The sequence below is a fragment of the Streptococcus australis genome, assembly GCF_003943615.1.
Lineage (GTDB): Bacteria > Bacillota > Bacilli > Lactobacillales > Streptococcaceae > Streptococcus > Streptococcus australis_C.
This window is the reverse complement of sequence record NZ_RJPZ01000006.1, coordinates 56009-112475: the sequence shown is the minus strand read 5'-3', so window position 1 is coordinate 112475 and position 56467 is coordinate 56009. Positions and strand designations below refer to the sequence as shown.

At 41.4% G+C, this 56467-nt stretch carries 66 protein-coding genes and 1 pseudogene (1 of these 67 only partly in view); 7 read left to right on the top strand and 60 right to left on the bottom strand.

All coding sequences use genetic code 11. The features are described 5' to 3' along the window. Positions 1-387 precede the first annotated feature (387 nt). From D8785_RS07845 to pbp2b, 10 genes are all read right to left on the bottom strand, one after another. Positions 388-1932, bottom strand: coding sequence for a peptide chain release factor 3 (locus D8785_RS07845; RefSeq protein ID WP_023022638.1), 1545 nt, complete (start codon positions 1930-1932; stop codon positions 388-390). 201 nt (positions 1933-2133) lie between these two features. After that, positions 2134-4059, bottom strand: a complete 1926-nt coding sequence (locus D8785_RS07840) for a DUF2207 domain-containing protein (RefSeq protein WP_125375063.1) — start codon at positions 4057-4059, stop codon at positions 2134-2136. Positions 4060-4119: 60 nt separating this feature from the next. Then, a complete protein-coding gene (locus D8785_RS07835) occupies positions 4120-4800 on the bottom strand; it encodes a YwaF family protein (protein ID WP_023022633.1) in 681 nt (226 codons plus the stop codon). A gap of 12 nt (positions 4801-4812) precedes the next feature. Continuing rightward, positions 4813-5502 (bottom strand): YwaF family protein, encoded by a 690-nt coding sequence (locus D8785_RS07830; protein WP_125375062.1) that lies wholly within the window; start codon positions 5500-5502, stop codon positions 4813-4815. A 28-nt stretch (positions 5503-5530) separates the two neighbouring features. Further along, a complete protein-coding gene (locus D8785_RS07825) occupies positions 5531-6232 on the bottom strand; it encodes a YwaF family protein (RefSeq protein ID WP_125375061.1) in 702 nt (233 codons plus the stop codon). A gap of 30 nt (positions 6233-6262) precedes the next feature. Continuing rightward, on the bottom strand, positions 6263-6874 hold the full coding sequence (locus D8785_RS07820) for an NUDIX hydrolase (protein ID WP_023022628.1): 612 nt from the start codon (positions 6872-6874) through the stop codon (positions 6263-6265). After that, complete coding sequence (locus D8785_RS07815) at positions 6864-8234, bottom strand: UDP-N-acetylmuramoyl-tripeptide--D-alanyl-D-alanine ligase (protein WP_125375060.1); 1371 nt, start codon at positions 8232-8234, stop codon at positions 6864-6866. The genes D8785_RS07820 and D8785_RS07815 overlap by 11 nt, the downstream gene beginning before the upstream one ends. 88 nt (positions 8235-8322) lie before the next feature. Then, complete coding sequence (locus tag D8785_RS07810; RefSeq protein ID WP_125375059.1) at positions 8323-9369, bottom strand: D-alanine--D-alanine ligase; 1047 nt, start codon at positions 9367-9369, stop codon at positions 8323-8325. 325 nt (positions 9370-9694) lie between these two features. Continuing rightward, positions 9695-10291: a recombination mediator RecR gene (gene recR, locus D8785_RS07800; RefSeq protein ID WP_006596694.1), complete on the bottom strand. Its 597-nt coding sequence runs from the start codon at positions 10289-10291 to the stop codon at positions 9695-9697. A 10-nt stretch (positions 10292-10301) separates the two neighbouring features. Next, positions 10302-12383, bottom strand: coding sequence for a penicillin-binding protein PBP2B (pbp2b, locus tag D8785_RS07795; RefSeq protein WP_125375058.1), 2082 nt, complete (start codon positions 12381-12383; stop codon positions 10302-10304). Between the two features lie 315 nt (positions 12384-12698). On the opposite strand from pbp2b, the gene D8785_RS07790 reads away from it, so the two are divergent. The 3 genes from D8785_RS07790 (at position 12699) to D8785_RS07770 (ending at position 14687) form a co-directional block, all read left to right on the top strand. Beyond that, positions 12699-13526: an exodeoxyribonuclease III gene (locus D8785_RS07790; RefSeq protein WP_125375057.1), complete on the top strand. Its 828-nt coding sequence runs from the start codon at positions 12699-12701 to the stop codon at positions 13524-13526. Between the two features lie 11 nt (positions 13527-13537). Beyond that, positions 13538-13924 (top strand): bleomycin resistance protein, encoded by a 387-nt coding sequence (locus D8785_RS07785; RefSeq protein WP_125375056.1) that lies wholly within the window; start codon positions 13538-13540, stop codon positions 13922-13924. Between the two features lie 169 nt (positions 13925-14093). Further along, a complete protein-coding gene (locus D8785_RS07770) occupies positions 14094-14687 on the top strand; it encodes a helix-turn-helix domain-containing protein (protein WP_125375055.1) in 594 nt (197 codons plus the stop codon). Between the two features lie 25 nt (positions 14688-14712). Here the strand turns inward: D8785_RS07770 and nth are convergent, their stop codons facing one another. The 38 genes and pseudogenes from nth to D8785_RS07580 all read right to left on the bottom strand — a co-directional run bounded on the left by nth (position 14713) and on the right by D8785_RS07580 (position 38313). Further along, complete coding sequence (gene nth / locus D8785_RS07765) at positions 14713-15342, bottom strand: endonuclease III (RefSeq protein ID WP_125375054.1); 630 nt, start codon at positions 15340-15342, stop codon at positions 14713-14715. Between the two features lie 162 nt (positions 15343-15504). Then, the gene (locus tag D8785_RS07760) at positions 15505-16197 is read right to left on the bottom strand and encodes a 5'-methylthioadenosine/adenosylhomocysteine nucleosidase (RefSeq protein ID WP_125375053.1); all 693 of its coding nucleotides are present in this window, start codon (positions 16195-16197) and stop codon (positions 15505-15507) included. Between the two features lie 27 nt (positions 16198-16224). Beyond that, complete coding sequence (gene macP, locus D8785_RS07755; RefSeq protein WP_125375052.1) at positions 16225-16563, bottom strand: cell wall synthase accessory phosphoprotein MacP; 339 nt, start codon at positions 16561-16563, stop codon at positions 16225-16227. A gap of 11 nt (positions 16564-16574) precedes the next feature. Then, on the bottom strand, positions 16575-17120 hold the full coding sequence (locus D8785_RS07750; RefSeq protein ID WP_125375051.1) for an NUDIX hydrolase: 546 nt from the start codon (positions 17118-17120) through the stop codon (positions 16575-16577). Positions 17121-17129: 9 nt separating this feature from the next. Further along, entirely contained in the window at positions 17130-18509 is a 1380-nt protein-coding gene (gene glmU / locus D8785_RS07745; protein WP_125375050.1) for a bifunctional UDP-N-acetylglucosamine diphosphorylase/glucosamine-1-phosphate N-acetyltransferase GlmU, read from the bottom strand. A 104-nt stretch (positions 18510-18613) separates the two neighbouring features. After that, positions 18614-19054, bottom strand: coding sequence for an ASCH domain-containing protein (locus D8785_RS07740; RefSeq protein ID WP_125375049.1), 441 nt, complete (start codon positions 19052-19054; stop codon positions 18614-18616). After that, a complete protein-coding gene (locus D8785_RS07735) occupies positions 18996-19898 on the bottom strand; it encodes a putative PEP-binding protein (RefSeq protein WP_125375048.1) in 903 nt (300 codons plus the stop codon). The genes D8785_RS07740 and D8785_RS07735 overlap by 59 nt, the downstream gene beginning before the upstream one ends. A gap of 41 nt (positions 19899-19939) precedes the next feature. After that, a pseudogene (locus tag D8785_RS07730) lies at positions 19940-20666 on the bottom strand (GNAT family N-acetyltransferase). Then, positions 20653-21153: an NUDIX hydrolase gene (locus tag D8785_RS07725; RefSeq protein WP_125375047.1), complete on the bottom strand. Its 501-nt coding sequence runs from the start codon at positions 21151-21153 to the stop codon at positions 20653-20655. Before D8785_RS07725 ends, D8785_RS07730 begins: the two are co-directional and overlap by 14 nt. Positions 21154-21192: 39 nt before the next feature. After that, complete coding sequence (locus D8785_RS07720) at positions 21193-21798, bottom strand: DUF6707 family protein (RefSeq protein WP_125375046.1); 606 nt, start codon at positions 21796-21798, stop codon at positions 21193-21195. A 59-nt stretch (positions 21799-21857) separates the two neighbouring features. Then, entirely contained in the window at positions 21858-22409 is a 552-nt protein-coding gene (locus tag D8785_RS07715; RefSeq protein ID WP_125375045.1) for a hypothetical protein, read from the bottom strand. Positions 22410-22431: 22 nt separating this feature from the next. Beyond that, positions 22432-23019: an SMI1/KNR4 family protein gene (locus D8785_RS07710; protein ID WP_125375044.1), complete on the bottom strand. Its 588-nt coding sequence runs from the start codon at positions 23017-23019 to the stop codon at positions 22432-22434. Positions 23020-23083: 64 nt separating this feature from the next. Next, complete coding sequence (locus D8785_RS07705; protein ID WP_125375043.1) at positions 23084-23443, bottom strand: hypothetical protein; 360 nt, start codon at positions 23441-23443, stop codon at positions 23084-23086. A 208-nt stretch (positions 23444-23651) separates the two neighbouring features. Then, positions 23652-24014, bottom strand: a complete 363-nt coding sequence (locus tag D8785_RS07700; protein WP_257573076.1) for a hypothetical protein — start codon at positions 24012-24014, stop codon at positions 23652-23654. A gap of 131 nt (positions 24015-24145) precedes the next feature. Next, positions 24146-24691 carry a DUF4304 domain-containing protein gene (locus D8785_RS07695; RefSeq protein ID WP_125375042.1) on the bottom strand — a complete coding sequence of 182 codons (546 nt, stop codon included), beginning with the start codon at positions 24689-24691 and terminating at the stop codon, positions 24146-24148. A gap of 126 nt (positions 24692-24817) precedes the next feature. Continuing rightward, complete coding sequence (locus tag D8785_RS07690; protein ID WP_125375041.1) at positions 24818-25393, bottom strand: hypothetical protein; 576 nt, start codon at positions 25391-25393, stop codon at positions 24818-24820. 206 nt (positions 25394-25599) lie between these two features. After that, on the bottom strand, positions 25600-25986 hold the full coding sequence (locus D8785_RS07685; RefSeq protein WP_125375040.1) for a hypothetical protein: 387 nt from the start codon (positions 25984-25986) through the stop codon (positions 25600-25602). 83 nt (positions 25987-26069) lie between these two features. After that, the gene (locus D8785_RS07680) at positions 26070-26999 is read right to left on the bottom strand and encodes a hypothetical protein (protein ID WP_125375039.1); all 930 of its coding nucleotides are present in this window, start codon (positions 26997-26999) and stop codon (positions 26070-26072) included. Between the two features lie 88 nt (positions 27000-27087). Continuing rightward, the gene (locus tag D8785_RS07675; protein ID WP_125375038.1) at positions 27088-27486 is read right to left on the bottom strand and encodes an NTF2 fold immunity protein; all 399 of its coding nucleotides are present in this window, start codon (positions 27484-27486) and stop codon (positions 27088-27090) included. 83 nt (positions 27487-27569) lie between these two features. Then, on the bottom strand, positions 27570-28310 hold the full coding sequence (locus tag D8785_RS07670) for a hypothetical protein (protein ID WP_125375037.1): 741 nt from the start codon (positions 28308-28310) through the stop codon (positions 27570-27572). Positions 28311-28471: 161 nt separating this feature from the next. Further along, the gene (locus D8785_RS07665) at positions 28472-29167 is read right to left on the bottom strand and encodes an SMI1/KNR4 family protein (RefSeq protein ID WP_125375036.1); all 696 of its coding nucleotides are present in this window, start codon (positions 29165-29167) and stop codon (positions 28472-28474) included. Between the two features lie 27 nt (positions 29168-29194). Continuing rightward, positions 29195-29758 carry a hypothetical protein gene (locus tag D8785_RS07660; RefSeq protein WP_125375035.1) on the bottom strand — a complete coding sequence of 188 codons (564 nt, stop codon included), beginning with the start codon at positions 29756-29758 and terminating at the stop codon, positions 29195-29197. Positions 29759-29812: 54 nt separating this feature from the next. Next, positions 29813-30097, bottom strand: coding sequence for a hypothetical protein (locus D8785_RS07655; RefSeq protein WP_125375034.1), 285 nt, complete (start codon positions 30095-30097; stop codon positions 29813-29815). 99 nt (positions 30098-30196) lie between these two features. Continuing rightward, positions 30197-30637: a hypothetical protein gene (locus D8785_RS07650; RefSeq protein ID WP_125375033.1), complete on the bottom strand. Its 441-nt coding sequence runs from the start codon at positions 30635-30637 to the stop codon at positions 30197-30199. 10 nt (positions 30638-30647) lie between these two features. After that, complete coding sequence (locus D8785_RS07645) at positions 30648-31364, bottom strand: hypothetical protein (RefSeq protein WP_125375032.1); 717 nt, start codon at positions 31362-31364, stop codon at positions 30648-30650. A 169-nt stretch (positions 31365-31533) separates the two neighbouring features. Further along, entirely contained in the window at positions 31534-32160 is a 627-nt protein-coding gene (locus D8785_RS07640; RefSeq protein ID WP_125375031.1) for a hypothetical protein, read from the bottom strand. 1 nt (position 32161) lies between these two features. Continuing rightward, positions 32162-32689, bottom strand: coding sequence for an Imm26 family immunity protein (locus D8785_RS07635; RefSeq protein ID WP_125375030.1), 528 nt, complete (start codon positions 32687-32689; stop codon positions 32162-32164). Positions 32690-32708: 19 nt separating this feature from the next. Then, positions 32709-33143: an immunity protein gene (locus D8785_RS07630; RefSeq protein WP_260469877.1), complete on the bottom strand. Its 435-nt coding sequence runs from the start codon at positions 33141-33143 to the stop codon at positions 32709-32711. A 123-nt stretch (positions 33144-33266) separates the two neighbouring features. After that, on the bottom strand, positions 33267-33674 hold the full coding sequence (locus tag D8785_RS07625; protein WP_009732474.1) for a hypothetical protein: 408 nt from the start codon (positions 33672-33674) through the stop codon (positions 33267-33269). 179 nt (positions 33675-33853) lie between these two features. Continuing rightward, on the bottom strand, positions 33854-34108 hold the full coding sequence (locus D8785_RS09885) for a hypothetical protein (RefSeq protein ID WP_260469876.1): 255 nt from the start codon (positions 34106-34108) through the stop codon (positions 33854-33856). 52 nt (positions 34109-34160) lie between these two features. Beyond that, on the bottom strand, positions 34161-34499 hold the full coding sequence (locus D8785_RS07615) for a DUF7716 domain-containing protein (protein ID WP_125375029.1): 339 nt from the start codon (positions 34497-34499) through the stop codon (positions 34161-34163). Between the two features lie 18 nt (positions 34500-34517). Then, positions 34518-34937, bottom strand: a complete 420-nt coding sequence (locus D8785_RS07610) for an SMI1/KNR4 family protein (RefSeq protein WP_125375028.1) — start codon at positions 34935-34937, stop codon at positions 34518-34520. Between the two features lie 2 nt (positions 34938-34939). After that, the gene (locus D8785_RS07605; protein WP_125375027.1) at positions 34940-35299 is read right to left on the bottom strand and encodes a hypothetical protein; all 360 of its coding nucleotides are present in this window, start codon (positions 35297-35299) and stop codon (positions 34940-34942) included. Positions 35300-35335: 36 nt separating this feature from the next. After that, positions 35336-36034 carry a 3-oxoacyl-ACP reductase gene (locus tag D8785_RS07600; protein WP_125375026.1) on the bottom strand — a complete coding sequence of 233 codons (699 nt, stop codon included), beginning with the start codon at positions 36032-36034 and terminating at the stop codon, positions 35336-35338. Then, positions 36027-36263: a DUF2829 domain-containing protein gene (locus D8785_RS07595; RefSeq protein WP_000141913.1), complete on the bottom strand. Its 237-nt coding sequence runs from the start codon at positions 36261-36263 to the stop codon at positions 36027-36029. Before D8785_RS07595 ends, D8785_RS07600 begins: the two co-directional genes overlap by 8 nt. A gap of 99 nt (positions 36264-36362) precedes the next feature. Continuing rightward, positions 36363-37193: a hypothetical protein gene (locus D8785_RS07590; RefSeq protein WP_125375025.1), complete on the bottom strand. Its 831-nt coding sequence runs from the start codon at positions 37191-37193 to the stop codon at positions 36363-36365. Further along, entirely contained in the window at positions 37190-37990 is an 801-nt protein-coding gene (locus D8785_RS07585) for a hypothetical protein (RefSeq protein WP_125375024.1), read from the bottom strand. The genes D8785_RS07590 and D8785_RS07585 overlap by 4 nt, the downstream gene beginning before the upstream one ends. Continuing rightward, on the bottom strand, positions 37987-38313 hold the full coding sequence (locus D8785_RS07580; protein ID WP_125375023.1) for a PadR family transcriptional regulator: 327 nt from the start codon (positions 38311-38313) through the stop codon (positions 37987-37989). The genes D8785_RS07585 and D8785_RS07580 overlap by 4 nt, the downstream gene beginning before the upstream one ends. A gap of 234 nt (positions 38314-38547) precedes the next feature. Here D8785_RS07580 and D8785_RS07575 point away from each other — a divergent pair, with 234 nt between their 5' ends. Continuing rightward, positions 38548-40512 (top strand): peptide ABC transporter substrate-binding protein, encoded by a 1965-nt coding sequence (locus D8785_RS07575; RefSeq protein ID WP_125375022.1) that lies wholly within the window; start codon positions 38548-38550, stop codon positions 40510-40512. Between the two features lie 158 nt (positions 40513-40670). Here D8785_RS07575 and D8785_RS07570 read toward each other — a convergent pair whose 3' ends face one another. From D8785_RS07570 to D8785_RS07540, 8 genes are all read right to left on the bottom strand, one after another. Beyond that, positions 40671-42680, bottom strand: coding sequence for an FtsX-like permease family protein (locus tag D8785_RS07570; protein ID WP_125375021.1), 2010 nt, complete (start codon positions 42678-42680; stop codon positions 40671-40673). After that, positions 42673-43440, bottom strand: a complete 768-nt coding sequence (locus D8785_RS07565; protein ID WP_125375020.1) for an ABC transporter ATP-binding protein — start codon at positions 43438-43440, stop codon at positions 42673-42675. Before D8785_RS07565 ends, D8785_RS07570 begins: the two co-directional genes overlap by 8 nt. Before the next feature lie 175 nt (positions 43441-43615). Next, entirely contained in the window at positions 43616-43873 is a 258-nt protein-coding gene (locus tag D8785_RS07560) for a SemiSWEET family transporter (protein WP_003006102.1), read from the bottom strand. A 157-nt stretch (positions 43874-44030) separates the two neighbouring features. Continuing rightward, positions 44031-46016 carry an FtsX-like permease family protein gene (locus D8785_RS07555; protein ID WP_048715478.1) on the bottom strand — a complete coding sequence of 662 codons (1986 nt, stop codon included), beginning with the start codon at positions 46014-46016 and terminating at the stop codon, positions 44031-44033. Then, a complete protein-coding gene (locus tag D8785_RS07550; protein WP_006596750.1) occupies positions 46017-46775 on the bottom strand; it encodes an ABC transporter ATP-binding protein in 759 nt (252 codons plus the stop codon). Between the two features lie 15 nt (positions 46776-46790). Then, a complete protein-coding gene (locus tag D8785_RS09880) occupies positions 46791-46919 on the bottom strand; it encodes a hypothetical protein (protein WP_023022528.1) in 129 nt (42 codons plus the stop codon). A 158-nt stretch (positions 46920-47077) separates the two neighbouring features. After that, positions 47078-48052, bottom strand: a complete 975-nt coding sequence (locus D8785_RS07545) for a sensor histidine kinase (RefSeq protein ID WP_048715476.1) — start codon at positions 48050-48052, stop codon at positions 47078-47080. Continuing rightward, positions 48045-48722 (bottom strand): response regulator transcription factor, encoded by a 678-nt coding sequence (locus D8785_RS07540; RefSeq protein ID WP_006596753.1) that lies wholly within the window; start codon positions 48720-48722, stop codon positions 48045-48047. Before D8785_RS07540 ends, D8785_RS07545 begins: the two co-directional genes overlap by 8 nt. 183 nt (positions 48723-48905) lie before the next feature. On the opposite strand from D8785_RS07540, the gene D8785_RS07535 reads away from it, so the two are divergent. After that, complete coding sequence (locus tag D8785_RS07535) at positions 48906-50090, top strand: DUF2974 domain-containing protein (RefSeq protein ID WP_125375019.1); 1185 nt, start codon at positions 48906-48908, stop codon at positions 50088-50090. A 291-nt stretch (positions 50091-50381) separates the two neighbouring features. On the opposite strand, the gene D8785_RS07530 is transcribed toward D8785_RS07535, so the two are convergent. Further along, on the bottom strand, positions 50382-51650 hold the full coding sequence (locus tag D8785_RS07530) for a DUF6287 domain-containing protein (protein WP_125375018.1): 1269 nt from the start codon (positions 51648-51650) through the stop codon (positions 50382-50384). A gap of 175 nt (positions 51651-51825) precedes the next feature. On the opposite strand from D8785_RS07530, the gene D8785_RS07525 reads away from it, so the two are divergent. Both D8785_RS07525 and D8785_RS07520 read left to right on the top strand, forming a co-directional pair. Then, positions 51826-52347, top strand: coding sequence for a DUF2975 domain-containing protein (locus D8785_RS07525; RefSeq protein ID WP_125375017.1), 522 nt, complete (start codon positions 51826-51828; stop codon positions 52345-52347). A gap of 10 nt (positions 52348-52357) precedes the next feature. Then, a complete protein-coding gene (locus tag D8785_RS07520) occupies positions 52358-52564 on the top strand; it encodes a helix-turn-helix domain-containing protein (protein WP_003006064.1) in 207 nt (68 codons plus the stop codon). Between the two features lie 498 nt (positions 52565-53062). On the opposite strand, the gene metG is transcribed toward D8785_RS07520, so the two are convergent. The 3 genes from metG to D8785_RS07505 form a co-directional block, all read right to left on the bottom strand. Next, a complete protein-coding gene (metG, locus tag D8785_RS07515; RefSeq protein ID WP_125375016.1) occupies positions 53063-55054 on the bottom strand; it encodes a methionine--tRNA ligase in 1992 nt (663 codons plus the stop codon). A 158-nt stretch (positions 55055-55212) separates the two neighbouring features. Beyond that, positions 55213-55905: a phosphoglycerate mutase gene (locus D8785_RS07510; protein WP_002900876.1), complete on the bottom strand. Its 693-nt coding sequence runs from the start codon at positions 55903-55905 to the stop codon at positions 55213-55215. Between the two features lie 233 nt (positions 55906-56138). Next, positions 56139-56467, bottom strand: partial view of a Fur family transcriptional regulator gene (locus D8785_RS07505; RefSeq protein ID WP_048687796.1) — the 3' portion only. It continues 130 nt past the right edge of the window; 329 of the gene's 459 nt are visible here — the last part of the coding sequence; its start codon lies beyond the right edge, outside the window; it ends in the stop codon at positions 56139-56141.

Genomic DNA, 56467 nt, shown 5'->3' with positions numbered 1-56467 from the left:
CTTTAATGACTATAAAAATATGGAATTATTTTTATTTATTGAAAAATCACTTGATTTTTTATGTAAAATGGAAGTTTGTCTTCATCCCAAAACCAGCTCAAGTGAGCTGGTTTTTCAATTTATATATTTTATTCGCCAAAAGTAGTTAGTGATGCAGTTAGGATAACCTTCCCATCGGACTGTTACGACGTAAAGTTTTACGAATCGATAATATTCATAAAACTTTACTAGTGGAGCGTTTAGGTAAATCAATTTTTACACTACGATACGGAGTTTGGCAAATCGATTCCATTTGCCAAACGTAGTTAGTGAGGCAGTTAGCTAGTTCGCCAAATAGCGACTAGCGTTCAACAATTAGGAACTTTAGTTCCAATTGTTGGTACTGAGTTACATTTTTTCTTCCAACTCCACGTCTGGATACTTGTCTGCAAACCAACGGAGAGCAAAGTCGTTTTCAAAGAGGAAAACAGGCTGGTCAAAGCGGTCTTTGGCCAGGATGTTTCGGCTTGAAGACATGCGTTCATCTAGATCCTCAGGTTTGATCCAGCGAACCGTCTTTTTACCCATTGGGCTCATCACCACTTCGGCATTGTATTCATTTTCCATCCGGTGCTTAAAGACTTCAAACTGCAATTGACCAACAGCACCCAACATGTATTCACCCGTTTGGTAGTTGGTATAGAGCTGGATGGCTCCTTCTTGCACCAATTGCTCAATTCCCTTATGGAAGGACTTTTGCTTCATGACATTCTTGGCAGATACCTTCATGAAGATTTCAGGAGTAAAGGTTGGCAGTGGTTCAAATTCAAACTTATTCTTCCCAACTGTTAGCGTATCCCCGACCTGATACGTACCGGTATCGTAGACCCCGATGATGTCTCCTGCTACGGCATTGGTGACATTCTCACGGCTTTCCGCCATAAACTGGGTGACATTAGATAGCTTAGCACTCTTACCAGTACGAGGCAAATTGACACTCATCCCCCGCTCAAATTCACCAGACACGATCCGAACAAAAGCAATCCGGTCGCGGTGACGAGGGTCCATATTGGCTTGGATTTTAAAGACAAATCCTGAAAAGTCCTTGTCATAAGGATCGACAATTTCTCCATCTGTCTTCTTGTGGCCGTGTGGCTCTGGAGCAAACTTGAGGAAGGTTTCCAAGAAAGTCTGCACACCAAAGTTGGTAAGAGCCGAACCAAAGAAGACCGGAGTTAATTCACCTGCAAGGATAGCTTCTTCTGAAAATTCATTTCCTGCTTCATTCAAAAGCTCAATATCATCTTTTACTTGTTCGTAGAATGGGTTGCTAGCAAATAGTTTATCGCCATCCTCTAGGCTGGCAAAACGTTCATCCCCTTTATAGAGTTCCAAGCGTTGGTTATAGAGGTCATAGAGTCCCTCAAAGGCTTTCCCCATCCCGATTGGCCAGTTCATTGGGTAACTAGCGATGCCCAATACTTCTTCCAATTCTTGTAAGAGATCTAGTGGTTCACGACCGTCACGGTCCAGTTTATTCATAAAAGTGAAGACTGGAATCCCACGGTGTTTGACAACCTCAAACAATTTCTTAGTTTGGGCCTCAATACCCTTGGCAGAGTCCACTACCATGACCGCAGCATCCACCGCCATCAGGGTCCGATAAGTATCTTCTGAGAAGTCCTCGTGCCCTGGAGTGTCTAGGATATTTACTCGTTTGCCGTCGTAGTCAAACTGCATCACAGATGAAGTTACCGAAATCCCACGTTGTTTCTCGATATCCATCCAGTCAGATTTTGCAAAAGTCCCTGTTTTCTTTCCTTTTACGGTACCTGCTTCCCGAATCTCTCCTCCAAAGTAGAGCAACTGCTCAGTAATGGTTGTCTTCCCCGCGTCCGGGTGAGAGATAATGGCAAAGGTACGGCGTTTTTTAATTTCGTCAGTTATTGTCATTCTTTCATCCTCAGTTATTTTTAAAAGCATATTTTTTAGTAAGTAGGATCCTTCTACATTGGTTCTCTCCTTTTACCTTAACTAACCTATTATAGCGGAAATAGAGCCTTTTTTCAATCATCAGTGTATTTACAAATTAAAAAGCCTGAGGGAGAACTACAATGGTTCTACATCCCAGACTTCATTCAATCACAGGGGCTATTAGAAGGCCCCAAATCCTCCACCACCGCCGCCATCAGAGAAACCACCGCCGTCAAAGCCACCACTGCCATCTGAGGAGTTAATAGAGAAGTTTGAAACACTGTAGGAATCAGCTGCATAGCTCATTAAGGTAGACCCATCTAGGAAGGAATTTGGAGAGGATGTGAGCCAAACAAGAGCATCCCAGTCTTCATATGGCACGGAAATCTGATGACTTTGGAGTACCTGACTCACTTTTTTAGCTTGCCCATACATAGTTGCATAGACTAAGATACGATTCCATAGGATGACACTTTCAAGTTCTGCTTGGTTGAAATTTGGAATACTTTCAATCATATTTCTAAAGGCCATCCATTGGAATTGTGAATCCAAGTTCTCCAAGGATTGTAGATGATCTTCGCGACGTTTCACAACAATATAAAATGGAATCAATAACAAAACCAGACATAAAATGATCAAAAAATAGTATGAAGAGAGGTGTGAACCAAATCCAAAAGATAAGAAACACATGCTCACAAATAAAATCAGTAAGAGCCAAAAGTGTAAGGCACAGCCTGTTTTTGAAAAAGCTTCTTCTTTTTCAGATAAGTCTCTAAAATAAGAGGGCAACCCTAATTTCGTAATTTCCTTATCGACGCCTTTTGACAATTGCTGGGCGTCCTTTTTCAAAAGTGATCGAACGTCACTTCCGACCTTTCGAATACGGTCTCTTTGTGTGTCTGTTTTAGCAGCTCGAAAATCCTTTTTTAGGGCTGCTTGATTAATTTTATATTTCGAGAACACCTCACTGATCCTGATTTCAGTTTCTTGATCAAAGATCATTTCAATAAACTTCAATTCAAAATCAGCCAAGCCTTCATGGTGAAGACAGGTCAAGGTCCCTCCACTTTCATCTCTCGTCAAACGAAGATTTCCTCGATCAATGAGATCCAAAATACTTGCTTGGATGAGATGATTAAATTTTAGTTGACCTTTCTCTCTAGACATGACCATCTGTTCAAAATCAAGTTGATACAAGGCCTTGGCTAGGACAAAGGGTGGCAAGTTCTGTGGGGGTTCGTATAATCTTACTCCTTTTGCAATCCGACGAGTTCTGGTACTGATCATATAGCGGATCCATGGAATGAAAGCTAGAACAAATAAAAGAATCGATACAATTGGAATGACTCTGAGAAACAGTGTCTTGTAGATGAATGTTTTTTGTTGAATGGATTTTTCTTTTTTAAGAAATTTATCCTTTCCCTTTTCCTTTTTAATCTCATTAGATTGGCCTCGACGTAGAGCTTCTGTCATGGGCCAGTATGCGTGGAGCTCCAATTTTCCATTCTTTGGGAAGTTCCATAACTGAATGTGATAGCCAGTCTCAGTCCGTTCAATCTGGGCTGGTGGATTAAAATAACCGGTATGAGCATACAAGTCTCCCTGCTTGGCATCCAAGCCATCCACATAAAAATCTAATTTTGCTACGTCCTCATCCCCATCTGAAATAGGGAACCAATTGAGCTCGGCGATATCGGAATACAGTTCTAGAATATGATCAATCTTCCATACAACCTTGATGGTAACTTTGCCACCAACGATTCTTGAATTGTAGATTTTTAATAAACGTCCATTTCCGAGATCCGATTCTTCTACACGGATCTCTCGTTTTTCCCCATCCACATAAGCTTCCACTTGAGGATTTTCATGGATTTTAAATCCTTTGGGAAGGGGATCTACACTCCCTAAAGTTACGTACTGCCCATTATAGCCTGTTGAAAAAATGTAGGTAATCTCTTGCGTAAATGTCGCCTGGCTATCTTCCTGCAAGTGGAGGTGTCCCACATAGGATTCTATCGAATAGCGAACTTCATCATCTGCCTGAGCCGGACTAACCGTACAAAAAAAGGCACACAATATACCAATGACTAGTAAAAACCTCTTCATTTCAAACTCCTATTAACTAAAAGAAGGCTGAGACTGATGGTCCCACCCTCCTTTTTCTTTTTATCGAATAACTCTTTCTCTTGCAGGCTTACGACTGAAAAATACATTAAAGAGAAGCAAGGCTGCTGCTAAGATGCTAGAGACCACGACGTAATTCACCAAGAGGCTGTCCCCTTTGATAATCGGTGGCCGGGCCATGAGTCCATAATTCCCTCCAGTGACTTGGTTGACGCCAACTAGAAATAGATCCAAAACGAAAGTATAGAGAACAATCTCTCGATTTTTTAAGAGGCTCGAATCATAGCATCTCAAGAGATAAATCAAAGAATTAACCAAAAGACAGTAATGCCCGAGGAGGAAAGAAAAGCTCGTAATATGAGGGAAGGTGTAGGGATCAAAGACTGGATATCCCAAGGCAAAGATCGCTCCACTCACTCCCATCAAGGCAAAGAACTGCTTGCTCTTCCATCGGTCTGGCAACAGCAAGACAGCAAACATAGCCAAACGACAATGGTACAAGGGTAAACTATTGGACCAGGGAAGCTGAAAAGCAAAATACCAGATATAGAGACAGATCAATTGAAATATTTGTAGGTTTCGAAAGATCTTCCGAAATTGTTCATTTTGGTAGTAACGTAATGAAGCCCATACTGCCATTACGATTAAAAGAACCATGACTCCATACCAAAGGAGCGGTATAACAGGTGGTACAGTGGATTCAGTTGTAAAAAAATGATGCATAAGATCTCCTTATTAAACGGATTCAGATGTTCTTTTTCTTTTCTTACTGGACTTAATAAGATGATTGATCAGGATGAGGGTTCCTGTCATCAGGATAGTCACGATCAAGTAATTGAGCACGAGCCCATGATCGCCAATTACAGGAGGACGACGCATAAAGCCGTAATTTCCACACGTTACGAGATTAGCAAGCTGAATAATAGCGTTGACACCAAAGGTCATCTGACAGATCTTCCAAGCGTCTCCTTCTTCTACTTGGTAGAATTGGACCAGATAGATTAAGCAATTAGCCAAGAGGGCCCAGTGGCCAAAGACATTGTTGATCGAGGATACGTGAGGAAAGGGATAGGGATAAAAGACGGGATGAACCAAGGCCATGATGGACCCAAAGACACCAACAAGAGCAAAATATTGCTTGAAGCTTCCCTTGGGAGCCAAAAGAATTATCCACATAGCCATCCGACTATGATAGAAGGGCAGGCTCTCTGAAAAAGGTAAGTGTGCTGCAATATACCAAGAGTTGATTATCAGCAACTGAATCAATTGCCCCCAATACCAAAAGGTTTGATAGCCTTTGGAAGAAGCAAATCGAATAGACAGATAGCCTACCAGCATCAATGAGGTCGGCAACAAAAAGTACCAAGCTCCCAATTGAGGAGGGGCCGTTGGTTGACTGGTGAAAAATAAATCCCAAAGTGGCATGATTTCCTAACCTCAGCTCATCAATTTTCTATTCTGAACGTGAAACGACCGTCTCTTCAACCATCTTGTATTTGTACTTATAACGCTGGTTGACCAAGCAAATTCCAGCTACCATCACCAAGCTAACCAAAAGGTAGTTCAAGAGAGCACCATGGTCCCCAATGATGGGTGGGCGCCGTAAGAAGCCATAATCTCCTTTCGTCAATAGGTTAACCAAGAAAATCAAGGCATTCATGCCAAAGGTGATCTTAAAGATTCTCAAGGTATCTTGTTTTTCAGATTGGTAATAATCTTGCAGATAAATCAAGCTATTGGCAAGCAAGGCCCAGTGGCTGAAAATGAGATTCAGAACGGTGATATGAGGGAAAGGGAAGGGATCAAAGGCTGGGTAAACCAAGGCCGCAATCGATCCTAGAACTCCCAAGAGAGCAAAATATTGCTTGATATAGGTCCCTCTAGGTGCAAAAAGAATCACTAGCATGGCCAAGCGGCAATGATAGAATGGCAAATTATCCGTCAACGGCATGTGGGCAAGAATATACCAAGCATTAATGGTCAAGACTTGAATCAACTGTGCCCAATACCAAAAGCGTTGGTAGCTTTTGGACTGTGCATATCTAATGGAAAAGTAGCCAACCACCAACAAAGAAGTTGGCAGAATGAAATACCAGAGCCCAAATTCAGGTGGGGCTGATTTTTGGTTTGTAAACAATAAATCCCAAAGTGTCATTTTCATATTCCTTTAATTTATAGATCATTTTTAATCACAATACAAATCTCGTTTTCCATCATAGACCTCCCAAAGGAAGTTCAATTGTTCTTCTGTATTGCGCTTGGTAGAAAGAGCAGGTATTTTTTCTCTCTCAAAAAAGGCAAGGTCGGAAATTTCCTGGTTCTTTTCAAAATTTCCATCTAATAATTCACATTCAAATACCAATTTCACATATTGGCGACTTTGCAATTGGTAGCGATTGGTATCAAATACTGCCAACAATCTGATTACACGCGCAGAATAGCCCGTTTCTTCTTGGATTTCCTTTAAAATGTTTTCCGTCGGAGAATAGCCAACCTCACCAAAGCCACCCGGCAAGGCCCAGGTCTCTTCTCCCTGACCTTTCACCAGACAAAGTTTTCCATCTTTGACAATCCATGCCCTAACATCAATCAAGGGAGTGTCGTAATGGTCTGTCGGTCTAAACAAATCCGATAATTCTTGTGGATTCAAATCAGTCGCTTCTCTGACAAGATCCTGTAAAATGGCACGAATATCCTGATAGCGCTCTTGATCAAATGGATCTTTTGAGAACGCTAAGCCTGTATTGGTGATTGAAATCAAGCGCTGAATGTTCTTTAGTACATTATTACTCGCCATTCTCCAACTCCTCTACCAATTTGGCTAGATTCATGGAATTGCTTCCCTTGATGAGGATTTGGTCCTGCTCTTTTAAGCTTTCCTTGACTTGTTTGACCAGGTCCTCAAATTGATCTTCCTCAGCGGTCTTTTTGAAATAATAGACATGTCCGAGTGGGAACATCTGACTCGCTAACTGAGCCAAGCCCGCAATGTCTTGACCGTAGAAAATAACCGTATCCAAGACATCCGGTGAAAGACTGAGAATCATTTGGTTGTGCAGATCAATGGATTGCCCCCCTAGTTCTTTCATATCTGCAAGAACTGCCAACTTCCGGCCATTTGGATTGGCAGGAATGGTCGAGAAGGTTTCTAAAATCAGGCGCATAGCCGTCGGATTGGCATTGTAGACATCGGATAAGATATCCGCTCCATTACTTGCCTTCTTCCATTCTGTGCGGTTCTTCGTAAGCTCTAGGCCTTTAAAACTTGCACGGATGGCCTCTTCGCTGACTCCTTCTTGCAGGGCAACATAAGCTGCAATCATGGCATTGGTCGCATTGTATTTCCCAGTTACAGGAAGATCAATGGCTTCATTTAAGAAATTCGTGCGGAAGGTTAAGCTATCCTTGCGTTCGTCCAACTTGGTAATGCGGATATCTGCTCCTTCCCCAAATCGCACAAGTTCTTGTTGGTTGGGTAAAAAATCCTCTACAATGGGATCGGCTGGTACTAGGAGCAAGCCTCCAGCTGGCATGCCGTCCGCAATTTGCAATTTCCCTTTAGCGATTTCTTTGCGATCTTTGAAAAACTCCAGGTGAGCTTCCCCAATGAGGGTCACGATGGCTGCTTTTGGATGGGCAATTTCTGAGAGGAGATGGATATCTCCCAGATGGTCCTGTCCCATTTCAAGGACAAGCTTCTCTGTCCCTTCTGGCATATGGAGAACCGTGTAAGGGAGACCAATCTCATTATTGTAGTTCCCTTGTGTTTTATAGGTTTTATAAGTAGTAGACAGCAGTTGAGCCAACATATCTTTGGTCGTTGTCTTACCGTTTGAACCAGTGACCGCCAAGACATCTACTTGACTATTCTCCAAAACATATTGGGCTAATTTTTGAAAGGCCGCTAGAACATCATCTACCAATAAATAAGGGTGGCCTTCTACTTCTTTTTCAGACAAGGTCGCTACAGCCCCATTTTCAAAGGCGGTTTCAATAAAATCATGCCCATCACGCGCCCCCTTGAGAGGGACAAAGAGATCCCCCGGGCCAATGAGACGACTATCAAATTCTGGTTTCTGTAAAACAAAATCCTCAAATTGACTGATATCATTTCGGGCACCAAGGACACGTGCTACTTCGTGCAAGGTTACATTCATGGTATTCTCCTCTAAAAAGTGGGAGCAGGAAGAAAAGTGACTCCTCTATGAGTTGACTTCATCTCCCACTCCCGCTAGGAACAGTTTCTTAAAGTAAGTGCGCTTCGCGTTTTTCAAAGGTTTCTTTGGCTAATTCTACCAAGCGCTCGATTAAATCAGGATAGGCTAAGCCCATGTTATCCCAAAGTAAAGGATACATAGACCATTGGGTAAAGCCAGGCATGGTATTAAGCTCATTCAAGTAGATGCCTCCATCCCCTGTGTAGAAGAAATCACAACGAGAGAGACCTTTGCCACCAATAGCACGGAAGGCCAATTCGGCATTCTGACGCATAGTCGCTGCAACTTCTGTTGGGATTTCAGCCGGAATTGCCATCGTAATCTTATTATCGATGTATTTGGCTTCGTAGTCATAAAAGGCTACATCTTTGACCACTTCACCAGGGAGGGTACTTTTCACATCGTAGTTGCCTAATAGTCCCACTTCGATTTCGCGCGCTACGACACCTTGCTCAACCAGAACACGGCTATCGTATTTAAAGGCCAATTCCAAAGACTGACGGAGTTCTGCTTGGTTTTCTGCTTTTGAAATCCCAACACTAGAGCCCATATTAGAAGGCTTGGTAAAGACCGGATAGGTTAATTCTTTTTCGATCAAGGCAATCTTAGCCTCTAGGTCGTCTCCTTCAAGGACAGCCACATAAGGAACTTGTGGAATCCCTGCAGATTCTAGGACTCGTTTCGTAGTAATCTTATCCATAGCTACACTAGAAGAAAGGATATCACAACCCACATAAGGGAGTTTCAAGACTTCTAAGAATCCTTGAACCGATCCATCTTCGCCCATCGGTCCGTGAAGGACTGGAAAAACAACCGCTCCTTCTTGGTAGATGCTGCTCGGAGATACTTTTGCGTCCCAATCAATGGTCTCATTGGTCATTAAGCGTTCGGTTTCAGCAGGCTTTTCTTCAAAGCTTTGGGTCTTGATGAAGTCCCCAGCCTGAGTAATGAAATAGGTCTCGACCGAATACTTGTCATAATTAATCGCTCGCATGACGCTTTCAGCTGAAAGCACCGATACTTCACGCTCTGCACTACGGCCACCATAAAGAAGTACTATTTTTTCTTTTGCCATTGTTTGGTCCTAATCCTTTGTTTAATTTTGTGCTTCATAATCGACTTATCAAAAGCACTCCTCACATACGAGTTCGTCCCTCTAGTATACCACACTTTAAAAAGAAAGAAAACGAGGGAGAACACCTAAAAAACAAAAAGAGAGTGGGACAGAAATCAGTAATTCGTTAGAATTCGATTTCGTCGTCCCACCTCCGCACAGTTGAGTAGGGCTATAAAAGCTGATGAAATCAGCGTAGTAGAGCCCACTCAACCACTGCGTCTTGCTCGACAATCAAAAAACAATTGAGAGGCTAGGACTTTTGTCCCAGCCTCTCTATAACCGCTTATAACTCGGTTCGATTTTCAATAGCTCGAAGAAGGGTCACTTCGTCCGCATACTCGATATCGGCTCCGACAGCTAATCCACGCGCCAAACGGGTCACTTTGATGCCAGCTGGTTTGAGGACACGTGAGATATACATAGAAGTTGCTTCACCATCTGCTGTTGCATTGGTCGCCACAATGACTTCTTGGACCTCATGATCCATTAATCGTGTGATCAAGGACTTGAGGTTAATATCATCCGGTCCGACCCCATTCATGGGTGAAATCAAGCCATGAAGGACATGGTAGCGACCGTGGTACTCCTGAATATTTTCCATGGCTGACACATCTCGACTATCTTCCACTACTAAGATGGTCGATGGATCGCGTGTCTCATCTCGACAAATGGCACACTCTTCTTCATCTGTCAGGTTCCCGCAAATGGAACAATAGCTTAATTCCCGCTTTGCTGACAAGAGATTTTTAGCAAACTCATTGACATCATCATCACTCATTCCGATGGTATAAAAGGCCAGACGAGTTGCCGTCTTAATCCCAATACCAGGGAGCTTCGAATAACTTTCAATTAATTTTGCGATAGGTGTTGGATAGAGCATAGCTTCCTTTCTAATTCATAGGATGTTTTTGCTGGTAGAGATTGATAATCTCTCTGGTAATACTGTGACTAACAGTCGCTTGGAGATTAGTGTTGTGAGGGAAGACGACTGCCACCGCAATCTGAGGATTTTCAGATGGGGCATAAGCGATGACATTGGTGTTTACAGCAGGGGTTCCACCATTTACAAATGTTTCTGCAGTCCCAGTCTTCGCACTGATTGGAACGGCAGCTCCTTCTCCGATGGTTTTACCTGTTGTTAAGCCACTGGTTCCATATACCACCTGATAAAAACCTTGTTTGATGATGGCTAGATTTTCAGGTGTTAGAGCCACTTGGTTGAGTTCTTTTGTTGCAATCTCTTCTTTCAGAGGACCCAAACCTCCCTTGGCATCATTTTCATAGATCCCTTGGACCAGATGGGGAGCCACGCGTTTCCCATCGTTGGCAATGGTTGCAACATATTGAGCTAACTGCATAGGGGTATAGTTATCAAACTGACCAAAGGCGTCTGTTAGGTAATTACCAATCGTGAACTCTTTGGGAACATAGCCCGTTGATTCATTCGGAAGGTCAATTCCCGTCTCTGTTCCCAGACCATAGGAGGCGAAAGTCGAACGCAATTTGTTCATAGCTGGATCCAATTGATCAGTCTTCAAACTCATATTCGGCTGATAGGGTTGGCCCATCAAATCAAGGGCAATCTGCACCATATAGGTGTTGGAAGAATATTCTAACGCTTGTACCGCATTGATTTCTTGGCTTCCAAACTGGGTGAACCAAGAAGTGATTGGAGCTGAACCAGAAAATGAGATTGGTTGATCCCATAGGACCTGGTTTCCAGAAATCACCCCATTTTCCCATCCTGCTGTCAAGGTAGCCGCTTTAACAACCGAACCTGGGACAAAGACATTGGTCACCGTCCCTAAAGCATCAGGAGTAAGATCTTGCGAACCAGATTCATGCTTCATCCCCGCCATGGCAAGAATTTTACCCGTTTTTGGATCCAAGGCAACAGCATAGACCCCTTCTGAGTAGGTCGCATTACCAGCAGCTAATTCTGCCTGGAAGGACTTCTTCAAGATGTCTTCCACTCCTCTTTGGAAATCCAAATCAATCGACAGCTTGATATTATTTCCCTTGCTTCCTTTTGAGAGGGTTTCGATCTTTTCGACATTGCCATTCTTATCCAAATGGATTTCTTTTTCAACCCGTTCTCCTTGAAGGACAGACTCATATTGTTTTTCTAAATAAGAAGTTCCGACGCGATCATTTAAGGAATAACCTTTTTTCAAATAATCATCAGCTTCTTCAGCTGGTAGGCCAGCTTGTTCTGTCGATACACTGCCAACAATAGAAGCCAAAGGACTATCGACTACTTTTCGATCCCAACTCGTGATTACTTCAAATCCTGGAAATTCTTTTAAATGATCTTTGACCGTCGTCACTTGTTCATCGGACATCGGATCCGTCACAATCGTAGCACTGGCGAAGTTTTCAACCGCATTCATTTGGCTGAAGAGATAGATGGCCTTTTTTTCTTCATCCGTATAGCCCAATTTTGCTGGGTCAATACTATCCACCGCATACTGGTAGATTTTCGCTTCTGGAAGGGGGTTGCCATCCGTATCGATCCGTTCCTCCTTGGGAAGTTTGTCCACTACTTCTTTATAGACTTCTGTATTTGCTAAATAAAAGTCAATCTCTTGACGCTTGCTGACTTGAGGATTTGACACGCTTACGTAATTTAGGAGAAGCTGTGCTGTTTGACGCATCTCTTCAGCAGTAAATTTATTGCTCCGAGTAAAAGACAAGACCTTCTTATCGACATTCTCTACCAGTGGCTGACCAGAAGCATCATAAATCTGCCCTCGGAGACTCCCCCTTGTCAAGTGTTTTTTGGTATCTTTTGCCAACTTTTGTGTATAAAAGCCTTGATGAGTAATCTGCATGTACCCTAGTCTAGCAATTAAAATCAAAAAGAGGGTACAGACTAGACTGAATAACAAATAAAGTCGTCTAGTAATCCACCGATTATCAAATTTTCTCACCTTCGCATTCGCTTTTTTTGAACGTTTAGATTTTCGAGCCATACCTCTCCTTTCATCAGGATTCTCAGCCCCAGCCCCTATCAAGACAACCTAAAACAGGATAACTTTATAGGAAATCTGAGGAATATTTCTATTTTAAACTCAACTCCCATTATAGCACATTTCATCCAGACGCGAGTCGCTAGACCAGATAAAAATCATTCATTCTTAGCTCATTAGCAAACATCATTTTAGCTATGTGAACAATACAAACATCTTTTTACCAAGAAACGAATGCTTCCTCAAATCACAAGAAACAGGAGACTGGATATTTTTTGGTATAATAGAAGCATCGACAAAGTTAGTAAAGGAAACGATATGAAACTAATCTCATGGAATATTGACTCATTGAATGCTGCCTTGACGAGTGACTCTGTACGCGCGAAGCTCTCACAAGACGTCCTCCAAACCTTGGTAGCCGAGGATGCGGACATCATTGCCATTCAGGAAACAAAATTATCTGCCAAAGGACCAACGAAAAAACACTTAGAGGTCTTAGAAGAACTTTTCCCTGGATATGAAAACACATGGCGGTCCTCTGTAGAACCCGCTCGTAAAGGATATGCAGGAACCATGTTCCTCTACAAAAAAGAATTAACACCAAGGGTAACCTTCCCAGAAATCGGTGCTCCTTCTACCATGGACCTCGAAGGTCGCATTATTACTCTTGAGTTTGATGACTTCTTTGTGACCCAGGTCTATACTCCAAATGCTGGAGATGGGCTCAAACGTTTGGAAGAACGTCAAATCTGGGATACCAAATACGCAGACTACTTGGTGGAACTTGATCAACAAAAGCCAGTTCTGGCAACTGGAGACTACAACGTAGCCCACAAGGAAATCGACTTGGCCAATCCAGCCAGCAACCGTCGTTCCCCAGGCTTTACCGATGAAGAACGGGCAGGCTTCACTAACTTGCTAGCCAAAGGGTTCACTGATACTTTCCGCCACTTGCATGGAGATCTTCCAGAGCAATACACCTGGTGGGCGCAACGTAGCAAGACATCCAAGATTAACAACACAGGCTGGAGAATTGACTACTGGCTCACTTCTAATCGAGTTGCGGATAAGGTGACCAAATCAGCTATGATTGATTCAGGTGCCCGTCAAGACCACACACCGATTGTCATGGAGATTGAGCTCTAAGGAGAACGCTAATGGACTATCAAGCTGTCATTCCTGAATTTGTAGTATCTGACATCGAAAAATCCCACCACTTCTACTGCGACTTGCTGGGATTCTCTGTCGAATACGAGCGTCCAGAGGAGAAATTTCTCTTCCTCTCGCTTGAAGACTGCCAACTTATGCTAGAAGAAGGCAGTACAGAAGAATTAGCCCAATTGACTTATCCTTTCGGACGCGGTGTCAATATTTCCTTTGGCATCAAGGATGTTCCTCAGCTCCACCAAAAACTGCTGAAAGCTAAATATCCTATCCATCGTCCGCTAACAAAAAGAAAATTTCGAGTGGGGGATAGTTTTATTTATCCCCATGAATTTGCGATTTTGGATCCAGATGGTTACTTTTTACGATTTAGTGAATAAGAAAAAGGAGGCTGCTGGCCCCTTTTTCAATAGGAAAATATGAATTGACAGACCTGTAAATCCAGTGCAAAAACCTTTGTTAAAGCCCATGAAATCAACATGTCAAAGAACTTTGATAGCCGTTTTTTGTATAAATGAGTAGAATGAAATCAGGAAGCGAGGAAATCTTATGCAAGTCGGAAAACAAATCCAGCACTATCGTAAAGAGAAAAACTTATCTCAAGACGAATTAGCTGAAATCATCTTTGTCAGCCGTCAATCCATTTCCAACTGGGAACGCGGCGCAACCTACCCTGATATTCAAAACCTGCTTTTACTGAGCAAGGTCTTTGAAGTGTCATTGGACAAACTAGTCAAAGGAGATTTGGAAACCATGAAACAAATTATTCACGACCAAGAATTTATGCGCTATCAAAAAGATGGAGTGGTTTTTAGCTTACTGCTAATTGGCAGTCCTATCATCAGCACTCCCCTCATTCTTTATTTGGATGGATACGGCATCGCTATTAGTTGCTTGATTCTTGCTGTCGGTATATTCTACGCCCAACGCATTGAAAAATTCAAGAAAAAGCATAATCTTCGTACTTATCGCCAGCTTGTCGCCTATGAACAAGGACGCAGTCTGAGCGAGATTGAAGAAGCTGAAGAAAGGGGTAAAGATCCCTACCAAAGAATCCTCATTCCTATTCTATTTGTCCTTGGAATTGGCGCTATTACTCTACTGATTTCTTGGCTCTTACTTACTTTCTTCCCTATCAAATAAAAGCGAAGTCATTAGACCTCGCTTTTTAACTGTCTTTAAAGTTATACAATTGCGGATAGTGATCACATTCGGGATTTTTAGGATGGCAGATAGCCCGTCCAAAATAGATCATGGCCTGATGAGCTGGGAGCCAGCGTTCAGGAGGAAGAACGTCCATGACTCGTTTTTCCACTTCTAATGGTGTTGCTGATTTCTTGACGATGTCATGGTGCTTGCAAATCCGCTCTACATGGGTATCAACAGCAAAGGCAGGGATTCCGAAACCGACACTCATGACCACATTGGCTGTTTTACGTCCCACTCCGGCTAAACTCTCCAGTTCCTCCCGTGTCTGAGGGACTTGGCCATCAAAGTTGTCCAACAATTGTTGGGCACATTTTTTGAGAAACTTAGCCTTATTGCGATAGAGACCTAATTTGGAAATATGCTTGGCAATGTCGGCTTCACTGGCGACCGCCATGTCCTGAGGAGTTGGGAAGGCTTCAAACAAGGCTGGAGTTGCCTTATTAACCGCCGCATCCGTTGTTTGAGCAGAGAGCATCACCGCTACTAATAATTCAAAATGATTGCGAAAATCCAAACTTGGCTGAGCATCTGGAAAAAGGGCAATAATTTCTTCAATCACATGACGTGCCCGTTTTTTTGATAAGACCATAACTTCTCCTTTCCATTTCTAGACTTTATTATAGCATGAAGTCAGTCTATTTCTGAAGGAATCGGCTTCAGAAAAGGAAGTGGGACAGAATGAATTGTAAATGATCTTCATTCTATCCCACTTTCTACTTATATTAGAGACATCTTGACTCTATTGTTTATATTACACCAATCTCATCAAGAAAGTAATCAAAGTTTGTGCTGAGCGCTCGCCAGCCTCTACGATAAATTCATCAAAAGAGATATTAGCTGCGTGATCTGCCGTGTCACTCATAGCCCGAATGACCATGAAAGGACGGCCGGCTGCATGAGCCGCTTGGGCAATGGCTGCCCCTTCCATCTCAACTGCCAATACTTCTGGGAAATGTTCGCGAATCGCTGCAACTTTTTCTTCACTCGCGATAAAGCTATCCCCAGTTGCAATCAGGCCAACATGGGTTGGTGTTTGTTCCTCAGCTAGAACTTTTTTCATCTCTGATACAAAATAGCGGCTGGATTCAAAGTAGAGTGGTTGCCCTGCCATCTGGCCATAGTCATAACCAAAAGCTGTCACATCGACATCATGGTAGGCCAATTTGTCTGCAAGGACGATATCTCCAACAGCCATCCCTGGTGCTACAGCACCTGCAGAACCCGTATTGATAATGGCTTCCACCTTAAAATCATTGGCCAATACAGCCACACTCATGGCTGACATGACCTTTCCGATGCCACTTTCAACCAAAACGACCTCATGGCGACCAATCGATCCTGTATAGTAGACCTTTCCTAGGCGAAGATGTTTCTCGCCATTCTGCAAAGCCTCCACTAAAATTTTTAACTCTTGTGGCATGGCCGCAATGATTCCAATTTTCATAATCGTAACTCCTTTGGTAGAGGCTTCTTATAAGCGCCAGATTGCAAGAATTAACAAGATGAGGAGCAGGATGACCCAAAATAAGATCTTATTCAATTTTGATTGAAGCACCTCATCTTTTTGGTTCTCAATCCGACGACTCTTGGTCACTGTAGGTTGGACTCTGATCGGAATAGTCTCCTGAGGATACGATGCTCCACGTCCTCTATCTTCTTCCCTTGTGGTCATTGGCCGTTCATAACCAAATCCCCTGTTTCCAGTCGGGAGAATTTTTGTTTCTTCCTCATCAAAGAGCGGGGGACCAGAGATAGCTTCTCCCCGGTTTGCCCGCTCAATCATTTCATCTGTTAATAAAGGTTTGCCCATTGGTTCCTCCTCTATTTATTAGATAATTCCCAACACTGAATCGCCATAATGGTCTTGGCATCACAGATTTCCCCAGCTTGGATCAAGTCTTTAGCCTCCTCCAAGGTCACTTCTAGCAGCTCCAAGGTCTCATCTTCATCTTGAGGGCGAGGATTTTCCACTTTTTTCAAGTTGGTCGCAACATAGAGTTTGATCCGCTCGTTACAAAATCCAATAGCAGAATAAAAATCATACAACAACTCTAAATCCGCTGTGTAACCAATTTCTTCTTCCAATTCACGCAGAGCAGCTGCTTGAGGATCTGCATTTTCACCCTTTTCCAACTTCCCTGCTGGGACCTCTACAGAAGTCCTCTCGATCGCCTTGCGGTACTGCTTGACCAAGATCGTTTTACCATCTTCTGTAATCGGCAAAACTGCTACTGCTCCATTATGGAAGATTAAATCACGCTGCGCTTGACCTTTTCCGTCAGGTAGTTCCACTTGATCTGTGACGACTTGGAAAATCGGTCCTTGATAAATCTCATTGCGCTCAATGGTTTTTTCTTCAAATTGCATGAAAATCTCCTATTTATTTTTAGGATGGTGGGGAAGGCGAGTCGCGTACTCATCTTTATTGACTTGGCGACCACGACCAATCGCAATCGCATCTGCTGGCACATCCTTGGTAATGGTAGATCCAGCACCGACTAGAGAATTATCTCCTAGCTCAACTGGCGCAATGATGGTCGAATTCGAACCGACAAAGACATTGTTGCCAATAAGGGTCTTGTATTTATTTTTCCCATCATAGTTGACGGTAATGGTTCCCGCACCAAAGTTGACGTTGCTACCGACTTCACAGTTGCCAATGTAGGTCAAATGACCAGCTTTGGTATTTTCGCCAATAGACGAACCTTTGACTTCGACAAAGTTTCCAATATGGACATCTTTTGCCAAGCTAGATCCAGGACGAATATGGGCGTAAGGTCCTACTGTCACACCATCCGCTACCGTGCTCTCTTCAATCATAGAGTTGGTAATAACAGCACCTGCACCGATTTCACTGTCCACGATATAGGTTCCATTGGTTAAGACTGTCTCAGCCCCAATTTTTGTGTGCCCTTTTAGAGTGACATTGGCTTCGATTTGTACTTCTGGTGCGATCTCAACATCGATATCGATATAGGCCGCATCAGGATTGACAAAGCTCACTCCATTAACCATATGAGCTTGGTTAATGCGGCGACGCATGATGCCTTCTGCTGTCGCAAGGGCTACGCGGTCGTTAACTCCGAGGCTTTCATCAAAGTCTTTGAGCGTATAGGCTCCAACTTTTTCACCTGCTTCTCGGAAAATCCCAATCACATCTGTGATATAGTATTCGCCTTGGGCATTGTTCGTGTTGATATTCTTCAAGGCTTCAAAGAGGCGGGCATTGTCAAAGACATAAGTCCCTGTATTGATTTCCTTGATTTGTTTTTCAAAATCTGTCGCATCTTTTTGCTCAACAATTCGAAGCACTTCCGCATTGTCATTGCGGACAATCCGACCATAGCCAAATGGATTAGCTGCTTCTGCTGTTAAAATCGTTGCCACATTCTTGTGGTTGATATGGAAGTCAATCAAGTGTTTGAGGCTTTCACCCGTAATCAAAGGAGTATCACCTGCGATGACGAGGGTATGGCCTTCAAGACCTTCCAAGACTGGCTCTGCCATCATGACCGCATGACCTGTTCCTAACTGCTCGGTTTGTTTGACAAACTCTGTTTGACCTTCTAATACCTTTTCTACCAATTCCGCTTTGTGGCCCACAACCGTTACAGTCTTCTCAGGTGAGATGGCTCCAACACTACGGAAGACATGTTCCAACATGGAGATCCCAGCAACCTTGTGAAGAACCTTTGGCAAATCTGACTTCATACGGGTACCTTTTCCCGCTGCTAAAATAATGGCATAATTTGGCATAACATTTCTCTTTTCTGTACAATATCGCTTACATTATACCATTTTTTAGCCCTTTTGGAAAATAAGACCCAGATCAAAAAACTCTCCAAAAAGGAGAGCGTGTTCTATAATGGATAAACCTTACGAAATTCTTCTAAAACAACCTTACTATCAGGGGTAAAAGTCAACCCTGCTTCTCCAAAGCAGTCTTTGAAAAAATCTTCATGAACCTGACGCCAATAAGCTAGAGATTTGTCTCCCTCACCTTCCTTGTAGGCATGGTCAGCTGACACTTGGTGAAAAGGCTGAACGGAAACCTTGGTGACTTCGACAATGCAGACAGCCTGATCTTGACTGTCTAAAATGACATCAAAGGTCCCTGCTTGGGGAAGGGGTTCGTTCTCTAGTGCATAGAGGTCGTAAGCTGAAGCTGTTGCTGTTTTTTCGCCTTTAAAGACCAGTTCTGCTAAAAGGTCTGGTTCCACTCCAAAAGCCCAGGCATCTATCTCATCTCCGATAGAGGGATTGATTTTCTTGTAGGCATTCCACACTTCTTGAGGTGTCATGGGTTCTCCTTTGTAATTTTTTACTTTCTTCTTTTATATGTTTAAGATGGTCTGCATGGTCAATTTCTAAATCAAAAATCTCTGGAATAGAGCTGTAATGGAGAATACATTCGATACCCATCTGATTCATTTTTTGTATGAAAGAAGTATTCAGATAGCCTGCTACAGCAAAATCAATCTTTTTCATCCTTGCTTTATCCTGCATCTGTCTCAACATATCTAACATAATTGGACTTTCCATATCATGCCATTTACTGTTTCTCACAGTCGCAAAAATAAAAGAAGTTAAATCATTCATTCCAACTACAATCTTTGAAATACCAGTTTCCAGTATCCTGTCCAAGTCGAAATAAGCTGATGGTAATTCAATCATCGTGCCGACTTTCCCGGTAAAACCATACTGACGCAATACTGTAATAGCTTGTTTTAATTGGTCGGCATCATTAACAAAAGGAAAAATAACAGACAAATTGGGATTATTTTGATAAATATCTGTAACGACATTTGCCTCAGCCTGAAATTCATCTGGACACGCCAACAAACGCCTGATACCTCTGTATCCAAATAAGGGGTGGCGTTCGTCAAGATACTCTTTAGTCCCGTCTAGACTATTTGCTTCTGCATTTGTTAACTCTGAAAAGCGATACCAGACTTCTTCATCTGAGTACAAATGACAAATAGTGTCTAGATAATCTTTTACAAATTGCTGACAATTTGGTAACAGGATGTTTTGATTGAGCTCTCTTAGCAAGTATTCCCCACGAATCATACCAATGTGGTGAAATAGTTGAAGATAAACTTTTTCAATAATTTTTTCTCCACTAAGAGCCAGTTGATTTTGCATGTCCATTCACCTCGTCTTAAAAGATACAATATCAGATATCATTATACGACACTTTCCTTTAGTTCAAAAGCTTCATAAGGTTCAACTAACTCATATCCTAAAAATTCTGCTACTTTTTTGGAAGCCTCGTTATGAGCATCCCAAAGAGGAAACATATCTCTATTTAAACTCTCTAGAATCATTGCAGCACCAAGTTTTTTAGCAAATCCATTTCCTTGTTCGTTTGGTCTAGTTGCAACTTCCACTTCAACTGCTCCTTGGTAAACTAACCCTGAGGAAATCCCAGCAATCAGGTCTTTATTTTTAAGAATCACAAAGCCAAATCCACCTTTTAAAGCAAAATCCTGATAGGATTCAAAATCCCCTTGTAAATCTTGTGACCATTCTTCCTCAGAAAAGCTGTCATAAATATGATTATCAATGGGCATAATATTAATCTTTCTCTAACTGACTAACTAGATCATTTAGAAATTCAACTTGAAAATTTGCCTTATCTTTAAAAGAATAACGAGTAAAAGAAATTATCCCCACTTTCCGATACAGGAAATCTTGCCAATTGGTATTTTCTGAAATGATAATCTTATAATCTAAACCATATTTCCTAACAAAATCTTCCCAAAATCTGGAATCCAACTCCCCTGCTAGGAATAGAAAATTCCCAACATCATAAAAACTTGTTGTCCTATCACTGTTTCGGTAGACAGTTCCGATTTGAGATTTAAGACCATAGAGAACCATATTTTTCTTCCATGTTTTAAATAGTTCCATAATTCCCCTTCTTCACCTTCCAATTCATGTAAGAGGTCTTATCTAATTGTGGAAATCCTCGCAACTCTGCCTTGGCCTTCAATACTAAAGGCGAAGCATTGTCTGCAGTAATTTCTTCCAAATTCAACCAAATTGCATTTGCTGAATCATTGCTTCCATCAAGAAGCTCCTGAGGAAGGGATTGTTGAGAGCGTTCGAAATCGAGTACGATGTCATAAAAGGCCATGATATGGTGTACTGCGAAATCTTGCCCTTCTTCCTGAACCAGCACATCATAAATCCTAGGTTTTGAATAAGAGCTTATCGCATATCCCGTCTCTTCCAGAACTTCTCTCTTGAGAGTTTCTGTCAACCCCTCACCGAGTTCCTGACTACCACCCGGTAAATCAAAACGATACTGATAAGGTCCTCTCGTTTTCTCAATGCAGAGTAATTTTCCATTTTCAAAGCAAACGCCATAGACGCCAAAGTGATGTTTGATTTCCATATTCTACTCCTTCTAAAATCCCAAGCTTGCTAGAACACCTTATCCCTTAAAAGGAAAGAGGCTATAAATTTCATGCTCCTTGATATACTCCTTTAGTATCTCCATATTTTCTTCGGTTTTTGCTTGGATATCTGTCTCTTCACAAGTTGACTCATCAATAAAGAGGTGAATCTTCAATAAATCTGTCAGGTACAGCAGGCGACGTTCCATTTCTGATTCAGGGCTTGAAGCTTGCTCGATTTTTGCAAGCTTTTGCTCCAAGCTATCGCCATTCAAAAATCTCTGATGAACTCTCCTTCTTATTTTTTGAGTGGACTCCTCCCCTTGTTCTAATGGAGATAAAAGAAGTTTTTTATAGACGAATACCTGATTTTCTACCTCTCTTTCCAGATAGGCCAATAAAACCAGAGAGCTATCAACAAAGGTCCAGGTATTATAATTCCCTTCAAATGGAACTTGTATGATCCTATCTAATAATTCCTTAGCCATTTCCTCCTGACCATCCAGATAAAGTAAATAGGCCAGATGATTCAGTGATTCGAGATAGACAGCTTGGGTCTTCTTATTCTTTTTTGGTACGAGACTGATATAGGATGCTAAGTCAACATCATTTTCAATCTCTTCAATTAGTTCTTTAACATTCATTTATTTTCTCCTATCCAGTTCACTTTTTGTTATTGAGAAAGGCTTTTCTCAAGTCAATCTTACCGAAGTAGATATTCTTTCGCTGTCGCTTGGACGTCTGGGGAAAGGTAGCGCTCTATCAACTCACCTGTCCTTACAATATATTCCTCCTGTGGGACATCTTCTCTTTGGCCCCAAAAATTTGAAAAAGCGAAATAGAACTCCAAAAACTCCGTCAAACTTTTGCTGAGTTTGTAGAAATTAGAATCTCCAGGCCTACCCTCATAAACAGGTGATTCTTCATCTTGCATATCACAGAAAAGAATATCATCTGTATCTGTAGTAGCGAATATTTGATATTGGCCACTTGTGAACTGATCAAAATCCTGTAAAGCCCAGCACTCAACTGTTCTTGCATACGAATCTAATGGCAACAAAATGATATTAAAATTTTGATTAGCAAAAAATAAATCCTTATTGAACTCTATGTGTTGATAGTAATCAAGCAATTCTCCTGTCAAATTGGAAGACTGGGTACTTAATTTTGCATCTGAAAAACTCACCGATTGGGGGATAAACGTTGTTTCCTCATAGAGTCTAATGATCTTTTTTAATACGGTAACTACTGCCATTTTTTCTCCTTGGTCATTCCTCTTACGTCTCCTTTAAGAATTCCAGCCATATTTTCAGATCTGGATTTATCTCATGTGCTATCTCAGCATGCTTCCTATAATCCATATCCAAGTAGCCTTGTTCATTCCTGAAAATAATGCCTTGTTCATAACATACTTTAAGGGTTGCAAGCATAGATTTCAATGACCGGTATTCGACCTGGGCCTCCTCTTCAAATACATAAAAACCAAGAATTTGTCCCTGAGCTTGTGGAGCCAAGTTCATGGCATAAAAATCTCCCCCTCCACTGGCAAAAATTGGGAACCAAGACTTGCCCCAAGCATCCGTTTCTCTTAGTTCTAAGTAGGTCTGGATACTCTCTTCCAGAGACATCAAATAGAAACCAGGAAAAAATGCCAGCTCACCGAGTGTGATTCCCTCACTATCTTCTGAACCGTTTCTCCAAGTATAAAGAGCACGCAAGTCCTGAGTTGGCTGCAATGGGATTTCCTCAAACAATTCTTGGATTTTTAGAGAAGATATGCCCGGATTTAGATGGTCTACACAAGGATGATCTAGCTGTTGGAGACTTTTTTCAATCTCATTTAATAATTGGGTGATCATTTCCATTTGTTCTCCTTACCTTGTAAATCATTAGAGACGAGTTCCTTCGTCCCTAGAAAAGAGCTTGCGATTATTCAATCCCATCCTCTTTATTGTACTCTATCATGCATTTGACCGCATATTCTACCCATTCCCAAAAATCGTTAAACTCTTTTCGTTGTTCCCAGCCTTCTGCAGCAAAATCATGAATGAGTTGGACCTTATTGCCCTTTCCTATTTCAAAACAAGCTGTATCATCACAATCACCTCTTTTAGCAAATGGAATCAACTTTCTGCTTGGGTACCTTTCCTGCAATCCCTCATACAAAGACAGGGCCCATTCTGAATCCAACAGATACCAACAATCAAAATCAACTAAATTGAGTTCGATCAATTTTTTAAACGATTCAGGATACTGAAATAGCCTTTCATCAAGTAAATAGTTTTTCATTTCTTATTTCTCCTTTTAGAATCATCAAACCATTCTTTCTTGCCTATCCGCTATTTTGCGTAAGCACTCTTCCCATGTGAGGATTATAAACCTTAAATAGATCATCCTCACTCAGCTAAGTCTTGGGTTGAGGCTGTCAACTACTCTTAAAATACGCGACCTCGAGGTCCATAAATTTCATTCTTAAAATTCAAAGGAAAATAGATGACTAGTCTGAGATGAACAAATAAGAGACTAATATATCCTTAACCATTTCTAGAAAGGCAACTTTATTCTTTGGCTCTTTTGAAGCAAAACCAAATTCATATTCAAAAAAATGCTCAACCACTTTATCTCCAGCCCGTATAACATCCTCAATGGTCTCAAGCACTTGCTTCTGCTTCTCTTCTTCTAGGCTCAAGAAATCCTCTTTCACAAATACATCAAATACTTTAAGGACATCTTCCTTTTTACTCATATCAAAAGGATATAGAAACTCAGCCTCTTCACTGGTTACAACATTACTTTCTATGGACATCATTAGGTTCCACAATACTAAATAGTGTCTATGAAAATTATCTCTACTTTTCAACTTTTCCCCCAATTTTTGCGACACATCCTTTACTGAACAGGTTTAGACTAACATCTTGACTATTACTTACTTTATTGAGAAACTCTCCCCTTTGACCATCATCCCTTCCTAATCTCAAATTACTGATAATATTATTTTAAAACTTCTCCCGAACGAATATAGGTTTTAAAGAAGTTTTTAGGTACAGAGGCAATCTTAGGTGTAATGGATAAGCCATAGTTGGCAAAATCTAAAGCTAGCTCTTTAGAATCGATTGCATCATAATACTCAACATACAATCTGCATAAGTTCACTTTGGTGATAGAGAAATCTTTTAACAACCCATCCTTCTCAAGATCCTTCTCGGGATTTATGCTCGAAAATACGGTAGGATACGATGAATACTGAGTAGTAAAATCGATGGCCTCTTGGACAGCCTTTTCCAATTCAACTTGATCTACGCCACTTCTATTATCGATAGAACCTAATCGAGTCCTTAGAGCACAATCCACTTCTTCTAACAGTCCCGAGTCCAGAAAGAGGGGATGAATGCCAATATTAACGAAATAGGCAGTCCCATCTGATTTTCGTTGAAAATAGATCACCGTGTAAAAATCATGATTGGTTTTATAATAGTTATTGGTTCGCTTTAGTCGCGAAAAGCCATTTTTTACAAAGAGTTCTTTGGCTTCTTTCATTTCATTACCTCTCTAACAGGATGTGAAGAATTCCTCAGTGCATTTTCCTAGGAATCCAGCTTGATATAGGTTATCCCTACAATTCCGTGCGACTGCATGGGTTATTAATGATTTCCATCTATCTAGTTATAATAAAAATTTAGTAACTCCTTCTCGAGCCTTTCCAGAAAAACTACTATTTATTAGACTGGACACGTCATTAATAAACTCTTCTTTTATATTAAAGTTATTATCAGAATAAATTTCTCCTTGATAGTCTATTATCTCTAAGCGAATAAGTTTGATAGAAAAAGATAAAAAATCATATAAAGAATCACCTAACTTGTGATGATACTCCCCCCCTGAAATCATCCCGTAAACAGGGCATTTCTCATCGCTAGTATCACAAAAGATAACATCATCTGAAGTATTTTTAGCAAAGATTGTATACCTTTCATTTTTCCATTCATTAATATCTTCTAGCCCCCAAGAACTTAATTCTCTACCATTTGATTGTATTGAGAACAATACTAATCCGAAAAATTGATCGCCAAAATAACAATCACTTTCAAAAGAAAGATGTTGATAGTACTCTAACAATTGACCAGAAATATTCTCTGCATTAACTTTTATCGGTATTTCTGTATATTCGATATCTCCACCTATGGGATCGCTAAAATAAAAACATTTCACTAAGTCTGGTAATAAATTTTCTAAATTCATATAGCCTCCTATGGGCATTTACTTTGTTGTTGATTGAATCTTTGTTTTAATGTCGCTTCACGATCTATTAAGAGCCCTGTTATTTTATTGCCTGTAGTCCCCATGTTCTTGGAATAAATGAACATGTTTATTCCACTAGGATGCTAATGGTTTTGAACGGGAGGAGGATTCGCAATTCGTTAGACTCACTGATATACATTTCGAATCTAACAAAATGCTCTATCGGCGTCGCCATAGTCAATGATGGTCATCTCTTCAAGTGAAATCTTCATTCCTCTTCCATGCTCTACTTCAGCGTCCACTCTATATAATAAGCCAAAAATAAAATCGGATGAGGTCTGTTCGGATAGCAGATAAATCGCCATTAACTGCCCTGTCATGGATAGTTCCGAAAAGATTCTTTTTTCAGCTAACTCATACCAATAAGCAGATAACCCAAGCATATGAACGATTTTTTCTTTGTAGTCATTGGTCATTACTTCATCTGCTAAAGCAAGCTCATCCGATAGAACCAGTCGAATAGAATCTTGTTGCTCTGGTATAAAAACGCTCATTTCAAGATCATCATCAAATTTTATAGCTTCTAGATTCACGTATTTCCCTCTCTTTGAAGTCTTTTCCCTAAAATGACATTCGATTCCACAGGATATTGACAATTTCCATCTATTCTATACAACTAGTCTAAAATCGTTCCTAGGATCATCTTGTTTTGCTCGGATAGCTGAAAGTCATCCATGAAATAGGGTAAAAAGTCATTAAGCAAGGGATGGCTAATACCGTCGATTGGGAGGCCTCTTTTCTGACGTTCTTTTAATAAAACTAAGATTTCAATTGGGAAATACTGCCATAGTAAGGTATTGAATTCAACTAAATGACTATCTTTGGTGTTCGCTAAATGATAATCACACATAAATAGAATCGTTTCTCTAAAAATAGCCATATCCTCTGAAAAAATAGTTTCCATAACCTGTTTATAGGCATCATTCACGTTAAGATAAGGATTAGAGTCCAATGGTTTATATTTAGGATCATAAGCATTCTCCAGTAGGTTAGCAAGCCGATCCCCCACCCCATTTCCATAAAGAAAAACAACTAAAGGCAATAAACTACTGGATGAAAAGAAAATAGGTTGCTTCCCTTTTTCAACTTGAGCTTCTTTAAAATAGACTAATTTATCAATTAAAAGCTCTACATAAGTATCATCTAAATAGGCAAGGGCAAATAAGATATTTAAACAAATATCTGTGTCAAAGTTTGAGCCACCTTTAGCTAAATATTTAGCAGAAGCCATATCTGCCATCACAGAACAAAAACAGCCATTTAGCAAAGATTGATAGGTTTCTGATGTTTTGTTTTCTATAAATTCAGCAACCAAAGTATATGGTCGAATAGCATGAATCATTCGCACATGTTTATAGGAGTACGTTTCTGTTTTTCCATTTTCCTCACAATTAACCACAAGGCTTTTTTCACCAGCTTTTAATGCTTCTAAAATTGCTTCAGTAACAAAAAGCTGTTCTTTTTCAAGTGCAAAATCTCTCGCCTTCAGTATTTGGTTTCTGATGGTTGTTAGTTTTCTTTTTTGATTTGAAAGTGTTTTATTCATATTGACCTCTAAAATTTCATTTCTTACACTCAACTACCGGTATTTTTGAAGTTCATCTCTTTCTGTCTTCCTACATTATCCATGTATGTCACAAGGAAGAATTGATCCACTTCCCATCATCGAGCCATTCTTTCTTATCAATCCACCATTTCCCCTTTTGAAACACCATTTGAAAACGATAGAGAGTTTCTATACCAGAACGATTCTCCTTGATGTAGAAATAAGCTTGATTCCCGTCATGCTCTTCATCAACGATGGGATGCGTTTCTAATTTATAGTCAAATGGAAATCGAATAGATAAAGATACTTCCCTTGCTCTGAGTGTTTTTTTAGATGTACAAAACTGATTAAAAATAGTAGCTAATTCATCCTTCAACATCTCTTTATAAGCTTGGTTTCTTAGGTTCCTAGTGGCTTTTCTTTCCCAAGAATACATAGCCTGCATAAACTGGAGTAAGGTTTCTTTTGCTAGATTTGTATGGCTCATATTTCCTCCTACTTAAACAACAGGGATAATGCTTCGTTTATTATGAAAACATAGGTCATAAAAACCTGTATTGAACTCTTTTTTTAACCCTCTCTCATGCAAACATGTGGTAACTCACTTCTAAGAAGTTCCCTTTGCTTCTGATTTGTTCTTCCCGTTGTTAAAAATCGGAGATGTTTCAGACTCTTCAAGTAGCTAACTGTTGATGCGTAGTTAAAAATATTCGTATCGACAAAATCTAAAAAACGAAGCTCACTAGATGGCTGGATAAAATCCAATTCTGGTAAATTTTTATTTGCTGTAAATGAAAGATAGAGCAACTGATCTAAATCCCTTATAAAATCAAAGTCCGGCAACTTTACACCATAATCAAAGTGCAGATAACGCATACCTGTATGAAAAGAGATGTTCTCTATCATTTCCAAATTTGTCATAGAAGAAATCCCTAAAGCTTTTACACAATCTTTCTGGGGCAAGATGATCTTTCTTACTCTTCTAGCACCAACTAATAAAATTTTTTCTACTTGTTCGTATGTTGAAAAGTCTAGCACATCAGATTTACTTCCCATCAAGTAAATCACCCTCGTATTGCTAGGTAACGAAAGCTGATTAAAATCCACATCCTTCAGCATATCCTCTGGGTTTTCAACAATGTACTTTTGTCTTAATAAGCGATTGATATCGATGAATTCTTTATAAGTCAATTTTTTGTCCAATAATGGTGCAATCTCTTCTATAGAATGCAGAGGCTCCATTGCCATTAGATTCTCTCTTTCGGAAAATCCTTCTTTTATGATTTCTAAATATTTATCTAAACTGGTCATCGTTCACCTCTTTTCATGAATATCATGCTTCTGTTTCTTTGTTCAACCTATCTATTTTTACAATGACACTTTTACAAGAAGACTACAGCACCGCTTGTCGCAAAAACTAAAATCGTGAATTTTTAGACTATTCTTTTCTATATAAACATTATTCTGCTTGTTCAATCTCGATCAAAGATAACCTTGACTCTAGCTCTACCTAAATCGTCTAGATATTGCTCCAGTTTCGTAATCGACTCCTCCGAATCAGATAATTGAACTAATAAATCCCCATTAATGGTCATGACATCCTTTGTCGGTAAAAGCATGAGATTCTCAACGCTTGGATCATTCACAATCATTAAGGAAGGAGAATAAATACAGCTTGTGGAGAGGTCTAGATTTCCAAATCGCTCCCTAGCAGAAACAAAAATAGATTCCATCCCACCTTGAGCCTTCAGAACAAATTCCCTCTCAAAAAATGCTTCAAAACTATCGTAGATATCGATGACATCCATAGTAATCCCATCCAAATAATAGACTTGATGACTTTGAATGTTCCCATCCTTCAATCTATAAGCGAATTGATCTCCAATAGCAGACATACCAAAAAAATAGTAGGTTGATGCATAATCTCTCCAGACATCTTTCCATAGCTCATCCGAATTCCAAGAGTCCAGCGTGATGGCTTGAGCAGAATCTGTCCCAAACAAGCGATAATAACCACCATAAAATTCCAAGCCGTTGGTTATGGAGAGCAAATCCAAGTGAGCTTGAGGAAACTGTCTGGCTTTGAGTTTTTCTAGTTCAAGAGCTGAGGCCCCACTTTCTTGTATAACCAGATCCTCACAACATTTTAAAAAATTCTTCATTTCCATTTGCTTCTCATCTCTCTCTATTTGGCTTTAACCCAGCATAAATGCTATAAAATCATTTCGATAGTCTTCAGGAAGTTGCTCCTCAATAATAGCCATGATTCCTGTTAAAAAACCTTCTTTATAGTCCGACAAGTCCTCATCAATGTAGATGTTATTCTCAAACTTGGTGATTTCTAGCTTTTTCATCTGACTATAGGTAAACAAGAAAGTAGATAAAGAGGGGCTTAAGCTATAGAGCTTGGAATTCCCAGGAATCTTGCCAAATACAGGACTAAGCTCGCTAGTTAGATCACAAAAAATTGGCTCATCCCCCATCATGTGAGCAAAAACCACATAACTCTCTTTCCAGCTAGGATCCTGCCATCCTTCTGATGCAGCTTCACATAGAGGGAGAGGAATTAGAGCAAGATCATAGGGAGCTCCTCTAAAATAAGCTTCTTCATCAAAGTCTAAATGCTGGTAGAACTCTTTCAATTGACCAGACAAATCTGGCTTTTCGACATGGAGACAGTCACTAGTAAATACAAGCTCTCCTAAGCCCTTGTTTCTATGATAGACTTCTACGAATTCCTTCAACAAATTGAGCATCATTATTGGACTCCTCTCACATTTTTGGGATTATATTTGGCTATTTTCAACTGACAATTACGCATCATTCTGACCGCTAGCGACAGCCTGAGTCCAAATTCGTTCAAATTCCTCTTGACTAATCTTGATGGAGTCTGATAGATCCAACTCATCTTTTCGACCATCATAGAGTAGAAACCCTACTTCTGGAACATAATCCTGTAGGCAAGAGGAAGCATAAGAGTGCCCATTCAAAACGTTAATTTGTCGACTTGCACGCTGACCAGTAAACTCTGTGTAAATAACTCCTAGGCCTGACATAAACTCACTATTGCCATAATAATAATATTCTTTTTCACACATTAGAATCTTTCCTTTACCATTTGTCTCTCCAAGAATAGCATTCTTTCCTCTTTGGTGCTTTCATCGACTAATTCTATGTTCATTATCAATTTATAGAATCTACCGGTTCTTAGCCTTATTCTCCAAGACTCTCACTTCTACTTTATCCTCCGCTAAATGGAGATCCAGTACTTTTTCCTGGTCTTGAAAGAATAGCGTCAAGTCTCTGGTAGAAAATTCACTAAAATAAGAGGGTAAAAAGTCATCCAAAGACTCCATTTGAAACAAGACATAAACTGGTGAAAACTCCCACAAAACTAGGATAAACTGCCTTCTATTTCCAACTAGACTTTGAATTGACCTACTTAGATCTTTAGTAATAAGGTCGATAGAAAACTCATAAAGGCAAGGAATCGGAGAATCGATAGGATTCAACTCCCCAGCATACCAAGCAATTTCTCTCGGTTTAGTGGTCAGAAAACAGACATCCTTTATCCCCTTCAAATTCTTGATTCGTCTTTCAACTTTTAATAAGGATAATTTCTTTTTTAAGTTACTCATTATTCTTGCTCTATTCTTCTAAAACAAAAATTCTGCTCACAACCTCATTCTGTTTATCCAACAGATAAAGGAAGTTCCCTTTTGTTTCCAGTTTACCAAGCTTAGCCCCATAGTCCATCTCGTGAGCAGGGCAGGATTGAATCAACTGACGGATGCTCTTATCCTTATGCTCTATCTTCCAAAACAAATCCACTTTATCCAGCTGATGCTCCACTTGAATGGAATAGGTCGTGGATTGGATCTTCTTCCTTTTCCACTCCCAGCTATTTTCATAATCGTTTTTCTCTATTTCATTGACTACATCCTCTATCAAGGAGCAAGGAATGGAGAGCTCCTGAAACACGCGCTTTACCCCTTTTACCAAGGCCTCTAAGAGCAGCTTTTTCTGTTCCAATGGACTCAAGCTTTCATAGCTAGAAAAATCAAATGGGACCTGGACAGTATAGACACCAAGTAGGTTCATGATAGCTGGATTGCTAATCGTATCTACACATTCTACGATGATTTTCCAACAATCCTTGGTCACAACTGGTTTGAAGAAGCGCTCTACCATAGAGGTCATACATTTGGATTCATATACGAACGCTCTTCGCAGGTCTTTCCAATTCTGTCGATAGTCCTTAATTCTAGCTTCCTCGTAAGTTAGCGCAGCGGAGTCCATCAGCTCCTCAATCCTCTGTTGATTTTCCACATAGGGCTTATCTAATTCAAAATACTGTAACTTCATATTCGTGGTCTCGTAGTTATTTTCTTGTAGAAAGTTTTATCCTTAGGTCAAGGTCTAATGTTTATGCTCTTCCTTTACTTTTTTCTTCCAATTCTTTGAGAAGCAACTGAATCCCCTTGGAATAAAAGTCTTGTTTTTAAGAGTTATTGTTTCGCTCTTTAAGGAGATTTTAGAATAGACTGACCCTCCTGCCGTCCTTTCCTTTTGTAACGTCATTGATTATATCCTTGACGATAGATATATCGAACTGACGGGAAAAGTCTACAATTTTCTGGCGATTCTGTTCTGGATATAAATAAGATGCAGCTAAAATAAATAAAAATGGATTTATGACTTGACCAATATGCTCAAGGTATTTAGGCTGAGTCACATAAGACATAATTTTGTTAAAATCGTCATCTTTCAGCACAATCTTTCTCTGATATATCGCTGCACAGGCACCTGCAGCTTGAGATGAGTTATTCGATTCTAAGGACTCATAAACAAAAGAAAAGTTCTCTGTTTCTAAATTTTCTAGATAAGCAATCGCTACTGCTAGAGAACGGTAGGTTACGGGTGTTGGAATATCTCTCAGCAGCAATGACTTGAGATAGGGGACTTCTTCTGTGCAATCCGTTGCGGCCATGGCGTAGAGTAAGTACATTTGTGATTCCCATGATTTAGGTTTTTCCATCTCGCCTTCCAAGGCTTGATGCAAAAATGGTCCATATCCTTTTAGTTTACCCTTTAAAATTTTTTTCGCTGCCTTTTTTACCAAGGGCGTACGTCCTGAAGTTAACTCATCTACATAGTCCATCTCAAACTCCTTTATTTCCTCTGCTTGCCAGCTCTTCTTCCAATATTCTGTTATAAACTATACTTCCGACACAGGCTTCCCAGTCTAGGTCCTCAACTTCTTCCCTAGAAAAAATCTTAGGTTCTGTCCTACCATCTAGCCAGACCTTCCCAAATTGAAGACCATTTGGGTCTCCCCATTTAAAGGCTAAATCCTTAAATGGGCTTGGATCAAAATCCACTTGGTGACCAATTATCTGCCAAGACCATACTGGACTTCGATCAAACAAGGTGTAGGAATCTATAATGATGGGCTTACCTATAAATTGAGCACGACTTAGCTCCTCAACTGTTATAGTAGGACTTGCTTGAAAGATATCGAAAAATTGAATGACATGACCAACATTCACTTTTCCAAGGATTTGACCAAATACAAACATTTCCTCCGAAAATTGATAGCAAAAAATATCACCAATTTTAATAAATCGAAGTTTTGTTCTTGGCTTTTCATTCCACTCACGAATCTTTATCTGTGGCAATTTTTTCTCCATAATTAATTTAATTCTATTCCTACTGCTCTTTATTTAAGATATGAAAGAGATCATCTCTTAGAACGATTCCATCGTCTTCTATCAAATAGGCCATGTGCTCCCAGAAGGGCAATTCTTGTTCAAGGGGCTTTTCCAAGGCAAGTACTTGGTTCTTCAAATTTGCTGCAATCTCTTCGACTTCATCTTGCTCAATCTCATAAAACTTTGCTTTCAAAAGAAAGATGCCTGATAGAAAAAGTGAATAAGAGGAAACAAAAGTATGTAAGGAAGAATTGACATAAACCCTCGATTCTTGAAAAACTTCTCTTCCTTCTCGATTGCAAAGTAAGAAGACTTGTCCCTCTTCTCCAATTACAAAAGCACCTAAAAAACATTGTCCAAAAATCCTATAATTCTCTTGCTCTTTCCTTAGTTTTACTAGATCAGTAGCTACTTTGACAAAAGAAAATCCCATTTTGGAATAATCCTCTAAATATGCCAAAAGGTTGAAACGGACCTCATCAAGACGAAGTGGTTTCCTCCTCTGTAGATACCACACAAAAGCCGTACTCCTTCACTAATTCATCAATAGTAACTGTCATTTTTCTATCCGATCTCCTAGGTTATTTTCACCCAATTTTTTTAACTTCCAAAGTTTGATAGCCGCATCTTTTCTGAGTCCCATAAAGAGGCTTGCTAAGGTTACTGCTTCCTCTTTTTTATAGACTTGAGAACTAATACTGGCCCATCCATCTTGTAGGCATTCAATTTTTAAATAGAAATCTCGCTCTTGTCCAAGTTTCCCTGTTACATCGTCTATCTCATAAGAAGCGGACAGCAAAGACACTGAGATAAAGTCCCCCGGTCTTCGATACATTCGCATGACGGATTCTTTCTGATTAACAGAGTGGATATCCTCTTTTGTTTCAGCTCTATCACGATCGGATAAAATCACCCACTCCCTATCATCCTCTGATGAATAAAAACGCCATTCTTTCTCAACCATATCCTGCTCCATCTTCTAGTGCTTCTCTTGTTATCGACTACACCTAGTAGTATGCTACTTCGCCTATACCATATTCTAAAATTTCAAAACTATCGAGGGAGAATTTAAGTCCTCTACCATGCTCCGAGTCCTCTCTTAGTCCAAATTCCAAACCAAAAATCAGATCTATTTCCGTCTGTTCAGACAAGATAAAAATGGAAAGGAGTCTGGCGTGCGCTAGTTCTGGAAATTCCTCCTGAATCTTTTTCCAAAGCTGTGGGATACCATACTGATGATTGATCCAGGAGATTATCGAGTTTTGCTTTATAAGACGGAGTTAACTCCTCATTGATAACCTTTAAAGAATCACTTAAAGCAAGGCAGACCTTTTCTCTTTCCTCTGGAATCGATACAAACATCTCGTTATGGACATCAAATTTATATTCTCTCATCATTTTCTCTCCTTATGCTATCAGTCATCAGATACCATTTCTCTAATCAACTTAGCTAATCATTAAAGGGCATAAAGTTATCGTGCTGATTATAATAATTCAAAGCATCAACCAAGTCTTGGAGACTTGCATCTGGCTTTTCCTCAAGTGCAACCGAGAGAACATCAAGCAACTGCTCTCCATAGTAGACTAGCTGGAGATCTTGCTCCACTACATCAGCAGGGTAAATATCACGGTCTTCCACAACATCTGGATAATCTGATACCCAATATAGGCTATTAATTCTCAGTTCTCCATACTCCTTAGCATAGAGGCAAAAATCATCTGATGATAACTTGTCCACACGCTTCTGCTCGATGATCTGCTCTAGTGAAAGTTCTTGGTATTTCCGCATCCCTTCTCCTTTTTAGTCTCACTCTTCAACAAAGGAATTCAAAAAATCCTCAAAAGATGGCCATTGACCATACAAATCAGCTTTTTCTTCTAAAACATAGAAATACACCTTGCCATAATCCTCTTCCCTTAGAGAAAGAGCATAGTTGCCCGATCCAGGATCATAGGCAAAATGGAGAAGATCTGCGGCCTTAAATCCCTCAGGCACAGCCTCATCGTCAAACCAGGAAAGAGACTTCTTCATCTCATCAAGTGAATCAAAGGAATTAAAAGGAAAGAGATGATGTTCATCGTGGACTCCCCTTACTTGGGGTTGACCACCGTTGTGCTTGAGATAAAAGTCCAACATAGTTTTTGGCAATTCCTTCCCAAGAATCTCCTCAAATTGTAAAAAATCTTCTTTTGAAATCGGTGAATCTTCATCAAGCATCCTAAACATGATTAATTTCTTCCTTTTTTACAATTCTTCCTCTCTTCCTCTAAAATATTGTTAATAAAGTCATAGACGTTTGCAGCTACTTTCTGCATTTCTAAGGAACCTAAAGCACCTAAATCATTTTCATAAATGGAATCATCTGCATTTTTCTTGATAAAATAAGCCAAATCTCCCTCTTGACCAATCAAAAAGAAGTCTGGTTCATCTACTTCTATCTGATAGGTCTCATTACGCTCTAATAGATCCTCCATAGCATATAAACAGATACCTGAGTCACCAATCTCATCAGGATCCACTTCGTCCCATTCTGATAAAAACTGATAATAGAGATTTGGTAACACAAATCCGAACTCATTTCTTTTCATAGCTTACCTCCACATATTCACTAAATACCAACTATGCTACTTCAAAGACCAACCACCATCAATAGTCAGAATCTGTCCCTGCATGGCAGATGCCTTCCCACTTGCTAGGAAAAGTGTAAGATCTGCCACTTCCTCTGGCTCAATCCAGCGTTTGATCGGGGTCTCGCTCGCTACCCAGTCTGCTAGGCCACCTGGCTCAAAGTCCGCAGCGGTCATAGCTGTTTTGACAGCACCTGGTGCGATGCCAAAGACCTGAATCCCAGCTTCCGCATAATCCAGGGCTAGCTGTTTGGTAAAGCCCGCAAGAGCATGCTTGGAGGAAGTATAAGCGTGACCGCCACCTCCTGCTAGGCTAGAAGCAATGGAGCACATATTGAGGATGATCCCTTGCTTCTTCTCCAACATTTGGGTCAGATAATACCGTGTCAGCTCTACCGGAGTCACATAGTTGATCTCAAAAATCTCCTGAATCTCCTGAGCGCTTTGTTCAAGAAGGGATTTGTAGTCATCCAAAACCCCAGCCGTATTGCACAAGACGTCTACCTCAGGACACCAGTCAAAAATCGGCGTCAAATCCAAGGTCAAGTCCCGCTGCAAGAAATGGAAAGCACCTGGCAACTGGGGATCAGCTCCCTGGTCCACCCCATAAACCTGGTAGCCCTTTTCTAGAAAGAGACGAGCTTGAGCCAGACCAATCCCTGAGCTCACGCCCGTAATCAAGACCCGTTTAGTCATGGACTTCCACCCAATCTGTCGCTAAGACATCACAAGGAGTTGGACTCCACATGGAAAATCCTTCGCCTTCACCAGAGACGTTAATGAGAAAATAAGGCGTCACTTCTAGAGCCACTCCATTTTGCTCGATGGTATCAAAAAGCTGGACATAGTTCTCTGCTCCGCCCCAACCCGTACGGACATATTTCTTTTTTGCCTTTAGTCCAGGCAAGATTTCTTCGAATGTCATGATCTTCTCCTTTGATTTATAGTCCCTTTCATTATAACAAAATTCATGCTTGCTCGTTGGTTTCCAACAGAAAAGGGGAGCGTCCTCCCCCTTTTCACTCTATTCACCATTTTCTGTCTTGTTCTTTTTCAAGGCGCGAATCGTGAACCAATAGTAAATCATCAATCCTATAGCAATGATTACCGTAGGTAGGATCATAGTCATGGTAGAATTCTGAATCCCTTGTGCCAAAGTCCAGCGATGCAAGAATCCCACTACTAAGAAGGACAGAATAGGAAAGATGAAGGCACGAGCAAACTCTTCTTTCCACTGCCACAGGATAAGTCCTGCACAAGCCCCTGTAATGAGGAAGGTATCCCATGGATTCGGCACTGTTAACCAAGCAAAAGCTGGCAAGAAACGGAGCCCCACTATCTCACTAGCGAAATAGAATCCTAGAACGAAAACGACTGCTACATAAATTGCTTTTTTTGACTTCTCTTCTGCAAAAATAAGGCGACGAAGGAGATAGAATAGTAACCCAACGACTAAAATACCTAAAATACTATCCGTTAGATAGACGAGTGGCTTGAGAACCAGGACTGCTTGCGAAGCAAAATCACTTAAGAGGCGATAGAAAATCACGATTCCCGAGACGATTGCACCATACTTCAGAACGGAGCGCGTGGATTCTTTAGGCATATTCTCTATGATTTGGTCTGCCATTCCCTTTGGATCTTGTCCAAAATAGTCCTTGGCTGTCAATCCATCACCGCTTGCTTGCGAAAAATCTAGCGCAAGATTATAGACCTGCTCTCTTAAAGCTTTCTCCTCATATAAGAAGCCGGCAAAATTGAAATAATCCCAGAGATCTTGGAAATAAGCTTGATCCTCCTGGCTAAAGGTTTGAACCAAAGCCTGCGTTTCTTCATAATAAATAGCAGATGTCATGATGTTTCCCCCTTTCTTTGGAGACGAAATACAATGAAGGACAAGACCAGTCCTATCAGAGGGAGTAGCCAGCGTAATGAATTGGCTGTTCCTGGATTCACTAAGCGAACACAGCATCCAGTTACAAAGAAAGTAACCCCCATGACCAGTAGGCTAACAGCGAGCCGTCCCTGATTTCTATAGGTCATGATCGTAAATCCAAGAAGAACTAGAAAAGTCAGAACAATCGCCCAACCATCTGGCAAAAGGATACTTCGATTCAGACTCAAATGGTCAGAAAATACTCGCTCTATCCTAGGAGACAAGGTCAGACTGATTACACTGATGATAAGAGCCCAAGGCCACTTGATTTCCCCATAGCTCTGTTTGGACCAAAGCCACATCATGAATTGACTGAACACTACGAAAATGAGTAGATCTAGCAGATATGTTAAGGGAGCAATCACCAGTGGCATCATCCAGGCAAAATCCATTACAAACCGCATGCCAACGAAAATCGTTCCAAGAATCAAGAATAACCTCACATAAGAACCTAGCCTGCGTCTAGGTAACTCCGAGAGAACTTGGTCCATCATTTCCCTTGGATCCTTTCCGTAGTAGTCCATCGCACCAATCCCGTCTCGCTCAGCAACTTTTAGATCGCAAACCATATTGTAGAGCTGTTCACCGAGTGCTTCATCATCATAAAAATAGACCTTTGCCCCAATATAGGCCACCATTTTTTTTACATAGGCTTGATTCTCCTTGTTTAGATGATTCAGTTCATCGGACATTTTTTCTGTATAATCTTCGATCATTCTTCCCCCTCCTTTTTCACGCGTTCTACTTTAATGACCAGATCCTGCCACTGGTCCCAAAATTCCTCTAGACGCTCTCTTCCTTCCTTTGTCAGAGAGAAATATTTACGATCAGGTCCATCCGGAGAGGGCCTCATCTCTCCTATTATGACTCCCTGCTTCTCTAATTTCTGAAGCAAGGGATAAACGGTCCCAGCAACAATCTTATCAAAGCCGGTTTCCTTGAGGCTTTGGATCAATTCATAGCCATAGATAGATTTCTTTGAAATAATTTCTAGAACACAACCTTCCAAGACACCCTTTAGCAATTGCGACTCTTTCATCCTTCTCCCCCTTTCTATTCAGGCTTCTTTTAGCTAGTTTGTTTTACATACTAGCCCTTTCACTATTAGTATACTCCACCCAAGCTAGTTTGTAAAGCATAATAGTGAAAATATTGGATAAAACTAAATAAATCCGAACAATATGACTAAATATACAATTAATTTCAAAAAACAATTGCTTTTTATAAAAAAAGGTGTATAATAATACAAAATCTTTATTAAAGGAGATAAGTGATGAAAAAATCTAAACTAGCTTTCCTAGCAGGTGTCACGGTTGCTTCAGCCCTGTTCCTTGCTTCATGTGGATCATCTTCAAAATCTTCTCAGACAAACACCTACTCATACGTGTTTAGCACTGATCCAGATTCTTTGAACTACCTCCTTTCAAACCGTTCTACAACAAGTGACGTTACAACTAACTTGGTTGATGGATTGTTTGAAAATGACCAATATGGTAATCTCGTCCCTGCACTAGCGGAAGATTGGTCTGTTTCTAAAGACGGATTAACCTACACTTATAAACTCCGTAAAGATGCAAAATGGTATGACTCAGAAGGAAACGAATATGCAGATGTCACTGCACAAGACTTCGTCACTTCTCTGAAATATGTAGCAGACAACAAGTCAGATGCCCTCTACTTGGTTCAAAACTCAGTAGCCGGCCTGGATGACTATGTCACTGGTAAAAATACGGACTTCTCTAAAGTTGGTGTCAAAGCCATTGATGAACATACCCTCCAATACACCTTGGCTCAACCGGAGTCCTTCTGGAATTCTAAATTGACGACTTCGACCATGATGCCAGTCAATGAAAAATTCCTCAAATCTGCAGGAAAAGACTTCGGTAGCGTCAAACCTTCTGGAATCCTCTACAACGGTCCTTACTACTTGAAATCCTTCACTTCAAAATCTTTGATGGAGTTTACTAAAAATGAGAACTACTATGATAAAGACAATGTGAAGATTGAAAATATCAAATTGACCTACTTCGATGGTTCTGACCAAGACTACCTAGCTCGTAACTTCTCTGATGGCAACTTGACCACAGCGCGTCTCTTCCCAACGAGCTCAACCTATAGCACCATTGAGAAAAAATTCAAGGACAATATCGTCTATTCACCGCAAGATGCGACTGTCTACTATNTCTACTTCAACGTAAACCGTCAAAACTACGGTCATACCGAGAAGACAACAGACGACCAGAAGAACCAAACAAAAACAGCTCTTCAAAACAAAAACTTCCGTCAAGCCATCAACTTTGCCCTTGATCGTACTTCACTAAGTGCCCAATCAAACGGGAAAGATGGCGCTAGCAAAACCCTTCGTACGCTTCTTGTACCTCCAACATTTGTGCAAGTAGACAACAAAGACTTCGGTAGCGTTGTCGAAGAAAAACTTGCTGCAACAGGAGATGATTGGAAGGATGTCAGCCTAGCTGATGCGCAAGATAGCATGTTCAATGCGGACAAGGCTAAAGCACAATTTGCTAAAGCCAAAGAAGAGCTCCAAGCACAAGGTGTTCAATTCCCAATCCACATCGACTATGTAGTTGACCAATCTTCTGCTAGTATTGTGCAACAAGCTGATTCAATGAAAGACTCCATCGAAAAAACATTAGGAAAAGAAAATGTTGTCGTGGATGTTCAGAAATTGTCTACGGAAGATGCGGACAACGCAACCTACTTCGCCCAAACACCAGACCAAAAAGACTTTGATATGGATATCGGTGGTTGGGGACCTGACTTCCAAGACCCATCAACTTACTTGGATATCTTCAATCCAGTAGATGGTTCAGCCTTAGCAGGTATGGGGATCAATCCAGCAACTGACCAAGCCCTTATCGAAAAACTTGGTTTGAACGAGTATAAACAACTATTGGATGATGCCAATGCAGAACAATTGGATACCAATGCTCGTTACGAAAAATATGCTGTTGCTCAAGCTTGGTTGACAGACAATGCCTTTGCCCTTCCTGTCTACTCTAAGGGTGCTGTCCCTTCTATCACGAAGATCAAACCATTTACAAAATCCTTCTCCTTGATTGGTATCAAAGACGGGGCTAGCTACTACAAGTACATGGAATTACAAAGTGATACAGTCACAACGGCTGACTACGACAAAGCTTATAAGAATTGGTTGAAAGAAAAAGAAGAATCAAACAAAAAAGCGCAAGAAGAACTTGCAAAACACGTCAAATAATGGTTGACGTCAAAACACCGAGGATCTAATCCTCGGTGTTTTTGATTAAGTAAAAACCTATCCTTGAAACTTTCTGCAACACTTAGCTTGTTCTAAGTAAAAAAACAGTTTGTCTACTTATCGTCTTTTTCATTTCTAATCTTATATAGATTCAAACGCTATCGCACGACAATCTTCCGATAACTTCTAGAAGTTAGAAGAAAGACAAGGACATAAGAGATGAAAAAGACAGCGCAGATGGAAAGAGTTGTTTGAAGGACCAGTCCCGCATTGGTCGCTCCTAAGATGGCAACGATCTTTGCAATCATCTTGTAGGCCACTCCTAGGTATAGGAAGGAGAAGAATAATGGAAGGAAGAAGACAGTGAGAATCTGTTTGCGAATGGTGGTGCCGGTTTGCTTTTGGTCCAATCCTACTTGTTGCAAGATCACAAAATTATCCCGATCCTCATGACCCTCTGAAATCTGTTTGTAGTAAATGACGAGTACTGTAGCTAATAGAAAGATGACCGATAGGAAAATCCCAATAAAGAGGAGAGTCCCTGCTGTTTCACGCCACTCCTTCTCTATGCTGTATCGTTCAAATCCACCAAAGAAAGTCGCACCATATTGACTCATTTTGTCTGTCGAATAAAGGTCTTTGATCAAGCCACTGATGAAATCTTGATTCTCTTTATCTTTTGCAGTAATAGCGAATTCCAAATTTTTATCAACTTTTAGTCCCAGTTGGTTCAAGTCAGGGAGGACAAGGTACAAACCCATTTGATGTTGAAACAGGTCGGATTGAGGGAGTTTTCCTTGGATAAAATTGGAGTCTAGTTTTTCTTTAATCGTGAAGGTCTTCCCATTGATTTCTAATTGCGAATCTAATTTTCCTGGATACTGATACCCATAGGCTAGGATTTCATTTTCCCCAAGCTCAACTTTTTGACCCGTCAGTTGCTCGTAGGTCGCCTGATCAAAAAAGTAGACTGTTCCCTCTGTCTTCATCTCCATCTCCTGACCAGCTTCTTGATAGGACTGTTCATAAACCTCTAAGCTCCTTCCATCAATCTTTCGAATTTCAGCCGACCAGTATGTTGTCTGTGCCACCTGATAATCTGATAGATTTGTCGCATCGGCTGTTTTCTTAATTTGAGCTTGAACATCCTTGATAACTGGTTCTGTCTTAGCATCTGAAGGCATATGCCCCACACTAATCATGTAATCAGAAGGGTAAACAGTATCTAGGTAGTTCTGTCCTCCAATAAAGATATTGAGCGACCCGGTTAAGGTTACCAAGACCATGGTGGAAAGAATACTAATGGTCGCAAGACCCGCTGCATTTTTTCGCATCCGTGCTATTAAGTTGGAGACAGATATAAAATTCTCTGGCTTGTAATAGTAGGATTTCCGACCTTTGAGAAATCTTAAGAAGGTAATAGATCCTGCGTTGAATAAAAGATAAGTCGCCAGAATGACTAAGATGACAGCAATAAAGAATCCTTGAACCGCTGCAACTGGACGCTCAACGGTTAGCGCTATATAAAACGCAATTCCTAAGAGCCCAAGTCCTAAAAGAGTTTGGACCAGCAAGAAGCGTCCCTTCTTCTCTCCTGCTTTTTTCTGTTGCATGAGGTGGAGGGAACTGTAGCGCAAGAGGCGGAAAGAATTCAACAAGAGAATGAGGCCAAAAGCTAAGGCTAACCCAAGTAAAGTGTTAAGAACAGCCCCTATCTGGAAGGTTGATTGAATGACGACTGGTAGCCCCATACATTTTAGGAGCAAGGCAAAAATCAGGCGATCAAATAAGAGCCCCAAACCCAGTCCTACTCCAACTGTGAGAACATAGAAGAAGAGCAATTCCCATAAGGTCATGATGAGGAGATGCTTCTTCTCCATTCCCAGAACACTGTACAAGCCCAGTTCTTTGGAACGATTTTTCATGACAAAGCCATTGGCATAAGCCACCAAAATGATGACGACCAGCTGGACGACGAAACTACCAAAACCAAGAACAGTTCTCGCCGCCCCCCCTCCGTAAGAATCCTCTAAATGAGGGGTAGATGACAAGGCGATAAAACTATAAAGGATCATGGTCGTTAAAATGACAGCCAGGGCAAAGGGGTAATAGAGTTTGCGATTTTGTTTGAGGTTGGAAAGAGCTAATTTACTTGTTAATTTAAACATCATGATCCTCCTTACCCGCCATGACCGTCAAAGTATCCGAGATTTCTTGGAACATCTGACGCTCAGTCTTTTCCCCGCGAAAGATTTGGTTGTAGAGAATTCCGTCCTTGATAAAGAGCACGCGCTTGGCCCGAGCTGCCGCTGCGGTTGAGTGGGTCACCATGAGGATGGTTTGCCCCACGCTATTGATATCTTCAAAGACATCTAGCAAAGCAGCCGAAGACTTGGAATCCAGCGCCCCTGTTGGCTCATCAGCAAGGAGGATTTCAGGTGAGGTGATGATAGCCCGTGCTACAGCCACCCGTTGTTTTTGCCCACCAGAGATTTCGTAAGGGTATTTTTCTAAGAGCTGGTGAATGCCTAACTCTCGACTCACGCTATCCACCTTGCTCATCATTTCCTTGACCGGTCTGCGCGAGAGGACCAGAGGCAAGAGGATATTGTCCTTGACGGACAAGGTGTCGAGCAGATTAAAGTCTTGAAAGACAAAACCTAGTTTTTCCCGACGAAAGCTGGACGCATCCTTGTTCTTGATGGTCGAGGTGTCGGTCCCATTAAGGTAGACCCGTCCTTCCGTCGGCTGGTCCAGCATGGCTAGGATATTGAGGAGGGTGGATTTCCCAGATCCTGATTCCCCCATGATGGCAACGTATTCACCCTTTTCAACCGTGAAGTGGATATCCTTTAGGGCTTCGACCTGCGTTCCTTGAAAGCGGGTTTTGTAGATTTTTTTCACATGTTGTACATCTAATAAGGCCATTTTCTTTCTCCTTTTCCATCCGATTGTACGATTAATATAAATTGAACTTCTTACACCTCTATTGTAACGATTTGAAGAGAGATCTACAATAAGCTAACCTTTCATTTTTACCCTGATTTCTTACATTTCTGTAAGATATTAAAAAACTAGCTTCCATGCGGGAGCTAGTTCCTTCTTATAAGGCTGTGATGGCTGTGATCAAACCAAAGATAATCCCCGGTGCATTGGCTGCAGCAAGTGGGATATCGCGTTCTTTTTTAAAGAGTCCGTAGTAGACCCAAAGGCTACAGTTGATAGCAGCAACTAAAGGTTGGACAAAGTTTCCTTTGTGACCAGCGAGGTTATCCATGATTTGTGGGAAGTAAGACACGTACATCATCACAGACATAAAGGTCGCAACCCAACCAAGAATTTTCATTTGTTTTTCATTCATTTTTATGACACCTTTCGTTTTTTAAGTATGCACTATTCTAACGCTTGCCCTCTTAAAATTCAAGTACTTTTTTCAACTGTTACTAAACTGTAAAGTGTCACAATCTTGTGATTTTGCAGTGCACAAAAAAGCCCGCTATAAGCGAGCTTCTCTTTTCCTAAATCTGCACAATCTTACGGTAACTCCGAGAGGTGATCCAAAAGACGATCAGGTAGGTGACGAGAAAGACGGCACAGACACTGAGGGTCACGATGAGGACTTGGCCACTATTGATGACACCGAGCACTTTGAGAATGAGACGAATCATATGATAGGCAAAGGCCAGGTGGACAAAGGCAAAGATGAGGGGAAGGAAGAAGACGGTCCGCACTTGACGGTTGATAGTCCGTTTGACCTCGTTTTCATCAAGCCCCACCTGTTGGAGGATGACGAAGCGGTCACGGTCTTCATAACCTTCCGAGATTTGCTTGTAGTAGATGACGATGACCGTTCCGACCATAAAGATCAGTGACAAGAAAATCCCGATAAAGAAGATGCCACCAAAGAGGCTATTCAACTCTGCCACATCATTGGCTCGGTTACCTCCATAGACAAATGTTCCTTGGCCCTGTTGACTGCTCAATTCATCGATCATCTTATCATAGCTAGCTGCCAGCTTGAGTTGCTGGTCTTCACCGACATTGACATTGAATCCACCATAGATATTGGTATAGATGGCAAGATTTGGAAATTGGGCGATAAAGGCTGAGAGATCTGGAACGATTAGGTAATTGAAATCCTCCGTCAGCATGTTATACATGTTGGGCAAGTGATCTGTGATAAAATCCTTGGTCACTTCTTCCTTTACTTGGAAGTCTTGGCCATTGATAGTAAACTGCTTTTGGCCTTTGAGAGCCTCGTTATGAGCAAAGAGGATAACTTGGTTGCCAGTCAGATCGGCCTCTTCTCCTGTCATCTGCTCATAGCTAGCTGCGTCAAAGACCATAAAGACGGTTTTGGGAGTGACGCTGCGTTCGTCAGCTGGATAGACCGTAAAGTCTGTGCCCTTTTGGGATTTGATTCCAAAGTTGGCATAGGTCATCAGGTCACGATTCTTGATTTCAAGCTGGTGCTCAGAAGCAAATTCATCAAATTTCTGATTGATTTGCTCCAGGTCTACCCCTTTTCCTTGGACAGAGAAATCATGAGGAGCCATAATTTTCTTGACCATTTCGCCACCAACATAGATGTTGGTCGCAGCAGAGATGGTCACTAGCACCATGGTTGAGAGGATGGCAATAGTCGCAAGTCCCACTGCATTTTTCTTCATGCGATAGATGAGGTTAGAGACCGAGATCATATTGTTGGGTTGGTAATAATAGCCCTTCTTTTTCTTAAGCAGATGCAAGAAGACGGTGATCCCAGCATTAAAGAGCAGGTAGGTTCCGATCATGACCAAGACAACCGCTAGAAAGAAAATCACAATCGCAGACAATGGGTCTTTGACTGACAAAGCCAGGTAGTAGCCAAAACTAAGAGAAACTAAACCCAGGATGGTTTGGGGCCACAAGAAGCGGGATTTCTTTTCACCACTAGCCTTCTCACGCGTCAACTGCAGGGCATTCAAACGGAGAATTCGCCAAGCATTGAGAAAAACTAGGAGGCCAAAGATGAGACCAAAGGTGACAAAGACCAAGATGACAATCCCAGGTTGGAAGGTGGATACCAGCTGGACCTTCATCTTCATGAGTTTCAAGAGAAAGGCAAAGATCAGCTTGTCAAAGAGAGCCCCGATCAACACTCCGCTTGAGATAGTCAAAAAGCCAAAGATCAAGAGTTCCTTGAAAATCATGCTGATGAGATGGCGCTTCTCAAGGCCCAGCATGCTGTAGATCCCCAGTTCCTTGGAGCGGTTTTTCATGACGAAGCTATTGGCATAGAGCACAATGATGGCCCCCGCAGCGTTGACCACAAACAGTCCCAAGCCTAGGGTGAAGAGCATGGGAGATCCCCCTCGAAGTTTTGAAATATGGGGATTAAAGGTCAGGGAGTCAAAGAGGTAGGCGATGGTCACTGCGAGAATGACTGCAATCGCAAAGGGATAATAAAGCTTGCGGTTCTTGATCAGATTAGAGCAAGCTAATTTAGTGGTTAATCGAAACATCTACTCCACCTCACTTGCCATGACCGTTAGGGTATCCGAGATTTCTTGGAACATCTGACGCTCTGTCTTTTCCCCGCGGAAGATCTGGTTGTAGAGAATCCCGTCCTTGATAAAGAGCACGCGCTTGGCCCGAGCTGCCGCTGCGGTTGAGTGGGTCACCATAAGAATGGTTTGCCCCATGGTATTGATATCTTCAAAGACATCTAGTAAAGCAGCCGAAGACTTGGAATCCAGCGCCCCTGTTGGCTCATCAGCAAGGAGAATTTCAGGTGAGGTGATGATGGCCCGTGCTACAGCCACCCGTTGTTTTTGCCCACCAGAAATTTCGTAAGGATATTTCTCTAGAAGTTGGTGAATGCCCAACTCTCGACTCACGCTATCGACCTTGCTCATCATTTCCTTGACGGGTCTGCGAGAAAGGACCAAAGGTAAGAGGATATTGTCCTTGACGGACAAGGTGTCGAGCAGGTTGAAGTCTTGAAAGACAAAGCCTAGTTTTTCCCGACGGAAGCTCGAAGCGTCCTTGTTCTTGATGGTCGAGGTATCGGTGCCATTGAGGTAGACTCGTCCTTCCGTCGGCTGGTCCAGCATGGCTAAGATATTGAGGAGGGTCGATTTCCCAGATCCTGATTCCCCCATGATGGCGACATACTCCCCTTTTTCAACAGTGAAGTGAATATCCTTTAAGGCTTCAACCTGCGTCCCTTGAAAGCGGGTTTTGTAGATTTTTTTGATATGTTGAACGTCTAGTAATGACATACTTTTCTCCTTATACTAGTAGATCAAGAAAAATTCTTGGGTTTGTTGTAGGACTTGGCGACCAAATTCCGCCTTTTCCAAATCGGTTTTCTTATTTGGTTTCTTAATCTTTTTGGGTTCTTTCATCCATTTCAAGAGTTTCATTTTCTTGACCTCCTTTATTTGATGAGACTATTGTATAAAAAATAAAAGGCGGTCACCATAACCTAACCTTTCATTTTTAAAATTAAATCTTACATTTTTGTCATTTTCAAATAAAAGAGAAGCTTAGGGAGAGAATCATTAGGTACCGACGAATTCTCCTAATCCATGACCAACTTCTTCTCTTCAAAACGTATAGCAACAGTCGTCCCTTGGCCGACTTGAGACGTCATCTGGAGTTGGTGCCCTAGCTGATCGGCAATCTTTTTAGACAGATAGAGGCCTAGTCCAGAAGATTGCTGGGTCAAATGCCCATTGTAGCCGGAGAATCCCCGCTCAAAGACACGGAGTATATCGCTATCCTTTATTCCAATCCCACTATCTTTCATATAAAGGGTCTGGTCTTTGAAATAGATCTCAATCCCGCCAGTGCTGGTATACTTAAGGCTATTAGACAGCAATTGCTCGATGATGACCAAGAGCCACTTGCGATCGGTAATGACGGCGACATCTAAGTCATGCAGATCCACCGTCAAGCCCTTTTGAATAAAGAAGATGGCATACTTTCGCACGACTTCTTTGACCAGCTCTTCGAGTGGAACACGCTTAAGAACCAAATCATCGTGAAAGCTTTCGAGTCTCAGATACTGGAGGACCACATTGGCATAGGAATCAATCTTAAAGAGCTCCTGCTCCATTTGTTGTCTCAGCTCGCTGTCTTCTATATTTTTAACTAAGAGTTGGCTGGCCGCAATGGGCGTCTTAATCTGGTGGACCCAGAGGGTATAGTAATCCATCAGGTCATTGTAGGTCTCTAGACTCACCGTTGTCTGCTCACGTTGGGCTTGCTGACTGGTTGCTAGTTTCTGACTCAAGACCAATTCTAGAGGGGTCTCAGGTAGTCCCTCCCCATAGAGCACTTCCTTCCGACAGGCCTGATACCCAGCTACAGCATCCCAAATGACCAGAAGAAGACTCAAAAAAGCCAAAATTCCTGTCAGGTAAAGGAGAAAATTGCGGTAGCCTTCGAATATATAGGCAAACAAGACCAGGGATGAAAGGAGTAACCCAATTAAATAGAGATAGCGACGGTGAGAAATCAGATAATGTTTGACAAATAAGAATCGATTATCCATTGCTCAACCCGTATCCTATACCTTTTTTCGTTTCGATAAAATGTTCCAGTCCTGCTTCTTCGAGTTTCTTCCGAAGTCTAGCTACATTGACCGAGAGGGTGTTATCATCAATAAAGAAATCACTGTTCCACAATTCCTTCATTAGATCATCCCGAGCCACTACACTTCCAGCTTTTTCAAAAAGGATGCGAAGAATTTGAAATTCATTTTTGGTCAAATTAACCACCTCTCCCTCGTAGACCAGATCCATGGATTTGAGATTGAGGATAGCGCCCCGGTGTTCTAACAAATCTTGATCAGTTCCAAACTCATAAGAGCGGCGAAGGAGACCCTGAATTTTTGCCAGAAGGACATTGGGATCAAATGGCTTGGTCACATAGTCATCGCCTCCCATATTGATAGCCATGACGATGTCCATAGCTTGATCTCGTGAGGATAAAAACATGATAGGGACCTTAGACACCTTACGAATTTCCTGGCACCAATGGTAGCCATTATAAAGAGGAAGGCCAATATCCATCAGAATCAGATGAGGATTGGTCTGGACGAAGGTCCCCAATACATCCATAAAGTCATCAACTGCAATAACTTCAAAGCCCCACTGCTCCATGATTTTCTTCACTTGTTGGCGAATGGTTTCATCATCTTCGACAAGAAGAATTTTGTGCATGCTCTTTCCTTCTCTTTCTTACTAGAGTATTACCCTTTCATTATATCAAATTATCCAAGGAGCATACATATTTTTCGCCATCTCAACTTACAGGTAACTCCTTTCGTCAATTTCCTATTTTTACTGAGGGGCTTTTCAGGTATTTTATGCTATACTGAACATACAGATACAAAGGAGAATCTCATGTCCACGATTTTTGATTATCTAGACTATGTCGCCTATGATTCCATCTACGATCGCCCTTTTAAGGAACTCGATGTCCTGGCACTGACAGAGCTGACCTATCTTCCTTTTGATCGGATCGTGCCTCAAGGGGATACGACCAATATTGAAGTCCGCTTATCTGATGCAGTAGAGCTAGTCGATCGAACCACAGATTTCATCGTGACAGACAAACACCTGCAATTAGTCGATATCCTAGCTACATCCAAACGCTTTAAGAATGTCAAACTTCTTAACTATGTCGACGAATATGACCCCGATGTTCAGAAGCAGTTTGCGGCTATGACCTATCGTCTTACCATGGATGTTTATTTAGTTGTCTTCAGAGGGACGGATGATACCTTGATCGGCTGGAAGGAAGACTTCCACATGACCTATATGGACCATGTCCCATCTCAGAGGCGTGCAGCCAGCTACCTACAACATGTCATGAAGGAATTTCCTAAAGGACGCTTTATGGTAGCCGGCCACTCCAAAGGGGGCAATCTCGCAGCCTACGCCTGCTCTTACCTTCCAGATCATCTGATTGAAAAGGTCGACGCCATCTACTGTTACGACGCGCCTGGCCTCAACAAGGCCATTATCGAAACGGAGGGCTATCAACGAATCGCGCACCTCGTTCACCGCTTTGTCCCGCAAGGGTCTATCGTTGGGATGATGCTGGAAGTTCCTGAGCCTGCTACGATTGTCAAAAGCCGAGCTTTTGGTGGCTTTGCCCAGCATGACGCCTTTACTTGGATGGTTGAAAAGGATGGATTTGTGACCCTGGATCAAACCAGTCCCGATAGCCAGCAGACCGACGAGACCCTGAAGCAGTGGGTTCGCGAAACATCGGCGGATGAGCGCAAGAAGTTCTTTGATACCTTTTTTGGCATTTTTCTAGACGCCGGCATCACTTCGATTAATGATTTGATGAACTTGAAAAATTTCTCCAAGATCAAAGATATCTTTCAAAACACTCAGGACCTAGACCCCACCGAGCGAGAAATGCTGGAACGTCTAGCCAAGCAACTCATCGACACCCGTGTCCAAGCATGGAAAAAATGGCAAACAGTCCCCCGTATCCTAGTTCAAATGGCTGCATTTTTCAAGCGCAAACAAGCAGTCGAGACCACCTCACCACTGCTCCTTGAACACAAAGAGTAAGTCTAAAGAGACAGGTTGAAGTAAGAAATAATCAACTCCTTCAGCACCTAGTGATAAACAATTGAAGCAAAACAAAACCCAGGAAATTGAATTTCCTGGGTTTTAAATGTAGACATACTATCGCTTTACATAAAACAGCTGGATGATTTTCAAAAAATGACTTTTATTTTTTAGTCATTTAAGAAGATGAAAAACTTTCCGCCGTGAGAAAAGTGCCTGAAACAAAGTTGTTTCAGGCATTCGGGAGTTTTGAACCTAAGGAAAGTTTTAAAAATGACTTTTTCTTCAATCTTATTGACGATAGAAGTATTGATCCGCTGGATAGTTCCCAGCTGATTGGGTAACAACCAAGCGAGGTTTGCTCTTATCTGATTGGTCTCCATCAGGATTTTCAAAACCAATCTTAAAGAGGCCAACTGCCACTCCTGTTTCTCCCACACGTAGATCTACATAAGGGACTTTACTTGTCTTATCCGAGTTCGGCACTGCTTTTAATCTTCCTTGGCCCTTTACAGTTCCATCTTCTTGGATGACCATCTCCTGGCCTTTAGCATTGCGCCATGTCCCTGCCAGACTTGAGAAATCTCCACTATTGATGGCCGCAATATCAAGGTCTGCTTCCTTCTTAGGCTCTGGGTAGGCTTCCCACCATTTGTCTTGGTAGGCTTGGAAGGAGGCTTGATGGTAGAAGATGCGTCTCAAAGGCGACACGATACCATCAGGACCTTGAACATTTTCAGGAATCAAGGTAACAATCAATTCCTGACCAGGAGTTTCTCCACTTGTACCAGCTTGGACAAAGTAAACCTGATAGGTCGATCCAGCTTTCTTCGGTTTCTTATCTTTATTGAGGACAAATTGGACATTGCTAGCTCCACTCCAGAAGCTCCATCCCTTATCCTGATCAGAGTAGATAGAAGGGAAGACAGTAGTCCGGTGATTGTAATAATCTTCTGGACTATAGCCATACAACTTAAAGCCTGAATCTGCGATCTGTTTTTCAATCGATTCATTGGAATAACTTCCTGAGAAGGTTGTCAAATCCCCATCCAATACCGCATCATCTGGATTCGTTGATTTGAAGAAATCCTTCCGATTGGCAAAGACCATTTCGTGATCCGGATCATTGTCTGACATGGTTACCGTTATAAGAGGATCTTTTTCTGATTGGTATTTAAAGATACGCACAGTGACGGTAAAATCCGTATTTCCATCAGACTTTTTCATCTGGCTAGTAGAAACTTTATTGGCTCCTTCTACTTTGAAATCCGTTGAGAACGTTGCTGAAACAGCACCATCATCTGTTTGATAATCAATTTTCCAAGATTTCCCATCTTTTTGTATCTTGGCCTTATCACGCGCACTAGAGACATATTCACCAGACAGATCGATAGCTTTTTCCTTAGATGAAGACGAGGTCTTCGAAGTCTGGTTGAACTCTTTTTGATGATCCGGTTGAATATTGGAGCTAGAGTAGAGATAGACTCCTCCGATTAGAACCACTGCACTCACAAAAGCGATGATCATCCAAAGATATTTCTTATCTAACTTTTTGATCATTTCAATACCTCCTTGAAATGGTAGTTACCTAATAGTATACCTTAAATTCTATTTAAAGCAAATTTTGACTGAAATTCATAAATTTTTTATCGTTTTTCGATACTTTTTTATTGACTTATTTTTTATAAGGAGTATACTATAAGTGAAAAATAAAAAAACTTCAAGGAGGCTTGCGATGAAAAAGTCAAAAACCTTAAAAAATGTCATTGAAGTCTTAACGGCTTTCATTTACTTCTGTGGCTTTATAACCGTGGCTGCACTGGTCGTCCACCTGCTTTCCCGGATGGGAGTGTTTAAGGATCTCATTCAATCTGGACGCTTGTCCTTTGATGTGAATGGCATCCAACTCTTCCCCAAACATCTCCAACCTCTCTGGCAGTTGCTCTTCCCACTAGTCTCAAGCGCTATCTATATTTACCTTCTCATCACCATTCGCAGCTTCCTCAAAAATCTCTACCAAGAAAAGATCTTTTCTCACTCCAACATTGATCTTTGCAACCGAGCTTGGAAGATTCTCTTGGTCTTGTCTTTTATGTCTGGCACACTTGAAACCAGTGGCGATGCTTATCTCCTTCCCTTCACTTTCAAATTTACCTTTAACACAGGGCTTCTCCTTGCCGTTCCAATCGTCTGGGTCCTTGGCAAGATTTTAGAGAGAGGGATTGAGATCGCTGAAGAAAATGAGCTAACCATTTAAGGAGGATGCCATGATTATCGTCAATCTAGATGTCATGCTGGCCAAGCGGAAAATGAAATCCAATGAGCTAGCCGATAAAATCGGCATCACGACAGCTAACCTCTCCATCCTCAAAACCGGTAAGGCCAAAGCCATCCGCTTCACCACCCTTGAAGCCATCTGCAAAGAACTCGACTGCCAACCTGGAGATATCTTGGAATACCGGCCAGATGAATAGGAACTATATTCGGAGACTTTCCTTAGGTGAAGACGGACGGTAGCGAATCCCTTTGGGATTCCATACCTAAGATTTGAGCCTACTGTCTCAAATCTTCCGAGAGTCTGAAACGATAACGTTTCAGACTCTTTTCTCACTGCGGAAGTCTCCATTAACATTTATTACTAATAGGACTCATCTTCTATCCTTGTAAAATTCAATGATAGGAACTATATCAATACAAGAAAAGCACTCCCGAGGAGTGCTTGAGAGCGTAGACCACCTGTTTTTCCTTACAAATCAAATAATTTCTCTAAAAAAAATTCATTCGTTAGAATTATTCAATCATCTACTGAAACTTTCCGTCGTGAGAAAAATGCCTGAAACACAGTTGTTTCAGGCACTCGGAATTATTGAGACCTTAGGCTCAATAATTAGTCATGGAACTTCTTCGAAGTTCGCTGACGTCCGTACTCACCTAAGGAAAGTTTTTTAGATGATTTTTTCTTTGTCTATCGTTTAACCGATGATGCTTCCATTTGGTACAGATGAATCTACGGTTAGGACCGTTAATTGATCTCCGTGTTCTGCGGAAAGAATCATGCCTTGGCTGACATATTTCTTCATCATCTTACGTGGTTTGAGGTTGGCCACGATTTGGAGTTTCTTGCCAACCAATTCTTGTTCATTTGGATAGAATTTCGCGATACCAGAGAGGATTTGACGATCTTCACCGTCACCAGCGTCAAGGCGGAAGCGAAGCAGTTTGTCTGATCCTTCGACGCGTTCCACTTCTTTGACCTCTGCTACACGGATTTCAACCTTGTCAAAGTCTTCAAATTTGATCTCATCTTTTTCCGACTTGAGTTCCACTTCTTCTGGAATCCATTCTTTTTCTTGTGGTTTGCCTGCAGTCATTTGAGATTGGATGTAGGCAATTTCTTCTTCCATGTCAAGACGTGGGAAGATTGGAGTTCCTTTGGCAACCACTGTGACATTTTCAGGGAAGCCTGCTAGGGTCAAGTTTTCAAGATCGAAGTCCAAGCCCAAGCCAAGTTGTTCCATGATGGCATTTGAGGTGTTCATCATGAATGGTTGGATCAAGTGAGCCACAACACGAAGGCTAGCTGCCAAGTGAGCCATGACCGCTGCCAATTGTTCCTTGTCACCGTCTTCTTTAGCGAGGACCCAAGGAGCTGTCTCATCGATGTACTTGTTGGTACGAGAGATGATGTTCCATACGGCTTCCAATGCGCGTGGGTAATCAACCCCGTTCATTTGCTTGTGGTATTCAGCGATGTTTTCTTCAACCACCTTAGCCAAATCAGCATCAAATACGGTAACATTTTCGACATAAGCAGGAACTTGACCACCAAAGTATTTATTGATCATGGCTACCGTCCGGTTGAGGAGGTTTCCAAGGTCATTGGCCAATTCATAGTTGATACGAGCCACGTAGTCTTCTGGTGTGAAGGTCCCATCTGAACCAACTGGCAAACTGCGCATGAGGTAGTAACGAAGCGGATCCAAGCCGAAGCGTTCCACCAACATTTCTGGGTAGATGACATTTCCTTTAGACTTAGACATCTTGCCGTCTTTCATGACAAACCAACCATGGGCAATCAAACGTTCTGGCAATTTGATATCCAACATCATGAGAAGGATTGGCCAGTAGATGGAGTGGAAACGAAGGATGTCTTTTCCGACCATATGGAAGACGGTTCCGTTCCAGAACTTGTCAAAGTTTTCATGATCTTCTTGACCGTAGCCAAGAGCCGTCACATAGTTAAGAAGGGCATCAATCCATACATAGACCACGTGTTTTGGATTAGATGGGACAGGAACTCCCCAGGTAAAGGTGGTCCGAGATACTGCCAAATCTTCCAAACCTGGCTCAATGAAGTTTTTCAACATTTCATTGAGACGGCCATCTGGTGTGATGAAATCTGGTTGGGATTTGAAAAATTCAACCAAGCGGTCTTGGTATTTGCTGAGGCGAAGGAAGTAAGATTCTTCAGAAACCCATTCTACTTCGTGACCTGATGGGGCTACTCCACCGATGACCTTGCCATTCTCATCACGGAAGACCTCAGCCAATTGGCTTTCTGTAAAGAACTCTTCATCAGAGACTGAATACCAACCAGAGTATTCACCTAGGTAGATGTCGTCTTGTGCCAGCAAGCGTTCAAAGACTTGCGCCACCACTTTTTCATGGTAATCGTCTGTCGTACGGATGAATTTATCATATGAGATATCGAGTAATTGCCAGAGTTCTTTCACTCCAACCGCCATCCCATCTACATAAGCTTGCGGTGTAATGCCAGCTTCTTCTGCTTTTTGCTGAATCTTTTGCCCGTGCTCATCGAGACCAGTCAGGTAGAAAACATCGCAGTTCATCATGCGTTTGTAACGTGCCAAGACGTCACAGGCGATGGTTGTGTAAGCTGAACCAATATGCAATTTACCAGATGGGTAATAGATAGGGGTTGTGATGTAGAATGATTTTGTCATTTTCTTTTCCTTTCAAGGCTAATGAAACCTTATGTAATAACACTTCATTATATCATTTTTAGGAGTCCCTGAAAACCAAAAAACAGCTAGGTCTGCGACGGACAAACAAAAAAGCTGACTGAAGTCAGCTTTTTTTATGGATAACAAATTATGTTATCTTACTTTCCAAGATAGTATTCTTTAACAACGTTCAATTTTTCGTCAAATTCGAATACCAATGGTGGGAAGTTAGGGATTTCCACATCCATGATTTCGTCGTCTGACAATTGTTTGATGTGTTTTACAAGAGCACGGATTGAGTTACCGTGTGCTCCTACGAATACGTTTTTACCATCTTTAAGAGCTGGAGCGATTTTATCTTCCCAGAATGGAAGAGCGCGTTCCAAAGTCACTTTCAAGTTTTCAGCATCTGGAATCACTGAGTCGTCAAGTGAAGCGTAACGACGGTCAGTGTGTGCTGAGTGCTCATCATCGCGATCCATGTTTGGAGGCAATACATCGTATGAACGACGCCAGATGTGTACTTGCTCATCACCAAATTGTTCAGCAGCTTCAGCCTTGTTTTTACCAGTCAAACCACCGTAGTGACGTTCGTTCAAGCGCCATGATTTTTCAACTGGAACCCACAATTGGTCAGAAGCTTCAAGAGCCAAGTTAGTTGTTTTGATCGCACGTTTCAATACTGAAGTGTAAGCTTGGTCAAATTCGATACCAGCTTCTTTGATCAATTTACCAGCGTCGATCGCTTGTTGTGTACCTTTTTCAGACAAATCAACATCAGCCCAACCAGTGAAAAGGTTAGCTTTGTTCCATTCAGACTCACCGTGGCGAGCAAAAACCAATTTTACCATTAGATGGATCTCCTTTTATTTTCCGAGGTTACCCTCGTTTATCTATTCTATTCTACTAGATTTTGAGGGAAAAATCTAGTCTTAACAGAGCTAGATCGAAGATTTCGTGAAAATTTTATCAATTCTTTTTCATGGACATTTACAAGTCGCTCTCACCAGGTTCTAAATCCTGCCTCTTCCACCCTCTTTCCACAAACAAGACTAAACAAAAAAACCTCTAAAAAGAGGTTTGCCTACAATTGCTTCTGGCATTCCGGACAAAGGCCATAAACTGTGGTTTGGCACTTGGTAATGACGTAGCCACTTTTTTCTCTCGCTTCTGCTCTCACGTCTGGAACTTCGATATCAATATCATCAATCTTCCCACAAGACTCACAAATCAAATTCAAATGATCGTGTCCCATAAAGTCAAAGTAGGTCGTGGTATCATTACGAACTTTAATTTCAGAGACAAAACCTTCTTCAATGAGGACCTTGAGATTGTTATAAACGGTTGCCAGGCTCATATTGGGAAAGGCTGGTTTCAAGTCCTGATAGATGGCATCTGCACTTGGATGTTCCT

Excerpts from the sequence above, each read along its gene's own strand:
- D8785_RS07675 (WP_125375038.1), bottom strand. The coding sequence starts at position 27,486 with ATGAGCCATACAAATCTAGCAAAAGAAACCTTACTCCAGTTTATGCAG.
- D8785_RS07725 (WP_125375047.1), bottom strand. The coding sequence starts at position 21,153 with ATGGAAATCAAACATCACTTTGGCGTCTATGGCGTTTGCTTTGAAAAT.
- D8785_RS09885 (WP_260469876.1), bottom strand. The coding sequence starts at position 34,108 with ATGATGAGAGAATATAAATTTGATGTCCATAACGAGATGTTTGTATCG.
- D8785_RS07770 (WP_125375055.1), top strand. The coding sequence starts at position 14,094 with ATGCAAGTCGGAAAACAAATCCAGCACTATCGTAAAGAGAAAAACTTA.
- glmU (WP_125375050.1), bottom strand. The coding sequence starts at position 18,509 with ATGCCAAATTATGCCATTATTTTAGCAGCGGGAAAAGGTACCCGTATG.
- D8785_RS07585 (WP_125375024.1), bottom strand. The coding sequence starts at position 37,990 with ATGATCGAAGATTATACAGAAAAAATGTCCGATGAACTGAATCATCTA.
- D8785_RS07815 (WP_125375060.1), bottom strand. The coding sequence starts at position 8,234 with ATGAATGTAACCTTGCACGAAGTAGCACGTGTCCTTGGTGCCCGAAAT.
- D8785_RS07525 (WP_125375017.1), top strand. The coding sequence starts at position 51,826 with ATGAAAAAGTCAAAAACCTTAAAAAATGTCATTGAAGTCTTAACGGCT.
- D8785_RS07720 (WP_125375046.1), bottom strand. The coding sequence starts at position 21,798 with ATGAATGTTAAAGAACTAATTGAAGAGATTGAAAATGATGTTGACTTA.
- D8785_RS07645 (WP_125375032.1), bottom strand. The coding sequence starts at position 31,364 with ATGAAGTTACAGTATTTTGAATTAGATAAGCCCTATGTGGAAAATCAA.
- D8785_RS07680 (WP_125375039.1), bottom strand. The coding sequence starts at position 26,999 with ATGAATAAAACACTTTCAAATCAAAAAAGAAAACTAACAACCATCAGA.
- D8785_RS07830 (WP_125375062.1), bottom strand. The coding sequence starts at position 5,502 with ATGCCACTTTGGGATTTATTTTTCACCAGTCAACCAACGGCCCCTCCT.
- D8785_RS07735 (WP_125375048.1), bottom strand. The coding sequence starts at position 19,898 with ATGCAAAATCAACTGGCTCTTAGTGGAGAAAAAATTATTGAAAAAGTT.
- D8785_RS07615 (WP_125375029.1), bottom strand. The coding sequence starts at position 34,499 with ATGCGGAAATACCAAGAACTTTCACTAGAGCAGATCATCGAGCAGAAG.
- D8785_RS07605 (WP_125375027.1), bottom strand. The coding sequence starts at position 35,299 with ATGAAAAGAAATGAGTTCGGATTTGTGTTACCAAATCTCTATTATCAG.
- D8785_RS07705 (WP_125375043.1), bottom strand. The coding sequence starts at position 23,443 with ATGAAAAACTATTTACTTGATGAAAGGCTATTTCAGTATCCTGAATCG.
- D8785_RS07625 (WP_009732474.1), bottom strand. The coding sequence starts at position 33,674 with ATGGTTGAGAAAGAATGGCGTTTTTATTCATCAGAGGATGATAGGGAG.
- D8785_RS07600 (WP_125375026.1), bottom strand. The coding sequence starts at position 36,034 with ATGACTAAACGGGTCTTGATTACGGGCGTGAGCTCAGGGATTGGTCTG.
- D8785_RS07610 (WP_125375028.1), bottom strand. The coding sequence starts at position 34,937 with ATGTTTAGGATGCTTGATGAAGATTCACCGATTTCAAAAGAAGATTTT.
- D8785_RS07640 (WP_125375031.1), bottom strand. The coding sequence starts at position 32,160 with ATGGACTATGTAGATGAGTTAACTTCAGGACGTACGCCCTTGGTAAAA.
- D8785_RS07785 (WP_125375056.1), top strand. The coding sequence starts at position 13,538 with ATGGACTATCAAGCTGTCATTCCTGAATTTGTAGTATCTGACATCGAA.
- D8785_RS07580 (WP_125375023.1), bottom strand. The coding sequence starts at position 38,313 with ATGAAAGAGTCGCAATTGCTAAAGGGTGTCTTGGAAGGTTGTGTTCTA.
- D8785_RS07810 (WP_125375059.1), bottom strand. The coding sequence starts at position 9,369 with ATGGCAAAAGAAAAAATAGTACTTCTTTATGGTGGCCGTAGTGCAGAG.
- D8785_RS07750 (WP_125375051.1), bottom strand. The coding sequence starts at position 17,120 with ATGCAATTTGAAGAAAAAACCATTGAGCGCAATGAGATTTATCAAGGA.
- D8785_RS07530 (WP_125375018.1), bottom strand. The coding sequence starts at position 51,650 with ATGATCAAAAAGTTAGATAAGAAATATCTTTGGATGATCATCGCTTTT.
- D8785_RS07710 (WP_125375044.1), bottom strand. The coding sequence starts at position 23,019 with ATGGAAATGATCACCCAATTATTAAATGAGATTGAAAAAAGTCTCCAA.
- D8785_RS07520 (WP_003006064.1), top strand. The coding sequence starts at position 52,358 with ATGATTATCGTCAATCTAGATGTCATGCTGGCCAAGCGGAAAATGAAA.
- D8785_RS07655 (WP_125375034.1), bottom strand. The coding sequence starts at position 30,097 with ATGTGTGAAAAAGAATATTATTATTATGGCAATAGTGAGTTTATGTCA.
- D8785_RS07635 (WP_125375030.1), bottom strand. The coding sequence starts at position 32,689 with ATGGAGAAAAAATTGCCACAGATAAAGATTCGTGAGTGGAATGAAAAG.
- D8785_RS07650 (WP_125375033.1), bottom strand. The coding sequence starts at position 30,637 with ATGAGTAACTTAAAAAAGAAATTATCCTTATTAAAAGTTGAAAGACGA.
- recR (WP_006596694.1), bottom strand. The coding sequence starts at position 10,291 with ATGCTCTATCCAACACCTATCGCAAAATTAATTGAAAGTTATTCGAAG.
- D8785_RS07510 (WP_002900876.1), bottom strand. The coding sequence starts at position 55,905 with ATGGTAAAATTGGTTTTTGCTCGCCACGGTGAGTCTGAATGGAACAAA.
- D8785_RS07560 (WP_003006102.1), bottom strand. The coding sequence starts at position 43,873 with ATGAATGAAAAACAAATGAAAATTCTTGGTTGGGTTGCGACCTTTATG.
- D8785_RS07630 (WP_260469877.1), bottom strand. The coding sequence starts at position 33,143 with ATGGGATTTTCTTTTGTCAAAGTAGCTACTGATCTAGTAAAACTAAGG.
- D8785_RS07790 (WP_125375057.1), top strand. The coding sequence starts at position 12,699 with ATGAAACTAATCTCATGGAATATTGACTCATTGAATGCTGCCTTGACG.
- D8785_RS07540 (WP_006596753.1), bottom strand. The coding sequence starts at position 48,722 with ATGCACAAAATTCTTCTTGTCGAAGATGATGAAACCATTCGCCAACAA.
- D8785_RS07550 (WP_006596750.1), bottom strand. The coding sequence starts at position 46,775 with ATGTCATTACTAGACGTTCAACATATCAAAAAAATCTACAAAACCCGC.
- D8785_RS07835 (WP_023022633.1), bottom strand. The coding sequence starts at position 4,800 with ATGCATCATTTTTTTACAACTGAATCCACTGTACCACCTGTTATACCG.
- D8785_RS07545 (WP_048715476.1), bottom strand. The coding sequence starts at position 48,052 with ATGGATAATCGATTCTTATTTGTCAAACATTATCTGATTTCTCACCGT.
- D8785_RS07825 (WP_125375061.1), bottom strand. The coding sequence starts at position 6,232 with ATGACACTTTGGGATTTATTGTTTACAAACCAAAAATCAGCCCCACCT.
- D8785_RS07590 (WP_125375025.1), bottom strand. The coding sequence starts at position 37,193 with ATGACATCTGCTATTTATTATGAAGAAACGCAGGCTTTGGTTCAAACC.
- macP (WP_125375052.1), bottom strand. The coding sequence starts at position 16,563 with ATGGGCAAACCTTTATTAACAGATGAAATGATTGAGCGGGCAAACCGG.
- D8785_RS07665 (WP_125375036.1), bottom strand. The coding sequence starts at position 29,167 with ATGGAAATGAAGAATTTTTTAAAATGTTGTGAGGATCTGGTTATACAA.
- D8785_RS07820 (WP_023022628.1), bottom strand. The coding sequence starts at position 6,874 with ATGGCGAGTAATAATGTACTAAAGAACATTCAGCGCTTGATTTCAATC.
- D8785_RS07715 (WP_125375045.1), bottom strand. The coding sequence starts at position 22,409 with ATGGCAGTAGTTACCGTATTAAAAAAGATCATTAGACTCTATGAGGAA.
- D8785_RS07695 (WP_125375042.1), bottom strand. The coding sequence starts at position 24,691 with ATGAAAGAAGCCAAAGAACTCTTTGTAAAAAATGGCTTTTCGCGACTA.
- D8785_RS07840 (WP_125375063.1), bottom strand. The coding sequence starts at position 4,059 with ATGAAGAGGTTTTTACTAGTCATTGGTATATTGTGTGCCTTTTTTTGT.
- D8785_RS07740 (WP_125375049.1), bottom strand. The coding sequence starts at position 19,054 with ATGACACCTCAAGAAGTGTGGAATGCCTACAAGAAAATCAATCCCTCT.
- metG (WP_125375016.1), bottom strand. The coding sequence starts at position 55,054 with ATGACAAAATCATTCTACATCACAACCCCTATCTATTACCCATCTGGT.
- pbp2b (WP_125375058.1), bottom strand. The coding sequence starts at position 12,383 with ATGGCTCGAAAATCTAAACGTTCAAAAAAAGCGAATGCGAAGGTGAGA.
- D8785_RS09880 (WP_023022528.1), bottom strand. The coding sequence starts at position 46,919 with ATGAAACTCTTGAAATGGATGAAAGAACCCAAAAAGATTAAGAAACCA.
- D8785_RS07660 (WP_125375035.1), bottom strand. The coding sequence starts at position 29,758 with ATGATGCTCAATTTGTTGAAGGAATTCGTAGAAGTCTATCATAGAAAC.
- D8785_RS07595 (WP_000141913.1), bottom strand. The coding sequence starts at position 36,263 with ATGACATTCGAAGAAATCTTGCCTGGACTAAAGGCAAAAAAGAAATAT.
- D8785_RS07670 (WP_125375037.1), bottom strand. The coding sequence starts at position 28,310 with ATGACCAGTTTAGATAAATATTTAGAAATCATAAAAGAAGGATTTTCC.
- D8785_RS07845 (WP_023022638.1), bottom strand. The coding sequence starts at position 1,932 with ATGACAATAACTGACGAAATTAAAAAACGCCGTACCTTTGCCATTATC.
- D8785_RS07535 (WP_125375019.1), top strand. The coding sequence starts at position 48,906 with ATGTCCACGATTTTTGATTATCTAGACTATGTCGCCTATGATTCCATC.
- nth (WP_125375054.1), bottom strand. The coding sequence starts at position 15,342 with ATGGTCTTATCAAAAAAACGGGCACGTCATGTGATTGAAGAAATTATT.
- D8785_RS07565 (WP_125375020.1), bottom strand. The coding sequence starts at position 43,440 with ATGGCCTTATTAGATGTACAACATGTGAAAAAAATCTACAAAACCCGC.
- D8785_RS07690 (WP_125375041.1), bottom strand. The coding sequence starts at position 25,393 with ATGAATTTAGAAAATTTATTACCAGACTTAGTGAAATGTTTTTATTTT.
- D8785_RS07555 (WP_048715478.1), bottom strand. The coding sequence starts at position 46,016 with ATGTTTCGATTAACCACTAAATTAGCTTGCTCTAATCTGATCAAGAAC.
- D8785_RS07570 (WP_125375021.1), bottom strand. The coding sequence starts at position 42,680 with ATGTTTAAATTAACAAGTAAATTAGCTCTTTCCAACCTCAAACAAAAT.
- D8785_RS07760 (WP_125375053.1), bottom strand. The coding sequence starts at position 16,197 with ATGAAAATTGGAATCATTGCGGCCATGCCACAAGAGTTAAAAATTTTA.